The 56,693-nt window shown below is 63.2% G+C and carries 56 protein-coding genes, 2 pseudogenes and 1 riboswitch (2 of these 59 cut by a window edge); of the genes and pseudogenes, 9 read left to right on the forward strand and 49 right to left on the reverse strand.

What is annotated here, in order from left to right; genetic code table 11:
• The 3 genes in view from glcF to M511_RS05405 are tightly spaced (at most 1 nt apart) and all read right to left on the reverse strand, a layout consistent with a single transcriptional unit that may run on beyond the window.
• Positions 1-74, reverse strand: the 5' portion of a protein-coding gene (gene glcF / locus M511_RS05395) for a glycolate oxidase subunit GlcF (protein WP_085501579.1). Its footprint begins 1,222 nt before the window's first position; the window shows 74 of its 1,296 coding nt (coding positions 1-74); it begins with the start codon at positions 72-74; its stop codon lies beyond the left edge, outside the window.
• Position 75: 1 nt separating this feature from the next.
• A complete protein-coding gene (locus tag M511_RS05400) occupies positions 76-1,209 on the reverse strand; it encodes an FAD-binding protein (RefSeq protein WP_085501580.1) in 1,134 nt (377 codons plus the stop codon).
• On the reverse strand, positions 1,206-2,651 hold the full coding sequence (locus M511_RS05405; protein WP_217809584.1) for an FAD-linked oxidase C-terminal domain-containing protein: 1,446 nt from the start codon (positions 2,649-2,651) through the stop codon (positions 1,206-1,208). Before M511_RS05405 ends, M511_RS05400 begins: the two co-directional genes overlap by 4 nt.
• Before the next feature lie 175 nt (positions 2,652-2,826).
• Between M511_RS05405 and M511_RS05410 the strand changes: the two genes are divergently transcribed.
• Positions 2,827-3,636 (forward strand): FadR/GntR family transcriptional regulator, encoded by an 810-nt coding sequence (locus tag M511_RS05410; protein WP_010397054.1) that lies wholly within the window; start codon positions 2,827-2,829, stop codon positions 3,634-3,636.
• Positions 3,637-3,677: 41 nt separating this feature from the next.
• On the opposite strand, the gene M511_RS05415 is transcribed toward M511_RS05410, so the two are convergent.
• The 9 genes from M511_RS05415 to M511_RS19405 form a co-directional block, all read right to left on the reverse strand.
• On the reverse strand, positions 3,678-4,643 hold the full coding sequence (locus tag M511_RS05415) for a Bug family tripartite tricarboxylate transporter substrate binding protein (protein ID WP_085501581.1): 966 nt from the start codon (positions 4,641-4,643) through the stop codon (positions 3,678-3,680).
• 24 nt (positions 4,644-4,667) lie between these two features.
• Complete coding sequence (locus M511_RS05420; protein ID WP_010397050.1) at positions 4,668-6,176, reverse strand: tripartite tricarboxylate transporter permease; 1,509 nt, start codon at positions 6,174-6,176, stop codon at positions 4,668-4,670.
• 12 nt (positions 6,177-6,188) lie between these two features.
• Positions 6,189-6,653, reverse strand: a complete 465-nt coding sequence (locus M511_RS05425) for a tripartite tricarboxylate transporter TctB family protein (protein WP_010397047.1) — start codon at positions 6,651-6,653, stop codon at positions 6,189-6,191.
• Positions 6,654-6,717: 64 nt separating this feature from the next.
• Entirely contained in the window at positions 6,718-7,692 is a 975-nt protein-coding gene (locus M511_RS05430; RefSeq protein ID WP_085501582.1) for a tripartite tricarboxylate transporter substrate-binding protein, read from the reverse strand.
• A 194-nt stretch (positions 7,693-7,886) separates the two neighbouring features.
• Complete coding sequence (locus tag M511_RS05435) at positions 7,887-9,236, reverse strand: sigma-54-dependent transcriptional regulator (RefSeq protein ID WP_085501583.1); 1,350 nt, start codon at positions 9,234-9,236, stop codon at positions 7,887-7,889.
• Positions 9,233-11,119: a sensor histidine kinase gene (locus M511_RS05440; protein WP_139824541.1), complete on the reverse strand. Its 1,887-nt coding sequence runs from the start codon at positions 11,117-11,119 to the stop codon at positions 9,233-9,235. Before M511_RS05440 ends, M511_RS05435 begins: the two co-directional genes overlap by 4 nt.
• A gap of 201 nt (positions 11,120-11,320) precedes the next feature.
• Positions 11,321-11,593 carry a hypothetical protein gene (locus M511_RS05445; protein WP_176224517.1) on the reverse strand — a complete coding sequence of 91 codons (273 nt, stop codon included), beginning with the start codon at positions 11,591-11,593 and terminating at the stop codon, positions 11,321-11,323.
• Between the two features lie 84 nt (positions 11,594-11,677).
• Positions 11,678-12,097, reverse strand: a complete 420-nt coding sequence (locus tag M511_RS19400) for a hydantoinase B/oxoprolinase family protein (RefSeq protein WP_336245876.1) — start codon at positions 12,095-12,097, stop codon at positions 11,678-11,680.
• Positions 12,016-12,222 carry a hydantoinase B/oxoprolinase family protein gene (locus M511_RS19405; RefSeq protein ID WP_254901041.1) on the reverse strand — a complete coding sequence of 69 codons (207 nt, stop codon included), beginning with the start codon at positions 12,220-12,222 and terminating at the stop codon, positions 12,016-12,018. The genes M511_RS19400 and M511_RS19405 overlap by 82 nt, the downstream gene beginning before the upstream one ends.
• Before the next feature lie 331 nt (positions 12,223-12,553).
• On the opposite strand from M511_RS19405, the gene M511_RS05455 reads away from it, so the two are divergent.
• Entirely contained in the window at positions 12,554-13,462 is a 909-nt protein-coding gene (locus M511_RS05455; RefSeq protein WP_085501584.1) for an AraC-like ligand-binding domain-containing protein, read from the forward strand.
• Here the strand turns inward: M511_RS05455 and M511_RS05460 are convergent.
• Positions 13,459-14,604: a CaiB/BaiF CoA transferase family protein gene (locus tag M511_RS05460; RefSeq protein ID WP_085501585.1), complete on the reverse strand. Its 1,146-nt coding sequence runs from the start codon at positions 14,602-14,604 to the stop codon at positions 13,459-13,461. The genes M511_RS05455 and M511_RS05460 overlap by 4 nt on opposite strands.
• A complete protein-coding gene (locus M511_RS05465; RefSeq protein ID WP_010397032.1) occupies positions 14,604-15,815 on the reverse strand; it encodes an acyl-CoA dehydrogenase in 1,212 nt (403 codons plus the stop codon). Before M511_RS05465 ends, M511_RS05460 begins: the two co-directional genes overlap by 1 nt.
• A gap of 84 nt (positions 15,816-15,899) precedes the next feature.
• Between M511_RS05465 and M511_RS05470 the strand changes: the two genes are divergently transcribed.
• Entirely contained in the window at positions 15,900-16,877 is a 978-nt protein-coding gene (locus M511_RS05470) for a LysR family transcriptional regulator (RefSeq protein WP_010397030.1), read from the forward strand.
• Here M511_RS05470 and M511_RS19570 read toward each other — a convergent pair.
• Positions 16,814-17,970 (reverse strand): annotated as a pseudogene (locus tag M511_RS19570) (aspartate aminotransferase family protein). The gene M511_RS05470 and the pseudogene M511_RS19570 overlap by 64 nt on opposite strands.
• Positions 17,971-18,233: 263 nt before the next feature.
• Here M511_RS19570 and M511_RS05480 point away from each other — a divergent pair.
• Complete coding sequence (locus M511_RS05480) at positions 18,234-18,761, forward strand: helix-turn-helix domain-containing protein (RefSeq protein ID WP_010397025.1); 528 nt, start codon at positions 18,234-18,236, stop codon at positions 18,759-18,761.
• Here the strand turns inward: M511_RS05480 and M511_RS05485 are convergent.
• Positions 18,745-20,178: an NAD-dependent succinate-semialdehyde dehydrogenase gene (locus M511_RS05485; protein WP_085501586.1), complete on the reverse strand. Its 1,434-nt coding sequence runs from the start codon at positions 20,176-20,178 to the stop codon at positions 18,745-18,747. The two genes, M511_RS05480 and M511_RS05485, sit on opposite strands and share 17 nt — an antisense overlap.
• 364 nt (positions 20,179-20,542) lie before the next feature.
• Here M511_RS05485 and M511_RS05490 point away from each other — a divergent pair, with 364 nt between their 5' ends.
• Positions 20,543-21,607: a 3-deoxy-7-phosphoheptulonate synthase gene (locus tag M511_RS05490; protein WP_010397021.1), complete on the forward strand. Its 1,065-nt coding sequence runs from the start codon at positions 20,543-20,545 to the stop codon at positions 21,605-21,607.
• A gap of 47 nt (positions 21,608-21,654) precedes the next feature.
• On the opposite strand, the gene M511_RS05495 is transcribed toward M511_RS05490, so the two are convergent.
• Positions 21,655-23,214 (reverse strand): MDR family MFS transporter, encoded by a 1,560-nt coding sequence (locus tag M511_RS05495; RefSeq protein ID WP_254901042.1) that lies wholly within the window; start codon positions 23,212-23,214, stop codon positions 21,655-21,657.
• 132 nt (positions 23,215-23,346) lie between these two features.
• Here M511_RS05495 and M511_RS05500 point away from each other — a divergent pair, with 132 nt between their 5' ends.
• Positions 23,347-23,865, forward strand: coding sequence for a MarR family winged helix-turn-helix transcriptional regulator (locus M511_RS05500; protein WP_085501587.1), 519 nt, complete (start codon positions 23,347-23,349; stop codon positions 23,863-23,865).
• 65 nt (positions 23,866-23,930) lie between these two features.
• Here the strand turns inward: M511_RS05500 and M511_RS05505 are convergent, their stop codons facing one another.
• The 14 genes from M511_RS05505 to M511_RS05570 form a co-directional block, all read right to left on the reverse strand.
• Positions 23,931-24,734: an alpha/beta hydrolase gene (locus tag M511_RS05505; RefSeq protein WP_010397013.1), complete on the reverse strand. Its 804-nt coding sequence runs from the start codon at positions 24,732-24,734 to the stop codon at positions 23,931-23,933.
• A gap of 6 nt (positions 24,735-24,740) precedes the next feature.
• A complete protein-coding gene (locus M511_RS05510) occupies positions 24,741-25,430 on the reverse strand; it encodes an ABC transporter ATP-binding protein (protein WP_010397011.1) in 690 nt (229 codons plus the stop codon).
• The gene (locus M511_RS05515; protein ID WP_010397009.1) at positions 25,427-26,191 is read right to left on the reverse strand and encodes an ABC transporter ATP-binding protein; all 765 of its coding nucleotides are present in this window, start codon (positions 26,189-26,191) and stop codon (positions 25,427-25,429) included. Before M511_RS05515 ends, M511_RS05510 begins: the two co-directional genes overlap by 4 nt.
• Positions 26,184-27,176 (reverse strand): branched-chain amino acid ABC transporter permease, encoded by a 993-nt coding sequence (locus M511_RS05520; RefSeq protein WP_010397007.1) that lies wholly within the window; start codon positions 27,174-27,176, stop codon positions 26,184-26,186. Before M511_RS05520 ends, M511_RS05515 begins: the two co-directional genes overlap by 8 nt.
• Positions 27,177-27,179: 3 nt before the next feature.
• Positions 27,180-28,091, reverse strand: coding sequence for a branched-chain amino acid ABC transporter permease (locus tag M511_RS05525; RefSeq protein WP_010397004.1), 912 nt, complete (start codon positions 28,089-28,091; stop codon positions 27,180-27,182).
• Positions 28,092-28,151: 60 nt separating this feature from the next.
• Positions 28,152-29,297 carry an ABC transporter substrate-binding protein gene (locus tag M511_RS05530; protein WP_085501588.1) on the reverse strand — a complete coding sequence of 382 codons (1,146 nt, stop codon included), beginning with the start codon at positions 29,295-29,297 and terminating at the stop codon, positions 28,152-28,154.
• A 94-nt stretch (positions 29,298-29,391) separates the two neighbouring features.
• Positions 29,392-31,032, reverse strand: a complete 1,641-nt coding sequence (locus tag M511_RS05535; RefSeq protein WP_085501589.1) for an AMP-binding protein — start codon at positions 31,030-31,032, stop codon at positions 29,392-29,394.
• Positions 31,033-31,098: 66 nt separating this feature from the next.
• Positions 31,099-31,497 (reverse strand): RidA family protein, encoded by a 399-nt coding sequence (locus M511_RS05540; RefSeq protein ID WP_217809582.1) that lies wholly within the window; start codon positions 31,495-31,497, stop codon positions 31,099-31,101.
• Positions 31,487-31,906: an acyl-CoA thioesterase gene (locus M511_RS05545; RefSeq protein ID WP_010396995.1), complete on the reverse strand. Its 420-nt coding sequence runs from the start codon at positions 31,904-31,906 to the stop codon at positions 31,487-31,489. Before M511_RS05545 ends, M511_RS05540 begins: the two co-directional genes overlap by 11 nt.
• A complete protein-coding gene (locus M511_RS05550) occupies positions 31,903-33,051 on the reverse strand; it encodes an acyl-CoA dehydrogenase family protein (RefSeq protein WP_010396993.1) in 1,149 nt (382 codons plus the stop codon). Before M511_RS05550 ends, M511_RS05545 begins: the two co-directional genes overlap by 4 nt.
• 30 nt (positions 33,052-33,081) lie before the next feature.
• A complete protein-coding gene (locus M511_RS05555; RefSeq protein ID WP_085501590.1) occupies positions 33,082-33,894 on the reverse strand; it encodes an enoyl-CoA hydratase family protein in 813 nt (270 codons plus the stop codon).
• Positions 33,891-34,328, reverse strand: a complete 438-nt coding sequence (locus M511_RS05560) for a MarR family winged helix-turn-helix transcriptional regulator (protein WP_010396985.1) — start codon at positions 34,326-34,328, stop codon at positions 33,891-33,893. Before M511_RS05560 ends, M511_RS05555 begins: the two co-directional genes overlap by 4 nt.
• On the reverse strand, positions 34,325-35,065 hold the full coding sequence (locus M511_RS05565) for an SDR family NAD(P)-dependent oxidoreductase (protein WP_085501591.1): 741 nt from the start codon (positions 35,063-35,065) through the stop codon (positions 34,325-34,327). The genes M511_RS05560 and M511_RS05565 overlap by 4 nt, the downstream gene beginning before the upstream one ends.
• Positions 35,062-37,347 (reverse strand): bifunctional salicylyl-CoA 5-hydroxylase/oxidoreductase, encoded by a 2,286-nt coding sequence (locus M511_RS05570; protein ID WP_029372173.1) that lies wholly within the window; start codon positions 37,345-37,347, stop codon positions 35,062-35,064. Before M511_RS05570 ends, M511_RS05565 begins: the two co-directional genes overlap by 4 nt.
• A gap of 133 nt (positions 37,348-37,480) precedes the next feature.
• Here M511_RS05570 and M511_RS05575 point away from each other — a divergent pair, with 133 nt between their 5' ends.
• Complete coding sequence (locus M511_RS05575) at positions 37,481-38,596, forward strand: 3-hydroxyacyl-CoA dehydrogenase (RefSeq protein WP_010396978.1); 1,116 nt, start codon at positions 37,481-37,483, stop codon at positions 38,594-38,596.
• Between the two features lie 6 nt (positions 38,597-38,602).
• On the opposite strand, the gene M511_RS05580 is transcribed toward M511_RS05575, so the two are convergent.
• From M511_RS05580 to M511_RS05635, 12 genes are all read right to left on the reverse strand, one after another.
• Positions 38,603-39,340, reverse strand: coding sequence for a fumarylacetoacetate hydrolase family protein (locus tag M511_RS05580; protein WP_085501592.1), 738 nt, complete (start codon positions 39,338-39,340; stop codon positions 38,603-38,605).
• Entirely contained in the window at positions 39,337-40,272 is a 936-nt protein-coding gene (locus M511_RS05585; protein ID WP_085501593.1) for a sugar kinase, read from the reverse strand. The genes M511_RS05580 and M511_RS05585 overlap by 4 nt, the downstream gene beginning before the upstream one ends.
• Position 40,273: 1 nt before the next feature.
• Positions 40,274-41,194 (reverse strand): 2-hydroxyacid dehydrogenase, encoded by a 921-nt coding sequence (locus tag M511_RS05590; RefSeq protein ID WP_085501594.1) that lies wholly within the window; start codon positions 41,192-41,194, stop codon positions 40,274-40,276.
• Positions 41,191-41,925 carry an amino acid ABC transporter ATP-binding protein gene (locus M511_RS05595; protein ID WP_010396966.1) on the reverse strand — a complete coding sequence of 245 codons (735 nt, stop codon included), beginning with the start codon at positions 41,923-41,925 and terminating at the stop codon, positions 41,191-41,193. The genes M511_RS05590 and M511_RS05595 overlap by 4 nt, the downstream gene beginning before the upstream one ends.
• A gap of 56 nt (positions 41,926-41,981) precedes the next feature.
• Positions 41,982-42,779: a transporter substrate-binding domain-containing protein gene (locus tag M511_RS05600; protein ID WP_085501595.1), complete on the reverse strand. Its 798-nt coding sequence runs from the start codon at positions 42,777-42,779 to the stop codon at positions 41,982-41,984.
• Positions 42,780-42,814: 35 nt separating this feature from the next.
• The gene (locus tag M511_RS05605; protein WP_085501596.1) at positions 42,815-43,471 is read right to left on the reverse strand and encodes an amino acid ABC transporter permease; all 657 of its coding nucleotides are present in this window, start codon (positions 43,469-43,471) and stop codon (positions 42,815-42,817) included.
• Between the two features lies 1 nt (position 43,472).
• Entirely contained in the window at positions 43,473-44,141 is a 669-nt protein-coding gene (locus tag M511_RS05610) for an amino acid ABC transporter permease (RefSeq protein WP_085501597.1), read from the reverse strand.
• A gap of 68 nt (positions 44,142-44,209) precedes the next feature.
• A complete protein-coding gene (locus M511_RS05615) occupies positions 44,210-45,223 on the reverse strand; it encodes a LacI family DNA-binding transcriptional regulator (protein WP_085501598.1) in 1,014 nt (337 codons plus the stop codon).
• Positions 45,224-45,400: 177 nt separating this feature from the next.
• Positions 45,401-46,558, reverse strand: coding sequence for a plasmid replication protein RepC (repC, locus tag M511_RS05620; protein ID WP_085501599.1), 1,158 nt, complete (start codon positions 46,556-46,558; stop codon positions 45,401-45,403).
• 185 nt (positions 46,559-46,743) lie between these two features.
• A complete protein-coding gene (gene repB / locus M511_RS05625) occupies positions 46,744-47,712 on the reverse strand; it encodes a plasmid partitioning protein RepB (protein ID WP_085501600.1) in 969 nt (322 codons plus the stop codon).
• Positions 47,709-48,896 (reverse strand): plasmid partitioning protein RepA, encoded by a 1,188-nt coding sequence (repA, locus tag M511_RS05630; RefSeq protein ID WP_010396950.1) that lies wholly within the window; start codon positions 48,894-48,896, stop codon positions 47,709-47,711. The genes repB and repA overlap by 4 nt, the downstream gene beginning before the upstream one ends.
• Positions 48,897-49,431: 535 nt before the next feature.
• Positions 49,432-50,907, reverse strand: a complete 1,476-nt coding sequence (locus M511_RS05635) for a nucleobase:cation symporter-2 family protein (protein ID WP_010396947.1) — start codon at positions 50,905-50,907, stop codon at positions 49,432-49,434.
• Between the two features lie 208 nt (positions 50,908-51,115).
• Here M511_RS05635 and M511_RS05640 point away from each other — a divergent pair, with 208 nt between their 5' ends.
• Positions 51,116-51,517, forward strand: a complete 402-nt coding sequence (locus tag M511_RS05640) for a GFA family protein (protein ID WP_010396945.1) — start codon at positions 51,116-51,118, stop codon at positions 51,515-51,517.
• Positions 51,518-51,598: 81 nt separating this feature from the next.
• Positions 51,599-51,727: riboswitch (FMN riboswitch) on the forward strand.
• 71 nt (positions 51,728-51,798) lie between these two features.
• Positions 51,799-52,236 (forward strand): 6,7-dimethyl-8-ribityllumazine synthase, encoded by a 438-nt coding sequence (locus M511_RS05645; protein WP_085501601.1) that lies wholly within the window; start codon positions 51,799-51,801, stop codon positions 52,234-52,236.
• A gap of 46 nt (positions 52,237-52,282) precedes the next feature.
• On the opposite strand, the gene M511_RS05650 is transcribed toward M511_RS05645, so the two are convergent.
• The 6 genes and pseudogenes from M511_RS05650 to M511_RS05675 all read right to left on the reverse strand — a co-directional run.
• A complete protein-coding gene (locus M511_RS05650; RefSeq protein ID WP_010396941.1) occupies positions 52,283-53,794 on the reverse strand; it encodes a phosphomannomutase in 1,512 nt (503 codons plus the stop codon).
• A 23-nt stretch (positions 53,795-53,817) separates the two neighbouring features.
• Positions 53,818-54,270 (reverse strand): annotated as a pseudogene (locus M511_RS05655) (hypothetical protein); the annotation flags it as partial.
• 40 nt (positions 54,271-54,310) lie between these two features.
• The gene (locus tag M511_RS05660; RefSeq protein WP_139824542.1) at positions 54,311-54,688 is read right to left on the reverse strand and encodes a cupin domain-containing protein; all 378 of its coding nucleotides are present in this window, start codon (positions 54,686-54,688) and stop codon (positions 54,311-54,313) included.
• 80 nt (positions 54,689-54,768) lie between these two features.
• Positions 54,769-55,233, reverse strand: coding sequence for a pseudoazurin (locus M511_RS05665; protein ID WP_085501603.1), 465 nt, complete (start codon positions 55,231-55,233; stop codon positions 54,769-54,771).
• A 3-nt stretch (positions 55,234-55,236) separates the two neighbouring features.
• Entirely contained in the window at positions 55,237-56,004 is a 768-nt protein-coding gene (locus M511_RS05670; RefSeq protein ID WP_085501604.1) for an ABC transporter ATP-binding protein, read from the reverse strand.
• A protein-coding gene (locus tag M511_RS05675; RefSeq protein ID WP_085501605.1) for a FecCD family ABC transporter permease crosses the window boundary here: on the reverse strand, positions 56,001-56,693 show its 3' portion. Its footprint extends 348 nt past the window's final position; only the last 693 of its 1,041 coding nucleotides appear in the window; its start codon lies beyond the right edge, outside the window; the stop codon is at positions 56,001-56,003. Before M511_RS05675 ends, M511_RS05670 begins: the two co-directional genes overlap by 4 nt.

Consider the following 56,693-nt stretch of genomic DNA (forward strand, 5'->3'; position numbering starts at 1 on the left):
CAGCTGCGCAAGATCTCGTTGGCGCGGGCGGTGCCGGGATCGGCCAGTTGCTCGGCGGTGAAATTCGTCTGCATGTCACTGATCCATCAGTCCGGGGTTGAGGATGCCCGCAGGGTCAAAGACCCGCCGCAGGCCCAGGGACAGGCGGGTAACGGCGGGCGCTTCGGGCGCAAAAGCCGGTCCCGCAAGCCCGCCCCGCCGCACCAGCGTCGCGTGGCGCGCGATCTGCCGCACCTCTTGTGCCGGGCCGGGACCACAATACCAGATCAGCCCCCCGCCCCAATCAACCGAGACGGCCCCCCCAAGCGCCTGCAAGGCACGCACGGTCGAGGGGGCAAGGCTTGGCTTGACAAGCACCCGCCACAGCGGCGTAGCCGTACCGGCGAAATGATCCAGATCGCGCAGCCCGCGCCACAGGCTCAGCGTGGCCTCGGCGTCCAGCACCTCGGCCTCTCGCGGCTGCAAAAGCGCAAGCAGCCGGTCGCGGCGATAACCCATCTGTGGCCCCAGCCCCTCGACCCGCAGCCATGCGGTGCCGTCGCGAAAAGCCGCGCCCGAGACCTCGTAAGGGGTCGCCAGCGCCCTGGCAAAGATCTGGGCCGCCTCGTCCACAGTGACGCCGTGAAAGCCAAGCGCGCAGCGGTCGGGCAGAATTGGCAGGGTTTTCAGCGCCACCTCGGTCAGCACGCCCAGGGTGCCATGGGCGCCACAAAGCAGCTTGCCCAGATCCAGCCCGGTGACATTCTTCATCACCCGCCCGCCATTTTTCAGAACCCGCCCGCGCCCGTCCACAAAGCGCAGGCCCAGCAGGTGATCACGGCAAGCCCCGACAAGCATACGGCGAGGCCCGCTGGCATTGGCCGCAACCACGCCGCCGATGGTCGAGGTGCCATTACCGCCCAGAACGCCGCGCATATCGGCGGGCTCAAAGGCAAGCGATTGCCCCTCGGCGGCCAGCATCGCCTGAATTTCGTCCAAGGGAGTGCCCGCACGGGCGATCAGCGTCATCTCGCCCGGCTCATAGGTCACCACACCCGAAATGGCGGCCGTCGAAAGAGTGTCGCCTGACAGCGCCCCGGTCTCGACGCGGGAGCCGCCGCCGGTGATGCGCAGCGGCTGGCGGGTGGCGTGACGTTCGGCGATCAGCTCGCCAAGCTCGGCCTCGCTTGCGGGGCTCAAACCCGCGCGGCTGGGTGCGTCGGTGGTCATCGGCGGGCGGCCTCCTCGCGCCAGGACTGGCTTGCATCCAGCGGAAAAACCTTGGCCGGGTTCAAAAGCCAGCACGGGTCGAACACGTCCTTGACCGCCATCTGGATATCCAGATCCGCAGGATCGTATTGCTTGCCCATCAGGTCACGCTTTTCGACGCCGACGCCATGTTCGCCCGTCAGACAGCCGCCGACATCGACACAAAGGCGCAGGATGTCGGCGCCAAAAGCCTCGGCCCGAGCCAGATCGCCGGGCTTGTTGGCGTTGAACAGGATCAGCGGATGCATGTTGCCGTCGCCGGCATGAAAGACATTGGCGACCTCCAGCCCGTGCCAGCGCGAAAGCTCGCCGATCATCTTTAGCGTATAGGGCAGCTTGCTGACCGGAACAGTGCCGTCCAGACAGATGTAATCACCCAGCCGCCCCATCGCGCCAAAGGCGGATTTGCGCCCCTTCCAGATCGCCATCGCCTCATCGGCATTGCGGCTTTCGCGGAACTCGACCGGGTTCAGCGCCGAAGCGATCTCGCGGATGCGGGCGATCTGATCCTCGATCTCGGGCACGGATCCCTCGACCTCGACGATCAGCACCGCAGCGCAATCGGGGTAGCCGGCCCGGGCAAAGGCCTCGACCGCGCGCAGGCAGACATCATCCATGTACTCGATGGCGACCGGCAGCACGCCCGAGCGGATGATCCGCGCCACGCATTCCCCCGCCACCTCGGCCCCGTCAAAGCCGATCAGCACCGGACGCGCGCCCTCGGGGCGGGGCAGGATGCGCAAGGTCGCCTCGGTCACGATGCCAAGCTGCCCTTCGGAACCGCAAAGCAGCCCCATCATATCCAGCCCCATCGGCCCCATTTCGGGCCCACCCAGTTCGACCACCTCGCCATCGGTCAGCACGACGGTCGCGCCCATCAGGTTATTCGTCGTAACGCCGTATTTCAGACAATGCGCCCCGCCCGAGTTCATGGCGATATTGCCCGCAATGGTGCAGGCCAGCTGGGACGAAGGATCGGGCGCATAGAAAAAACCGTGCGGTTCCAGCTCGCCACTGACCGAAAGGTTCGTGACCCCGGTCTGGACGCGGATAAAGCGGTTTTCAGTGTCGATTTCCAGCACATCGCGCAGGCGCAGCGTGGCGATGATGACGCAATCGGCCGTGGGCAGCGCCCCCCCGGCAAGCGAGGTGCCCGCCCCGCGCGGCACCACCGGCACCCGCAGGCGATGACAGACACGCATCGCCGCCGCAACCTCGGCCGTGGTGCGGGGCAACACCACCGCAAGCGGCGGGCAGCGATAGGCAGTCAGCGCGTCGCATTCATAAGCACGGGTTTCCTCGGGGTCCCAGATCACCGCGTCATCGGGCAGGACCTCACGCAGGGCGGCGACGATCTGGGGCGCGCGCTCAATAATGCCCGCATCGGGCTGGGGCATGGCAATCCCGGTCAAGCTATCCTCCCCCATTGGTCAGGAATGGCGCGGTTATGTTAATCGGCCACTGTTTCATTAGTGGTATAATTTTCAGGCCACACCAGTCAATTGGTATTTTTCTGGACCGCAGCCCTGCGAACATGCTTAGACTCATGCAAAGTGAATCCGAATGCCAAGGCGAGCCATGTCCAACACTACCGTGAAATCCGAGCGCGCCGCCACCGCCGTCGCCGAACATCTTGAGGCGCTGATCCTTGAAGGTTCGCTGCAGGCCGGCGAAAGGCTGCTGCCCGAACGCGAACTGGCCGAGCGGCTGAATGTCTCACGCTCGACCCTGCGTGACGGGCTGAAGATCCTTGAGGAACGCGGGCTGCTGACCAGCGCCGCCGGGCGCGGCACCAGCGTCGCACCTTTGGGTCAGGCGGCGATCACCGATCCGCTGATCGCGCTGCTTGCCCGCCATACCGAGGCGGCGGACGATTACCTTGAGTTCCGTGGCATCGTCGAAAGCTCGGCCGCCGCGATGGCCGCGACCCGCGCGACCGAGATCGAGCTGGCACGCATCCGCGACTGCGTTAAGCGGATCGAGCGCGCCCATGCCGGCGCCGACCCCGCCGAAGAGGCCGAGGCGGATGCCGAATTGCATTTGCTGATCTATGAGGCCAGCCACAACCTGACGCTGCTGCAGATCATGCAGGCCCTGGCCGGGGTGCTGCGTTCGGACGTGATCCAGAACCGCAGCCGGCTGTTTTCAGTCCCCGCGATCCGTGAGTTGCTGCGCCACCAGCATCGCGCCATCGCCGAGGCGATCCTTGCCCGCGACGCCCAAACCGCGCGGCAGGCAGCCGAGGATCACATCCGCTATCTGCGTCAGGCCGGACGAGAAATCCGCGAGGCTGAGGCCCGGCTGGATCTGTCCCTGCGCCGTCTGAATGGCGGAGGCGCCGGAAACCGGGCGGCCGGCACGAGATCCGCACCGGCCGCCGAAAACTAGGGGGAAATGGACCGAGGTTACCCCCGGCCCCTGCGCCTGCATCAGTCGAGGCTGACGTTCGCGTCGCGGACGACGGGTTCCCATTTCGCCATCTCGGCCTTGACATGCTCGGCCAGCTCTTCGGGGCCCGAGGCGACGATGGTGGCCGAAAAGTCCTTCATCCGCTCGGCAACCGCCGGATCGGCCATGGCGGCCTTGGCGGCCGCGCTCAGCCGCTCGATCACCTCGGGAGGGGTGCCGGCGGGGGCAAAAAGCGCGTTCCAGGTATAGGTCTCATATCCCGGCAGGGTTTCGGCGATCGCGGGAACATCGGGGAAGCTGGGCGCACGCTCTTTGGTGGTCACGCCAAGCGCCCGCAGCTTGCCCGAGGCGATATGGCTGGAGGCCGAGGGCAGGTTGTCAAAGATGATCGGCACCTGATTGCCCAGCACATCGGTCAGCGCCGGGCCCGAACCCTTGTAGGGGATATGGGTCACGTCGATTCCGGCCATGGCCTTGAACAGCTCGCCCGACAGGTGCAGCGGCGTACCATTGCCCGACGAGGCATAGGCGAGCGGCTCTTTCTTGGCGAGGTCGATCAGCTCTTGCACCGAGTTGACCGGAAGTTCGGGGTTAACCGCCAGCACGTTCGGCACCAGGACAAGCAGCGAGATCGGCGCGAAATCCGCAACCGGGTCATAGGGTTTCTGCTTAAGGATCAGCGGGTTCAGCGCATGGGTCGCAACCGTAGCCATCAGGATGGTGTAGCCATCGGGGTCAGCCTTGGCGACCTGACCTGCGCCAAGGCTGCCGCCCGCGCCGCCAACGTTCTGGACGATGACCTGCTGGCCCAGCTCCTGGCTCATGCGGTCGGCGACGATGCGGCCCACCACATCGGTCGAGCCTCCGGCGGCAAAGGGGATCACCAGGGTGATCGGCCGTTCGGGGTATTCGGCGGCGGCCGCCCCGGCCAGGCCAAGCGCCATGGCAGCGCCCAAGAGCAGGCGGCGGGTGATGGATACGGTCATTGGTTTCTCTCCCTGTTCAGCATTTCAGGCATCGCTTTCGGTAAAGACCTCGTCCCGGCGCTTGCGGATCTGGGGCATGAACACCAGAACCAATACGCCAAGCGACAGCAGCAGCAGCGTGGCGCTGATCGGACGGGTCAGGAAAGTGGTGGGATCGCCCCGCGACAGGATCATGGCGCGACGCAGGTTCTCTTCCAGCAGCGGGCCAAGCACAAAGCCCAGCAGCAGGGGCGCAGGTTCGCAGCGCAGTTTGGACATCACATAGCCAAGCAGCCCAAAGAAGGCGACGGCAAAGAGGTCATAGGTGTTCGAGGCCACCGAATAGACCCCGATCGAGCACATGGCCATGATGATCGGGAACAACACATAATAGGGCACCGTCAGCAGCCGCACCCACAGCCCGATCAGGGGCAGGTTCAGCACGACCAGCATCAGGTTGCCGATCCACATGCTGGCAATGATGCCCCAGAACAGGCGCGGCTGTTCACTGACAACGTTCGGACCAGGCACGATGCCCTGAATGATCATTGCACCGATCATCAGCGCCATCACCGGGTTTGCCGGAATGCCCAGCGTCAGCAGCGGGATAAAGCTGGTCTGCGCGCCGGCGTTATTGGCGCTTTCAGGACCGGCAACACCGGCAAGCGCACCCTGGCCGAATTCCTCGGGATGGGCCGAAAGCTTCTTTTCCACGGTATACGAGGCGAAAGAGGCAAGGATCGCCCCGCCGCCCGGCAGGATGCCCAGCACCGAGCCGACACCCGTGCCGCGCAGGACCGGGCCGATCATCTGCTTCAGCTCTTGGCGGGTCGGGAACAGACGGGTGATGTTTTTGGTCATTACTTCGCGGTCATGCTCATCCTCAAGGTTGCGCAGGATCTCGGCAATGCCAAAGACACCCACCGCGACGGCGACAAAGTTCAGCCCGTCGGCATATTGGGTGATGCCCATCGTAAAGCGCGGCGCGCCGGTATAGATGTCGGTACCGACCAGACCCAGCAGCAGCCCCAGCACCACCATGGCCAGGGCCTTGACGACCGAGCCGTGGGCCAGCGCAACCGACATCACCAGACCCATGACCATAAGGCTGAAATACTCAGCCGCCCCGAATTTCAGCGCCACCTCGGTCAGCGGCGGGGCAAAGATCGCCACCAGAAAGGTCGATACCGTGCCGGCAAAGAACGAACCGAGCGCCGCCACGGCAAGCGCGGTGCCCGCCCGACCCTTGCGCGCCATCTGATAGCCGTCAATCGCCGTCACGGCGGACGAGCTTTCGCCCGGCATGTTGATCAGGATCGCGGTGGTCGAACCGCCGTATTGCGCGCCGTAATAGATCCCCGCCAGCATGATGAGCGAGCTTACCGGCTCAAGCTGGAAGGTGATCGGCAAAAGCATGGCGATGGTCGCCGTCGCACCGATCCCGGGCAGCACCCCGATCAGCGTGCCAAGCAGCACCCCGATCAGGCAGAAAGCAAGGTTTGCAAAGGACGAGGCGACCGAAAAACCAAGTGCAAGATTGCTGATAAGATCCATGCCATCCCCCCGTCAGAACTGGACCCAGGGGCCAAAGCGGCGGAACGGCAGCCCAAGCCCGTAGCTGAAGATCAGCGTGGACAGGATCGTCACCGCCAGCGCAAGAATCAGCGCCGGCACAGGCCGCATCCGCACCGAAGCCTGTGCCGCGATGAATGAGGTCAGAAACAGCGCGGGCACGAAACCAAGACCGCGCACTGTCAGACCGAAAAAGATCGGCGCGGGCAGGATGAACAGGATGCCGCGCCAGGCGATCTTGCCAAAGGGTTCGTCATCTTCGCGGCCAAAGGCGCGCAGAAAAACGACGAGCCCCAGCAGGAACAGGACCCCCGACAGCACCATGGGGAAATAACCCGGCCCCATGCGCAGCGATGTGCCGATTTCCAGCGCCCTTGTCTGCCAGCCGAAAAAGCCGGCGGCCGCCATAAGCAGCAGCCCGGCGGCTATGTCGGTTCCGTCCTTGGGTTTTGTGGACATGAATTTCCTCTCCCTGCTTGAGGCGGCCCTGCCCGCAAAAGGCACGGCCGCAGGATAGGCCGGATCAGTCGGCGTAGACGCCAGCCGCTTCGATCACCGGCTTCCAGCGGGCGATCTCGGTTTCCAGCTTGGTTTTCAGCGCCTCGGGCGTGGCGTCCCCGGCAGGCGAGGGGGCGGTGCCAAGGTCGGCCATGGCCTTGATCACGCCCTCGTCCGCCAGCGCGGCCTGCAGCGCCTTTGACAGCCTTTCATTGACCTCGGCGGGCGTGCCCTTGGGCGTGTAGATGCCGTGCCAGATCGACACGTCAAAACCGTCAAGCCCGCTTTCCATCGCCGTCGGCAGATCGGCAAACAGCTCAAGCCGCTCGGGCGTGGTGACGGCATAGGCCTTGATCGTGCCGCCCTTGATCTGCTGGGTGGTGTTGGTCGTCTGGTCGCACATCAGATCGGTCTGACCACCCAGAAGGTCGGTCATCGCTGGGCCCGTGCCCTTGTAAGGGACCGTCACCAGCTGCACGTCCAGCGCCGACATCAGCATCATCCCGCACAGATGCGAGGCCGAGCCGATCCCGGCATTGGCCAGCGTCAGGTTGTCGGCATTATCTTTAACGTAGGAAATGAACTCTTTGAAATCCTTGGGTTCAAAGTCCTTGCGGGACACGACCACCATCGGAACCTCGGTCACAAGGCCGACATATTCAAAGGCGTTCAGCGTGTCATAGGCAAGGTTGCGGTATAGCGTGGCCGAGGTGGCCATGCCGATGTGATGCAAAAGCACCGTATAGCCATCAGCATCGGCCTTGGCGACATTGCCGGCCCCCAGGGTGCCCCCCGCGCCGCCGATGTTTTCGATAATGATCTGCTGGCCAAGATCGGCCGACATCCGTTCGGCCACCATCCGCGCCACGGTATCGGTCGGCCCCCCGGCCGAGAACGGCACCACCATGGTGATCTGACGCTGCGGCCAGTCCTGCGCGAATGCCGGGGCGACCAGCATCGTCGTGGCGCAAAGCGCGCCGATAAGCCTTGGGTAAGCCATCTTCCCTCCCCCATATATGCTGCGGCCGGTGTCCTCCTCGACACGGGCCTTGGGGAATGGTGCGGCGGCAGAGCCGCGCGGCACAAATCAAAAAGCGCCCCGCGACCCTGCAAATCGCTGCCTGACGCACAAAATGGGTGGAACAGGTAACATGCCGCGGCAATAATGGGTGGATTTCCACCCATCCCAGGCAATCAGCCGCCATCCTCTTCGACGGCATCGACAATCAGGCGGCGATCAAGCCCGTATTTCTGCATCTTTTCGTAGAGCGTCTTGCGCGAAATTCCAAGCGTTTCATAGACCGGCCGCAGCCTGCCACCATGGGCGGCGATGGCCGAGGCGATCAGGCTGCGCTCGAACTCGGCCACACGGTCGGCAAGGCGCGCGCCCTGCCCCGCCGGGTCCAGATCGGCGTTTTCAAGACCCAAAACGAAACGTTCGGCAAGATTGCGCAGTTCGCGCACATTGCCCGGCCATTCCCGCGCCGCAAGGCCCGACAGAAAGGCCGCCGGTGCCTCACGCTCGGGCAGGTTATGGCGGGCGGCCGCCTCACGCAGAAGCTGCATAAAGAGCAGCGGGATATCCTCACGCCGGGCCGACAGCGGCGGGACATGCAAAACCGCGACGTTCAGTCGCCAGAACAGATCCTCGCGGAAACGACCCTGCGCGACCACATCCTGCAGATCGACCTTGCTGACCGCGATAAAGCGCACATCCAGCGGCACCGGATCGTTCGAGCCAAGCCGGGTGATTACCCGCTCTTGCAGGACCCGCAGCAGCTTGGCCTGCAGTTCCAGCGGCATCGAACCGATTTCATCAAGCAGTACGGTGCCCCCGCGCGCGTGTTCAAACTTGCCGTAACGCGGTCGCAGCGCACCGGGAAACGCCCCCGCCTCATGGCCGAAAAGCTCGCTTTCAATCAGCGCCTCGGGCAAAGCCGCGCAGTTGATGGCGATAAAAGGCCGTCCCGCCCGGGGCGAGATGTCGTGCAGCGCACGCGCCACCACCTCTTTGCCCGCGCCCGTCGGCCCGATGATCAGCGTATCTGTGTCCGAGGCCCCGATTGCGCGCAGCCGATAGCGCAGATCGACCATGACCTGAGTGCGACCGGGCAAACGGGCCTCGACATCGTCACGTTTGCCGGCCACGGCGCGCAGCCGGCGGTTCTCAAGCACCAGACCGCGATGGTCAATCGCACGGCGAATAACGGTCGCCAGTTCCTGCACCACAAAGGGCTTTTCGATGAAATCATAGGCCCCGCCGCGGATTGCCTCGACCGCCAGCGGCACCTCGGCATGGCCGGTGACAAGGATGACCGGAATTTCGGCGTCAATCTCATGCAGGCGGCCAAGCAGCGTCATCCCGTCCATACCAGGCATGCGGATATCGCTGACCACTGCGCCCGAAAAACCGGGTCCGACCAGCGCCAGCGCCTCTTCGCCCGATGCCAGCGTCTCGACCGCGAAACCGGCAAGCTCAAGCGCCTGCGCGGTCGAGCTGCGCATCTGCTCGTCATCCTCGACCAAAAGCACGCGCGGGGTCATGCGGCAGCCTCGTCAACGGCGGCGGCGGGCAGGGTCACGCAGAACTCGGCCCCCGGCTCGGCATTGCGGCAGGTGATCTCGCCGCCGAAGTCGCGCACGATATTGGCGGTGATCGACAGGCCCAGACCCAGCCCGGCCCCCATCCCCTTGGTGGTAAAGAACGGGTCGAAAATCCGTGCGGCAATGGCCTCGGGCACGCCGGGACCACGGTCGCGGACGCGGATGGCGACACGCCCGCCCCCGGCCCGCGCCGACAGGGTGATACGGCGATCCGCGCCCCCTTCGACGGCATCAGCGGCATTGGTGATCAGGTTGACCAGCACCTGTTGCAGGCGCGTCGGCCCCGCGCGCAGCGGCGGCAGATCGGCCGGCAGGTCCAGTTCAAGCTCAGCCCCGCTGCTGGCCAGACGCGCGGCGACGATGGTACGGGTTTCGTCGATCAGCGAAGCCAGCGTGACCGCCCCCAGCCGCTCATCCGGTTTGCGCGCCGCATGGCGCAGGTGCTTGCCAATGGCGGCCATGCGGTCAACCAAAGCAAGGATCTGGACGATATTGTCGCGGGCGCGGGCATAATCGCCCCGCTCGATCAGGATGGCAGCGCTGTCGGCATAGTTGCGCGCCGCCGCCAGCGGCTGGTTGATCTCATGCGAGAGCGAGGCCGACATCTGCCCCAGCGCCGCCAGCTTGCCGACCTGTACCAGACTGGCTTGCGCGGCGCGCAGCTCGGCCTCGGTGGCGCGGCGTTCGGTGATCTCTTGTTCAAGCTGGCCGTTGACGCGCGCAAGGGCAGCCGTGCGCTCGATCACCCGGCGTTCAAGCTCGGCAGTGGCGAATTGCTGCATGGCCAGCCGCTCGGCCGCCTGGGCACGGCGCTGGCGCCACATCATCAGCCCAAAGCCCGCCACCGACAAAAGCAGCAACAGGCTGATCATCGCCAGCCGCGCCTCGGCCCGCAGGTCAGCACTGTCGGTCAGCACATGCACGGTCCAGCCCGCCGCCGGCATCTGCTCCGAGGCAACGATATAGTCGTGGCTACGCTCAACCTCATCGCTCAAAGCGGGGGGCAAGCGGAACATCGGCACGCCATGCAAGTTCAGCCGCTCAACCGGCAGTTCGGAAAGCGGAGTCCCGGCATAGCGGCGCGAGGACTCGCTGCGGGCCAGCCGCTCGGCCGTCAGGGGCTGGATGCTATGGTAAAGCCAGCTTGGCTCTGAGGACAGAAAGGCCGTGCCCTCGGGGTCGGTCACCAGCACCCGGTATTGGTTGCCGCGCCACGAGGCCTCGATCCGGTCAACGCCGATCTTGACTGCGACCACGGCGACGATCCGGCCCTGCTGATCCAGCACCGGGGCCGAAAAGAAATAGCCCCGGATGCCCGAAGTCGTGCCGATGCCGTAAAAACGCCCCTGTCCGCCCGCCATGGCATCAATGAAATAGGGTCGATAGCTGAAATTCTGACCAACAAAGCTTGCCGGGCCCAGATAGCCCGAATGGGCGATCGTCTGGCCGTCGGACAGAATCAGATAGATATCCGAGGCCTGCACATCCTCATTCTGCTCGGCCAGCCATTCATTGGTCTGGCGGCGCAGAGCGGCATTGCCGGGATCGGCGGCCAGCTGGTGGATCAGGTCCAGATCGGCGACCAGTTGCGGCACCACCTCATAGCGCGCCAGATCGGCGGTCAGCGCATTCACCGTCAGCCGCAGCGCGGTGGCGGCGCGCGCCTGCCCCTGGCGAAAGTAATGCTGATAGGCAAGCTGGGTGCCCAGCCAAAGGATCGCCGCAACGACGGCAAGGCCAAAGACCAGCCACCAGCGCCCCGACGCCGCCTTGCGCGACGCCGGGTCCTCGATCCGCATCTGGACCCCGTGACTGCGGGACATGGCCTGGGCCTCTGCTGCTCCTCCGATGGCCGAATCTGACAGCAAGACCGGCCGCACGCAACCGGCCTTGCATCGGGGATCAGGACAGTGCCCGCCGCGCCGCCATCCGGCCAGAGCGCACCGCATAAGCCAACGCCGCCACAAGGCCGATAGGATAGAACGGCAAAGCACCCAGTTGAACTGGTCAAGCCGGTTCCGGATCTAGCCAAAGATCAGCGCCACTGCGATCACCGGGCCCTCGAATACCGCGCAATATATGTCAGTCGCGAAAAAGATCAGCGTCGCCACCGCCGCCCCGCTGCGACCCGGCAGAATGCGCGAGAACAACGAGACGCTAAGCCCGGTCCGGATCGCATGGCGGACCAGCACCGCATTCACCGCCGCGTAGGTCAGCACCGACAGCACAAGGCCGATGATGGCATTTCTTGCGCCATAGACCAGCGCCAGTGAGGCAGCGATAACCAGATAGAACACGGCCGAGCGATCATGGTCAGCGGCAGCCGGCCCATGCGCTGATCGGCTGGCACAGGCCGATCCGAAAACTCCAGCTCCTGTGAATTATCCAAAGATCCAGCCATGGCTAAAGCTCCCTGTCTGTTCTGATTGTGTGATTATTGTGATTGCTTGATGGGCGGGGCCTGGGACGGCCCCTTCCCTTGCCGCGATCCAAGAGCTTGACCGGGGGGATACGCAACCCTTCGGCAAAGATCCCGGTCGCGTTGGGGTTGCAGCCTGCGGGAACGGGCCGCCCACATCGGTCAGGTGCCCTTTGCAGACCGGCCAGAACACCAGCTCACCCTCGTGGAAACCCAGGTAATACATGCAGGTGCCGATGATATGGCTGCCCTCATATGCGGGGTCGTTATGCTGGATCAGATCGCCTTCGTGGATATCGCCTAAAAAAAGCGCGCCGCCGATTTCATCGCCGGGATCAGGCTGCCGAGATAGATCGGGATGTCCTGACCTTGCCGGATCAATTCGGGCGTGTGGTTGAAAAGCGCGGTCAAATAGCCAAGCGCAAGGTTAAAGGCCGAGCTGCGCGCGGTCTGTTCCAGCGTCAGCGTCATCTCGCGCTGCCCGGTTGCCAGAACGCCGCGCACCACCGACAGGATGATGGGGTCTGGTCATGGCTGCTCCCTGTCTGGGCCGCACAGGCACGCGCAGCAGGACAGCCGAAAGGGCTGTCCACGATGATCTCCGCGGGGTGCCGTCTGACGCGGCATCTTTCCGATCAGCCGATGTTGCGCCGCAGGCGGGCGGCGGTCTTGGCGCGGGGTGCAGATAAACTTGTCTTGCGTGCACCACCGCCCATCCGCACGGCAGGATCGGGCGCAGATGGGCAATCCCCCACCCCGGTATGCGAGTTTTCTTTTGCCCGACGGGTCCTGCGCGCCACGAATCGTCCAGTCGATGCGGGAAGGCGCATCATGACCGTTGAAAACTACAGCAACGCCGACCGAACGCGCGGCGCAGCGGTCTGCCATCATCGCGGATATTTATTTTCCGCTACAGCTCAGCTATCGGGACCCGGCTACCTTTCAGGGTCGGCTAGAGCGGCGCAGCACCGGTCGTGTCTCGCTGTCGCGGCTGTGCACCGAGCCCACCTGTTACGAACGGGTGCCGGGGTTGATCCGTCAGGGCGAGGCCGGGGAATATCTGGTCACCATTCCCAGCCTTGTGCCGGTCCTGTTTCGCCAGCCTGGCCGCGACATCACCTGCACGCCGGGCGGCTTTATCATCGGACACGGGGATGAACCCTATCGCTTTGCCTGTCAGGCCCGCAACGATCTGCTGGTGATGAAGATTGCGCGCAGCGCGCTGGCTGAACGGCTGTGCGCCACGTTTTTTGACGGGCGCAAGGGACTGGGCGGGCTGTTTGCCAAGACGGTGCGCCGCGTCCATGCCATACCGTCGGACCCCGCCGCAGCCGAGGTTCTTGGCCGGCATCTGATCGAGCTGCTGGCGCTTGACCGACATGCCGAGGTCGACAGCGGGGCGGCCACCGTCATCCGCGCCGCCCATCTTAAGCGTGCGCAGGATGTTGTCCTGCGCCAGCTCACCGACCTTTCGCTGGCGCCCGAGACGGTGGCAGCCGCCTGCGGCATCTGGAAACACGATCTGCACGACCTGTTTGGCGATACCGAAACCACGGTGGTGCAATTCATCCGCGAGGCCCGGCTGAAGGCCCCGCGAGATGCCGGAGGTCTGTCGCTGGCCTTGATCGCCTATCGCTTTGGCTTCAGCGATCAGGCGCAGTTTTCGCGCCTGTTCCGGGCCATGTCCGGCCAGACCCCAAGCAGCTGCCGCACCGCCTTTCGTGAAGGGCGGCGCGGCAGCGACTAGCTTTCAAAGCGCCATTCGCCCTCGCCCAAGGACGGGGCGGCACGGTCGGTAACAAGCGGGCTGCGCGAAAAGCGCAAGGGGCTGCGCAGACCGGCGATGCCTTCGGGGGCGACCCGCAGATCACGCGCCTGAACCTGCGGATCAGCCAGCGCCTCGGCCAGATCATTGACCGGACCGGCGGGGACACCTGCCCCCTCCAGCGCGGCGATCAGATCTGCCCGGGTCCGAAGACGGGTGGCATCCGACAGCAACGGAACCAGCCGGACACGGTTTGCAACCCGTGCGGGGTTGGTCGCATAATCGGGATCGTCCGCCAGACCGGTCAGCCCAAGCACGCGGCACAGGGCAGAGAACTGGCGGTCATTGCCGCAGGCAATAATCAGGTGCCCGTCCGAGGCCGGGAACAGCTGATAGGGAACGATATTCGGGTGGGCATTGCCCAGCCGATGCGGCACTACCCCACCCAACAGGTAATTCGTCGCCTGATTGGCCAGCACCGCCACCCCGCAATCCAGCAGTGACAGGTCCAGATGCTGACCAAGGCCCGAACGCTGCCGTTCGGCCAGCGCCGCCTGTACCGCGATCACGCCGTAAAGGCCGGTAAAGATGTCGATCCAGGCGACACCGACCTTTTGCGGCTCGCCCTGCGGCTCTCCGGTCAGGTCCATGATGCCGCACATGCCCTGGATCAGGAAATCATAGCCCGGCTGGGCGGCGCGTGGGCCATCCTGACCAAAGCCGGTAATCGAGGCATAGATCAGCCGGGGATTGCGCCCCGACAGCGTTTCGTAATCAAGGCCGAACTTGCGCAGGCCGCCCAGCTTGAAGTTCTCGACCACCACATCTGCCTGATCAATCAGCGCCCGCAGACGCTCAAGATCAGCGGGATCGTTGAAATCGCAGGTGACCGAGCGCTTGCCGCGATTGGCGGCGTGGAAATAGGCCGCGACCCGTTCGGTCGTACCATCGGCGCGCGCCCGCTCAATGAAAGGTGGGCCCCAGCGGCGGGTGTCGTCGCCCTCGGGCGCCTCGACCTTGATCACCTCGGCACCCAGATCGGCCAGGGTCTGGCCGATCCACGGTCCGGCAAGGATGCGCGCCAGTTCGACGACGCGCAGCCCCCTGAGTGCCGGCTCTGCCATCAGGAAAAGGCCTGAATGCCGGTCTGGGCACGGCCAAGAATCAGCGCATGCACGTCATGGGTGCCCTCATAGGTGTTCACCGTCTCAAGGTTTTGCGCATGGCGCATGACGTGATAGCCGATCTGGATGCCGTTGCCGCCGTGCATGTCACGGGCCATGCGGGCGATATCCAGCGCCTTGCCGCAGTTGTTGCGCTTGATGATCGAGATCATCTCGGGCGCGAACCTGCCCTCATCAAGCAGCCGCCCGACGCGCAGGCTGGCCTGCAGGCCCAGCGCGATCTCGGTCTGCATATCGGCCAGCTTTTTCTGGTAAAGCTGCGTCGCGGCCAGCGGGCGGTTGAACTGGTGGCGGTCAAGCCCGTATTGGCGGGCACGGTGCCAGCAATCCTCGGCCGCACCCATCGCGCCCCAGCTGATGCCATAGCGCGCCCGGTTAAGACAGCCAAAGGGGCCGCTCATCCCCTCGACATTGGGCAACAGCGCGTCTTCGCCAACCTCGACATCCTCCATCACGATTTCACCAGTGATCGAGGCGCGCAGGGACAGCTTACCTTCAATCTTGGGGGCGGACAGGCCCTTCATGCCCTTTTCCAGCACAAAGCCACGCACCTTGCCGCCATGGGCTTCGGACTTGGCCCAGACCACAAAGACATCGGCGATGGGCGCGTTCGAGATCCACATCTTGGACCCGTTCAGCACATAGCCACCGTCAACCTTGCGGGCGCGGGTTTTCATGCCAGCGGGGTCCGAACCCGCATCAGGTTCGGTCAGGCCGAAACAACCGATGAATTCGCCTGTGGCAAGCTTGGGCAGGTACTTCTGCTTTTGCTCTTCGCTGCCATAGGCCTCGATCGGGAACATGACGAGAGAGCTTTGTACCGAGGCCATCGAGCGATAGCCCGAATCGATACGCTCGATCTCGCGCGCGACAAGGCCGTAAGAGACGTAAGAGGCGCCGACACCGCCGTAAGCTTCGTCAACCGTGACGCCCAAAAGGCCCGACGCCCCCATCTCACGAAAGATCTCGGGGTCGGTTTCCTCATTGAGATAAGCCGCCTCGACCCGCGGAGCCAGTCGGTCGGCGGCAAAAGCCGCAGCGGTGTCGCGGATCATCCGCTCTTCTTCGGTCAGCTGATCGTCAAGCAGGAACGGATCGGACCAGGAAAAGGCGCCGCCCTTATGCGATTTCGTCGTCACGTCATGCCTCATGCAATAATGCTGTCACTTTATTCATTACCGCTTTCAAACCCGGCCGGAAAATGGATAATCCTCATTAGTTCATGCATAGGATGAATGTTCTTGCGGCAAAGACGCTTTCTTCCCAACCTCAGCCTGCTGCTGGCCTTTGACGCGGTGATGCGCACCGGCTCGGTCACCGGGGCGGCGCAGGATCTGGGGCTGACGCAAAGCACCGTCAGCCGCCTTTTGCAGAGCCTTGAGGCACAGCTGGGCCAGCCCCTGTTTATCCGCCACAAAAAGCGCCTGACCCCGACCGAAGCGGCCGAGCGTTATTTCCGCGACATTGCAGCGGCGCTGGATCTGGTCCAGCGCGCCAGCATGTCGCTGATAGCCAATCCCGATGGCGGCAGCCTGGATCTGGCGGTGCTGCCGACCTTTGCCACGCGCTGGCTTGCGCCACGCCTGCCCGATTTCCTGTCGGCACATCCCGGCGTCTCGATCAACCTGACGACCCGCTTTCGCCGCTTCAGCTTTGATGAAGAGCCCTTTGACGCGATGATCTATTATGGCCAGGACGACTGGCCCGGGGCCGAGCATCTGAAGCTTTTCGATGAAAGACTGACCGCCTGCGCCGCGCCCGGGCTTTTGGCCCGCCGGCCGGTCGCCTGCGCCGCCGATCTGGCCGGGATGGTGCTGTTGCAGCTGCCGACGCGACCCGATGCGTGGCAGGCATGGTTTCGCGGACAGGGCGCCCCACCGCCCCAGCCGCTGAACGGGATGATGATGGACCAGTTCTCGATGATGATTCAGGCGGCGATCTCGGGTCTGGGAGTGGCGCTGTTGCCCGATTATCTGGCCCGCGTCGAAATCGCCGAGGGCAGGCTTGCGCCGCTGCTGCGGCAGGGGGTGCCGGGCAGCGGCGCTTATTGGCTGGCATGGCCCACCCGCAAATCGGGGCTGAAACCGCTGGCCGCCTTTCGGGACTGGATCGCCGTCCGCATGGCGCGGGACGGCGAAGGTCTTGATGATCAGGCCGGGACCAATGCCGCCTCGATCGAGGCTTCAAGGATGTCCAGCGCCTCGGACAACTGATCCTCGGGGATGGTCAGCGGCGGCAGCAGGCGGATGACATTGTAACGCGTGCCGCAAGACAGCAGGATCAGCCCCCTCGCCTCGGCCTCGGCAACAATGACGGCGGTCAGCTGCGGATCGGGCTGGCTGGGGTCATCTGTCCGCACCAGCCCAAACGCATTCATCGCGCCAAGCCCGCGCACGTCACCGATAGCAGGGAAGCGCCCGGCGAGCTTTTGTAACCGCCCGCGGATCGCCAGACCAATCTCTTCGGCGCGGGCGCAGAGATCCTCGGCCGCGATCACCTCCGGCACTGCCAGCGCCGCCGCAACTGCCAGAGGGTTGCCGGCATAGGTGCCACCCAATCCGCCGGGGGCCGGCGCATCGACGATCCCGGCCGGCCCGTCACCGCCGGCAAGGGAACGCCCCCTGCCAGACCCTTGGCCATGGTCACAAGATCCGGCGCGATACCGGAATGCTGAAAACCGAACATGCGCCCGGTCCGCGCCATACCCGCCTGAATTTCATCCCCGATCAGCACGATGTCATGGGTGTCGCAGATGCGGCGCAGCGCTGCCAGAAACTCGGGCGGAGCTATGTTAAACCCGCCCTCGCCCTGTACCGGCTCAACGATGATCGCGGCAACACGGCGGGGATCGGCGGATGAGGCGAAAAGCGCCTCAAGATGCGCGACTGCCTGCGCAACCGAAACCCTGGTCATGGGTTGGGGAAAAGGCCGTGATGGACCACGGGCGGCATGGCGCCGAAACCTGCTATAGGGCGCAACCTTGCCGGTCAGCGCCATGCCCAGCAACATGCGCCCATGGAAAGCACCGTTAAAGGCGATCGCCCCCGAACGCCCGGTAAAGGCACGCGCCATCTTAACCGCATTCTCGACCGCCTCGGCCCCGGTGGTGGCAGGCATGGTTTTTCTAGCGAAATCACCGGGGGTCAGGGCATTCAGCCGCTCGGCCAGATCGACATAGGTTTCATAGGGCGCGACATGAAAGCAGGTATGGGTAAAGGTCTGCATCTGGCGCTGAACCGCCTCGATCACCTTAGGGTGGCGGTGGCCGGTGCTGGTCGCGGCAATCCCGGCGGCGAAACCCAGCATCCGCCGCCCCTCGGCGGTCCATAGCCCGGCATTCCCGGCCCGGACGGCATAGATATCCCGCGTACCGACCCCCCGCGCACGACCGCCGCCTGACGGCGGCGCTCAACTGCGTTGATTCCATGTCCAGATCCCCATGCTGACGGAATCGGCTTATTTCATGCTCGATATATTGAGCATAGATTTTCAGGAAATCTCGTATCGGTATGGAGTTGGAACGCATCACCCCGCCCTGATAAGCTGCGCAAAAAAGGATAGGGGCAAGGATGAGCGATTTCGACGCCGGCGCACGGCTCAGGGAATTGCGCACCGCTGCGGGCATGTCCCAGCGGCAGCTGGCCGAAGCCTCGGGCGTGCCGCATGGCCAGATCTCGATGATCGAGACTGGACGATCCAGCCCATCGGTCGCCTCGCTGCGCAAGATCCTTAGCGGGCTAAGCGTCACCATGTCCGAATTCTTTGAACCCGATCTGCCGCAAAGCCCGCAGCCCTTCTTTACCCCGGCTGAATTGCGCGACCTGACCTCGCGGCTGTACAATCTGCAAATCCTGCATGAACGCTATGAACCCGGCGCCGATACCGGCGAGACCATGCTGGCCCATCACGGCAGCAAGGGCGGCATCGTCATCGCCGGAGAAGTCGAATTGACCGTTGGCGATCAAAGCCGGGTGCTGAAAGCGGCGACAGCTATCTGTTCGCGTCGAACCAGCCGCACCGCTTTCGCAATATCCCGGACCGAGAGGCGGTCGTCGTCTCGGCCTGTACGCCGCCCTATCTTTAACCCTTGCGGGTGACAAAGCGGGTTTGCAGATAGGCGTTGATCGCCTCGGACCCGCCCTCGGTCCCCATGCCGGAATCGCCGATGCCGCCAAAAGGCACCTCGGGCAGCGACAGCCCGATATGGTTGATGGTCAGCATCCCCGCCTGAACCTCATCCTGCAAACGCTGCACCCGCGCCGAGCTGCGTGTCCAGGCATAGGCGGCCAGCCCGTAAGGCAGCCGGTTCGCCTCGGCAAATGCTTCGTCATCGGCGCGGAAACGGTTGATGACAGCAATGGGACCAAAGGGCTCTTCGTTCATCACGGCAGCATCGGCGGGCACATCGGTCAGCACGGTCGGGGCAAAGAACCAGCCCTCATTGCCGATCCGCTCACCCCCGGTCGCCAGCCGCGCGCCGCGATCCAGCGCATCGCGGATCAGCCGCTCGATAGCCGGGATCCGGCGTTCGTTCGCCAGCGGACCCATGGCGCTGTCAGGGTCGGTTCCGGGCCCCACCCTGGCCGAGGCAAGCGTGGCGGTAAAACCTTCGGTAAAACGATCCGCCACCGCCTCCTGCACCAGAAAACGGGTGGGCGAGATGCAGACCTGCCCGGCATTGCGCAGCTTGGACGCCGCCATGGCCGAGATCGCCGCCTCGACATCGGCATCGTCAAAGACCAGCACGGGCGCATGACCGCCCAGCTCCATCGTCGCTGGCTTCATATGCAGCCCGGCCAGCGCGGCAAGCTGCTTGCCCACCGCCGTCGAACCGGTGAACGAAACCTTGCGGATCACCGGATGCGGGATCAGATAGGACGAAATTTCGGCCGGGTCGCCATAGACAAGGTTCACCACCCCCGCCGGTACACCCGCATCGACAAAGCAACGGATCAGCTCAGCCGGAGAGGCGGGCGTTTCCTCGGCCGCCTTGACGATAATCGTACAGCCTGCCGCCAGCGCCGCCGAAACCTTGCGAACTGCCTGATTGATCGGAAAATTCCACGGGGTAAAGGCCGCGACGGGGCCCAAGGGCTCTTTCACCGTCAGTTGGGTCACGCCGGGGATACGTGGCGCAATGACCTGCCCATAGCAGCGCCGCGCCTCTTCGGCGAACCATTCGATGATCTCGGCCCCGGCCATCGTCTCGATCCGGGCCTGAGCCAATGGCTTGCCCTGTTCGGCCACCATGATCGCGGCAATCGCCTCGGCCCGCTCACGCAGCAGCGCCGCCGCCTTGCGCATCAGATCCGAACGATACAGCGGAGAGCTGAGCCGCCATTCCGCAAAGGCGCGGTTCGCGGCGGCCAGCGCCTCGTCCAGATCGGCGATACCGGCACAGGCGACGCGGCCGATCTCGGCCCCCGTGGCCGGGTTCAACACCGGCAGGCCACGCCCATCGCGCGCCGGCCGCCAGGTTCCATCAATCAAAAGCTGCGTGTCCGGGTAATTCATCCTGCCCCCGCCGATCCATGCCGCCGCCTATCCGCGCCGGCTGACAGATCTGGCGCAGGGCCGGACGATTCTCAACCTGAATTGCTCAAAATCCTGAACACGTAGATTGCAGGAAATGACGCAGATATCTGGCAGACTGTTCCCATCAGATTTCGCGTGACAAGCGGTTACGGCGCGGCTATGCAGAAGGCATGTCGCAGATGAAGCCCTACACCACCTCGTTTTATTGGTTCCGCTGTCCCCAGCGGACGTGGGTGGCCGTGTAGCGCTCAGGCGCGATCACAAACCCCGAAGCCGCTGGCCAGACCGGCGGCTTTTCTGTTTGATACGCTTCCGGTCCGGCCTTTCTCTCCAGGAAAGAACCATGACCATCCAGACCGAAAACCTGCATATCGTCACCCTTCGCCCTTTGCCCGAGCCAGCCGCATTGGCGGCCGCCCTGCCCCGGGACGAGGCCATCTCGCGTACTGTGGCTGACAGCCGCGCTGCGATCCGTGCCATTCTGTCGGGACAGGATGAGCGTCTGCTGGTCATTGCCGGGCCCTGCTCGATCCACGACACCAAGGCGGCGCTGGATTACGCCGCACGTCTGGCCGAGCTGCGCCGCGCGCTTGGCGACCGGCTGGAGATCGTCATGCGGGTCTATTTCGAAAAGCCGCGTACGACCGTCGGCTGGAAGGGGTTGATCAACGACCCCCATCTGGACGGCTCGGACCGGATCGAGGACGGTCTGCCGATGGCCCGGCGCCTGCTTTTGGATATCAACCGCATGGGCCTGCCAGCGGCGACCGAATTCCTGGACCCGATCCTGCCGCAGTACCTTGCCGATCTCATCGCCTGGGGTGCAATTGGCGCACGCACCACCGAAAGCCAGATACATCGCCAGCTTGCCTCGGGGCTGTCCTGTCCGGTCGGGTTCAAAAACGGCACGGATGGCGGGGTGCAGGTGGCGCTGGATGCGATCCGCTCGGCCGCGCGCCCGCACAGCTTCCCGGCCATCACCGCCGAAGGCCGCGCCGCCATCGCCACCACCACCGGCAATGACGCCTGCCATGTCGTGCTGCGCGGTGGTCATGACGGGCCGAATTACAGCACCGCCCATGTCGCGCAGGTTGCCGAGGCCGCCAGGCGGGCTGGCATTGATCCGGGCATCGTTATCGACGCCAGCCACGCCAACAGCAGCAAGGACCCGGCCCGGCAGATCGAGGTCAGCGCCGATGTCGCGGCCCAGATCCGCGGGGGCGAGCATCGCATTCGCGGCCTGATGCTGGAAAGCAATCTGGTCGCGGGCCGGCAGGATCTGGTTCCCGGCGCGCCGCCTGTCTATGGCCAAAGCATTACCGACGGTTGCCTTGGGTGGGAGGAAAGCCGGACCCTGCTCATTGATCTGGCCGAGGCAGCCGCGACCCGGCTGCGCCGCGCGGCTTAACAGGGCAGCAAAGGCGCGCCGGTGCGGCCCCGTGCCGGTGTGGCCCTTTATCGCGAAGAATGGGCGATCGGGGCCGCACCCAGCTCGGGCCGCACGCCGCCCATGACAGGTCCGGCAGGTCGACTGGGGGCAAGCATCGTCGGGCGCAGCATCGCGGCCGCCAACAGCCCGACCGCCGCGATCACTACCGCCGACAGATATACCCAGACAAAAGCGTCGCGGAACGCCGCTGCCACTGCCTCGCGTTGCGGGGCGGCCAGCATCGACATCCGATCAGGCGTCATCTCGGCCAGCGCGCCAGCGCCATGGATGGTGGTCTGTGCCAGCCGGTCCGACAGGATGGCCCCATAGACCGAGATCGCAAGCGATGCGCCTGCCATACGGGTCAGGGTCACGGCCCCTGTCGCCGCACCCACATCCTGGGACGGAGATGCAATCTGCACGCCGATAATCGGCGCCTGCTGGCCCAGCCCAATGGCCATGCCCTGCCCCATCAGCAATGCTGCGACCGCCCAGAACGGCACATGCAGCGGCAGACTGGCAAGCCCGGTCAGGCTGGCCAGCGCCAGGCTGAGGCCAAGCACCAGCCAGGGCTTGTAACGCCCGGTGGCCGAGATCAGCCGCCCCGCCGTCAGCGAGCCGATGGCAATCCCGGTGGTGACGGCGATAAAGAACAGCCCAGCCGACGCCGGCGACAGCCCGGTTGTCATCTGCAAGAACAGCGCGTGATAATTGACCATGCCGATTGCGATACCGCCACTGGTGGCCGCGACGATCAGCAACAGCGAAAAGTTGCGGTCGCGGAACAGGTTTAGCGGGATGATAGGCTCGGGCACCCGGCGCTCGATCGCCAGCCACAGCGCCAGAGCCCCGGCTGAAATCACCGGCAGCGCCAGCGCCGGGACCGAGGTGAGCGAGCCGAACAGAGACTGGCTGTCGGCCCATAGCACGATCCCCGCAATCGCGACGGCTAGCGTCAGCGCGCCCAGATAATCAACCCTGGGCTGGCGTTGGGGCCTTCTTTGCGGCAGCAGCAGCGCAAGACCCAGCAGCGCCACCATCCCAATCGGCAAGTTGATAAGAAAGATCGAGCGCCAGCCCAGATGCTGGCTCATCATGCCGCCAAGCGTCGGCCCGACCGAGCCCGAGGCCATCAGCACCAGACTGGAAAAGCTTTGATACCGTGCGCGCTGGCGCGGCTCGAACAGGTCGGCGTTGATCGAAAAGATCGAAACCATGATCCCGCCCGCGCCCAGCCCCTGAAAGGCCCGCGCGGCAATCAGGCTGTTCATCGACCATGCAAGCCCGCAAACGACCGAGCCAAGCGTGAAAAGCGCGACCGCAAAGATCATCACATATTTGCGCCCGAACAGATCGCCCAGCTTGCCATAAACCGGCATGATCGCCGCCTGTGCCAGCAGATAGGCCGAGCCAACCCAGCCAAAACGCTCAATGGCGCCGAACTCGCCCACGATGGTCGGCAACGCGGTCGAAACAACCTGGTTGTCCAGCGTCGCCATGAACATGCTGAGCATGAGGAAACAAAAAATGATCGTACGGCGCCGATGGCCGATCCCGGCGGGGCCGGGTGCTGCGGATTGTAACATAACTGGAAAAACCTGACTGAACGCCACGAAACCGGTCGCGGACCAAAACTATGCGTTGCAGAATATGTGACTTTGGCATATATATGTCAATAGCACATATTTAGCCGCAGGAAAGTCAGCGGAAAGGCACTGATGCAGGACACCAGCCGGACAGAGGGGATCGCCCGCATCTCGACCGCGATGGGGCGGATGCGCACGCTGATCAGGCGGCGCATCATTGGTCGGCTTGCCTTGCAGAACGTCGCGCCAATGCTGGATATTTCTGACCTCGATGCGCTGGGGCTGGTGCCCGGGCAGCCGGGCAGCAAGGGGCCTGACCCTTCGGCCGAGGTTTCGGTTGGCGATATCGCCCGACAGCTGCGCATTGATCCCTCACGCGCCAGCCGGCTGGTGGCGGAACTGGTCCGGCAAGGCTTTCTGATCCGCGAGGTTGCGCAAGAGGATGCGCGCCGCGCAGTCCTGCGACGCACCAAGTCGGGCGACCGCATCTTTGCCGAGATCCAGCGCGTCAAACACGAGCTGATCCGAGAGGTGGTCTCGGATTGGGCCGAACCGCGGCTGACCGCCTTTGCCGAGGATTTCGACCGTTTCGCCGAGGCGCTTGAGGCGCAGCTTTCCCGTCAGAACAGCGACGGCAGGAAAGCGACCTGATCCCCCGTCCCGCCAATATGCGAAACCGGCCACCTGCGGTCAGGCGGCCGGTTTCATGATACGGGTCAGGGCCTTGCGGTCAGGGCGGTCAGTTGCGCACCGGCAGGATCGGCGAGATCGTCGAGCACCTGAAAGTGGTCACAATCCTTGACATGCAGCAGCCCGGCCTGTTCGCCCGCCTGCTGACAGGCGGCGGCATATTCGTCGGATTGGCGGATCAGTTCGGGCAGCTCTCCACCGCCGACCGTGATCAGCATCGGCGCACCGGGGCCGATGTGATGCTGGGGACTGTAGGCAGCGATTTCTTCCGGAGTGAGGCGCAGATTGTCGTTCAGCTGACCAAGGCTGATCGGCTCAAGATCGTAAAGCCCGCTGATCGGCATGACCCGGGTCACGGCGGGATGGCTGCGATGGCTGGCGGCCAGATGCCCGCCCGCCGAATGACCGGACAGACACAGCGGCCGTCCGGCGATCTGAGGGACAAGATGGTCCAGAAGCTGACCGATCTCGGTCACGATCCGGGTCATCGAGGCCTCGGGCGCCAGCGTGTATTCGGCCAGGATCACGTCATAGCCATGCGCCAGAGGACCGGCGGCGGAATAGGCGAAATCCTCTTTGACGCAGTTCTGCCAATAGCCGCCGTGGATAAAGACAAAGACCGGCGCATTCGGCTTGCCGCACGAAATCCAGTCATAGGTCTGGCGGGCGCTGGTGCCATAGCGCAGGTCCCGGCGGCAATCCTGCGTGGAATAGAACACCTCGCTGCGGGCACGCAATTCACGCATCAGCCCCGGGAAATCCGCAACCCGGGCCGAGTTGTTATAGGCCGCATCCAGCTGTTGCCGGTTCATACCACGATAGATTGCCATAACTTTTTACACTCCTAGATAACGATCAGTCAGATCCGGCGTGAGGTCGGTGATACCGCCTTGCCAGACCGTCGCGCCACGTTCAACAACCACTGCGCGATCTGCAACCGATGCAATCTCGGAAAGTGACTTGTCCACAAGCAGGATCGACAGCCCTTCGGCCTTGAGCTGACGCACGCCCGCCCAGATCTCTTGCCGCACCACCGGGGCCAGACCCTCGGTCGCCTCATCAAGGATCAGAAGCCGCGGGTTGGTCATCAGGGCGCGGCCAATCGCCAGCATCTGCTGCTCTCCGCCTGACAGGGTGCGCGCGATCTGGCCCATACGCTCTTGCAGGCGCGGGAACAGTGCACAGACCCGCGCCATGTCCCAGGGGCCGGGCCGCGCGGCAACGGTCAGATTTTCGGCCACGGTCAGCGGACCGAAACAGCGCCGCCCTTCGGGCACCAGCCCGACACCCAGCCGCGCCACCCGCGGAGCCGACAGGGACGCAAGGTCACGATCCGCAAACCGCAGCTCACCCCCGGAATGGGGCAGCAGGCGGCTGATACAGCGGATAGTGGTTGTCTTGCCCATGCCATTGCGGCCCATCAGCGCCACCACCTGCCCTTCGTCAAGGTCAAGCGAGATGCCAAAGAGCGCCTGCACCGGACCGTAAGAGGCCGTCAGGTCGCGCAGTTCCAGCAGCCGGGTCATGCGTCCTCTCCCAGATAAGAGCGCCGCACCTCGGGGTTGGCGCGGATCTCGGCCACGCTGCCGGTGGCGATGATACGGCCATAGACCAGCACCGAGATGCGGTCGGCCAGCGCAAAGACCGCGTCCATGTCATGTTCGACCAGCAGGATCGGGGCCTCGTTGCGCAGTTCGGACAGAATCGAGGTCAGCTGGCGCCCGCCCTCCAGCCCCATACCCGCCATCGGCTCATCCAGCAGAAAGGCGCGCGGCCGCAACGCCAGCGCCATTGCGATTTCCAGCTTGCGCCGCTCGCCATGCGACAGCTTCGCCGCCTGAACCAGATGGCGGTCGGCAAGGCCGGCCTGCTCGATATGGAACAACGCCGGCTCGGTCAGCTTGCGATCGGAAAGCGCCGGGCGGTGAAAGCGGAACACCGCACCGCTGGCCCCGGCAACCGCCAGCATGACGTTTTGCAGCACGGTAAAATCCGGGATCACGGATGACACCTGAAAGCTGCGCGCAAGCCCCAACCGCGCCCGCGCGGCGGCATCAAGCCCGTCGATCACCTGCCCCTCGAACCGGATGGAGCCGGAGTTGGGCCGGATCTCTCCGACGATCTGCTTGATCAGCGTGGATTTTCCGGCGCCGTTGGGGCCGATCAGGGCGTGAATTTCGCCCGGGCGCAGATCAAGGCTGACGTCATCGGTGGCGACCAGCGCGCCAAAAGCTTTGCGCAGGCCCCGGATTTCAAGAATGGGTTCGTTCAGCTTGGGCTCAGGCATGACGGCCCCTCCGCGTGACAATGCCGATCAGGCCGCCGGGTGCAAACAGTACGATGCCAAGCAGCAGCAGACCCAGAAGCGCCTGCCAGTAATCGCTGATCCCGCCCAGAACATGCTCCAGCAGAATATAGATCGCCGCGCCGGCCACCGGACCGCACAGGCGCCCGACTCCGCCCAGGATGACAAAGACCATGATCTCGCCCGACATGTGCCAGGACAGCATGGCCGGACTGACAAAGCGGTTCAGGTCGGCATAAAGCGACCCCGCCAGGCCGACGATCATCCCCGACAGCACAAAGGCCGTCAGCCGGATCGCATAGGGCCGGATGCCGACCGCGACGGCGCGCTGGCTGTTCTGCCGCGCCGCCTGCAAGGCAAGGCCAAAGCGCGACTGCGTAACCACAGCGGTAAAGACCAGCGCCAGCGCCAGCAGCACGGCACAGATGGCGAAATACTGGATCGGGGCAAAGGTGTTCAGCCCCGGGAACGTGTTGCGGACGTAAAAGCTTAGCCCGTCCTCGCCGCCATAGCGCGACCAGCTGATGGCGAAATAGTAAAGCATCTGCGCAAAGGCCAGCGTGACCATGATGAAATAGACGCCCGAGGTGCGCAGCGACAGCGCCCCGATCGCCAGTGCAGCCACCCCGCCCGCAAGCATGGCCACAGGCCAGATGCCCAGCATCTCGTTACTGCCCATGATGGTAAAGGGCAGCGTCACGACCGGCATGCCGCTGCTGGCATGGCTGGCAAGGATGCCGGTCACATAGCCCCCGATCCCGAAAAAGGCGGCATGCCCGAACGAGATCAGTCCGCCATAGCCCAACGCAAGGTTCAGCCCGACCCCGGCAAGGCCGAATATCGCGGCCTTGGTTGCCAGCGTGACGGTAAAGCCATCCCCGGCCAGATGCGCACCCAGCGCCACGGCGACCAGCAGGGCAAAGATCACCAGATTGATGATGGCGTCGCGGTTCAGCAGTTCGCCCATGGTTCAGCCCCTTGCCCCGAAAAGTCCCTGCGGCCGCATGATCAGCACCACGGCCATCAGCACATAGATCAGCACCGAGGCCAGCGAGGCGCCGACAGTCTTGGCGCTTGATGCCTCGACGACCTGCGACAAAAGCCCGGGCAAAAGCGCCTTGCCCAGCGTGTCGGTCATCCCGACAAGCAGCGCCCCGACAAACGCGCCCTTGATCGAACCGATACCGCCGATCACCACCACGACAAAGGCAAGGATCAGCACAGGCTCGCCCATACCGACCTGCACCGACTGGATCGAGCCGACCAGCGCCCCGGCAAAGCCCGCCAGCGCCGCGCCAAGCGCAAAGACGATGGTGTAGAGCCGGGCGATATCGACACCCAAAGCGCCGATCATCTCGCGGTCAGCCTCGCCCGCGCGGATGCGAATGCCCAGCCGGGTACGGGTGATGAGCCACCACAACCCCACTGCCACCGCAGCGCCAAAGCCGATGATGACCAGCCGGAACAGCGGATAATGCAGCCCGCCCGGCAGCACCACCGCGCCCGACAGCGACGGCGGCAGCTTGAGATACAGCGGGAACGAGCCAAAGAGCCACCTCGCCCCTTCGGAAAAGATCAGGATCAGCGCAAAGGTTGCCAGAACCTGATCAAGATGGTCGCGGGCGTATAACCTGCGGATCACCGCGACCTCGACCAGCGCGCCTGCCGCCGCCGCTGCGGCCAGACTGGCGACCAGCCCCAGCCAGAACGAGCCGGTGGCCGCCGCCACCGCCGCACAGGCAAAAGCGCCGGTCATGTAAAGCGATCCGTGGGCAAGGTTGATCAGGCCCATGACGCCGAAAACCAGCGTCAGCCCTGCCGCCATCAAAAACAGCATCATTCCGTATTGCAGGCCGTTCAGCGCCTGCTCGGCCAGAAGCATCACCGTACTCTCTCCCGATTTGCCGGGGGGCCGGATCGCAGGGACCCGACCCGGCCAAGCTTACATCTTGCACTGCTCGGCGTAGGCATCGCCATGATCGGTCATGGCGGGGCCGATGATCTTGTTGGTGAGAACATCGCCCTCTTTCACCACCTCGCGAACGTAGTAGTCCTGGATGGGGTGCTGGTTCGGGCCAAAGCTGAACTTGCCGCGCACGCTGGGAAAATCGGCCTCGGTCAGGGCCGCGCGAAAGGCGTCGGCATCCGCCACATCCGCCTTGGCGACCGCCGAAAGCAGCAGGTTCGCGGTGTCATAGGCCTGCGCCGCGTAAAGCGAGGGCAACCGGCCATATTCCGCCTGGAAGCTTTCGACAAAGGCCTTGTTCGCCGGGTTGTCAAGATCATGCGACCATTGCGCGGTGTTCCTGACCCCCAGCGCCGCATCCCCGACCGCAGGCAGGATGTCCTGGCTAAAGCTGAAGGCAGGGCCGATCACCGGCTTGCCGACGCCGGATTCGGCATATTGCTTCATAAAGGCGATGCCCATGCCCCCGGGCAGGAAAAAGAACACCGCATCCGCGTCGCTGTTGCGGATCTGGGCGATCTCGGCGGCATAGTCGGTCTGACCGACCTGGGTATAAACCTCGTTGGCAACCTCGCCCTTATAATAACGCTTGAAGCCAGACAGGGAATCCTGTCCGGCCGGATAGTTCGGGGCCATGATGAACATCTTGCCGATGCCGGCATCGGTCGCATAGGCGCCAGCCGCCTCATGCAGGTTGTCGTTCTGATACGAGACCGAGAAATATTTCGGGTTGCACCCCGCACCGGCCAGCTGCGACGGCGCGGCATTGGTCGAAAGGTAGAACTTGCCCTGCGCCACCGCTGCCGGAACCACCGCCATGGCAAGGTTAGACCAGACGATGCCGGTCAGCACGTCCACCTGTTCGGACTGGATCATCTTGTCAGCGATCTGAACCGCGACATCCGGTTTCTGCTGGTCGTCCTCGATCACCAGCTCGACCTGTTTGGCGGCATCGCCAGCATTTTTCAGCGCCAGCAGAAAGCCGTCACGCGTATCGACGCCCAGACCGGCACCGCCGCCCGACAGAGTGGTGATCATCCCGACCTTGACGCCTTCGGCCTGCGCAGCCCCCGCAAGGGCCACGGCCGCAACGCCGCAGATCAGCAACCTTTTCAGTTTCATCTTGGACTCCCTGTTTGAAGCGACGATTGTCGTCACATGTTTTTATGATGCGGTCGCGGGCTGCAACGCCTTTCCAGCCCGCATCCGTTCTTTGTCACACCCGCCCCTGCAACAGGCGAAAGCGTTGGATCTTGCCGCTGTCGGTTTTGGGCAAACCCTCGGTAAAGACCACGCGGCGCGGATATTTGAACGGAGCGATCACGGATTTCACGTGATCCTGCAGGCATTTTATCATCAGCTCATCCGCCAGGACACCAGAGCGCAGAACAACATGCGCCTCGACGATCTGACCACGCGCCTCGTCGGGGGCGCCTACCACGGCGCATTCCAGAACATCGGGATGGGCAAGCAACGCCGCCTCGACCTCGGGACCGGCGATGTTGTAGCCCGATGAGACGATGATACCGTCGGTACGGGCGGCAAAGTGGTAATAGCCCTGTTCGTCGCGCCAGAAACTGTCGCCGGTCAGGTTCCAGCCATCCTGCACATAGGCGCGCTGGTTCTTGTGATCCGACAGATAGCGACAGCCGACCGGGCCGCGCACCGCCAGCCGTCCCGTCTCACCCGCTGGTACCTCTTTGCCGTCCGGACCGATGATGCGGGCCTCATAGCCCTTGACCGGGCGGCCCGTACAAGCGGGCCGGCTGTCCCCGAAACGGTTGGTCAGAAAGATATGCAGCATCTCGGTCGAACCGATACCGTCGAGCATGGGCTTGCCGGTCCGCGCCATCCATTCATCATAGACCGGAGCGGGCAGCGTCTCGCCCGCCGAGACGGCGGCACGCAGACTGGACAGATCCGCCCCCTGATCCATTGCCTGCATCATCACGCGATAGGCGGTCGGCGCGGTAAAGCAGATGGTGGCGCGGTATTTCTGGATGATCTCGATCATGTTCGCGGGGGTTGCATTCTCTAGCAAGGTCGCCGAGGCGCCAAAGCGCAGCGGAAAGACCGCAAGCCCCCCAAGACCAAAGGTAAAGGCCAAAGGCGGGCTGCCGATAAACACATCCTCGGGCGTGACGTTTAATACCTCTTTGGCATAGCCATCAGCGATAATCAGGATATCGCGGTGGAAATGCATGGTCGCCTTGGGCTCGCCCGTGGTGCCCGAGGTAAAACCCAACAGCGCCACATCGTCCCGCCCGGTGCGCACTGCCCCGAACCGTACGGAATGGGACAGGGCCGCGCGGTCCAGTTCGGCATCGTGATTGGCGGAGCCGTCAAAACCGACCACGGTTTTCAGATAGCGGCTGTCCTTGGCGGCCAGCGCCAGTTCGTCCATCAGCCGGGTATCGCAAAGCGCGTGGGTGACCTGCGCCTTGTCGATGATCTTTTCCAGCTCGCCCGCGCGCAGCATCGGCATGGTGTTGATGACCACCGCCCCTGCCTTGGTCGCGGCCAGCCAACAGGCCACCATCGCCGGGTTGTTGGCCGAACGGATCAGCACCCGGTTGCCGGGCTTGACGCCGAAATCCTCGACCAGCGCATGAGCGATGCGGTTGGTCCAGTCGGTCAGTTCCTTGTAGCTGCGGATACGGCCATTGCCGATCAGCGCGACATTGTCGCCAAAGCCCTTTTCGACCATGCGGTCGGTCAGTTCGACCGCGGCGTTCAGGTATTCGGGATAATCAAAACCATCGAGCAACAGCTGCGGCCACAGCTCGGCCGGCGGCAGGTTGTCGCGTGGAAAAGTATCGACATGGGCCGAGGGTCCAAGCGGTGGATTGCCGGTCATTTTCTGTCTCCCTGTTGGGCGGGCGGACATCTTGACGTGCCTTGGCCCGCGGACATGCTGTTGTTGTCAGGCGGGGATCACGGCGGTCGCCTCGATCTCGACCTTGGCCCGGTCCTCGACCAGGGCCACGACCTGAACCAAAGCCATGGCCGGGTAGTGTCGGCCGATGACATCCTTGTAGGCCTGGCCTATATCCTTGAGCGCCGCGAGATATTCGCGCTTGTCGGTCACATACCAGGTCAGGCGCACCAGATGTTCAGGGCGCGCACCGGCCTCGGCCAGAACCGCGACGATGGATTGCAGCGCCGTGCGCACCTGTCCGGCGAAATCATCGGTCTCGAATTCTTGCTGATCGTTCCAGCCGATCATGCCACCGGTGAACACCATCCGTCCGGTAGCGGCCACGCCGTTGGAATATCCCGGCGTCGCCTTCCAGTTTTTCGGATGCAGAACCTCATGCACCATCGCTTGCCTCCATGAACGCGATCATCTTGCGGCGGATCGGCTCGGGCCAGGGCGCCGCGCGGCCCTCGGGCTTAACCCATACAAGGGTCGAGGCACAGTTCAGACGGACCTGGCCGCCCGCACTTGCCTCAAGAGCCAGCTTTGCACTGGAGCGGCCGACATCTTCGACCGCCAGCGTGAATTCGACGATCTCACCCAGACGCGAGGGGGCATGAAAGCTCGCCTCGATACGCACGGTGGGAACGGCGCAGTTTTCCTCGATATGAATGCGGGTAAAGGGATAGGTCAGGACTTCGGCGAAAAAATTCTCGATCACCGAGTTCAGCATTTCAAAGTAACGGGGGTAAAAGACGATCCCCGCCGGATCGCAATGGTTGAATTCGATCTGGATACGGCGGCGATAGATCATGCTAGCACACTCCGCGCGATGACCACCCGCTGGACGTCGCTTGCCCCTTCGTAGATGCGCAGGGCGCGGATATCGCGATAAAGCGCCTCGACCGTGCTGCCGCAGCGCACCCCGTCCCCGCCATGCAGCTGCAAGGCGGTATCGATCACCTCTTGCGCAGCCTCTGTGGCATAAAGCTTGGCCATGGCCGCTTCGCGGGTAATGCGGGTCGCGCCCTGATCCTTGGTCCATGCGGCGCGATAGATCAGCAGCGCCGCCGCATCGACCTTCAGCGCCATATCGGCCAGATGGCCCTGTACGATCTGGTAATCGGCCAGCGTACCGCCACCGGCGCGCGGGCGGGCGACCCGCGCCAGCGCCTCATCAAGCGCGCGCCGCGCCATGCCGAGCGCCGCAGCACCCACGGTCGGGCGAAAGACGTCAAGGACGGACATGGCGATCTTGAACCCCTCACCCGGCTGGCCGATCAGCGCCGCCTCGGGCAGCTCGACCCCGGCAAGCTTCAGCCGCGCCAGCGGATGAGGGGCGATCACCTCGATCCGTTCGGCAACCGACAGTCCGGTGCTGTCGGCGGGCATCAGAAAGGCCGACAGGCCCCGCGCACCCGGCGCCTCACCCGTACGGGCAAAGATCACATACAGATCGGCAATCCCGCCGTTCGAGATATAGGTTTTCTCGCCGCTCAACCGCCAGCCGCCGGGGGTGCGCTCGGCCGTGGTCGCGGTGCTGGCAACATCCGAACCCGCGCCCGGCTCGGTCAGCGCAAAGGCCGAGATTGCCTGTCCCGCCCGGGTCCGCTCAAGCCATTTGCGCTGGTCTGGCGTACCAAACAGCGTGACCGCCCCCATGCCAAGCCCCTGCATGGCAAAGGCGAAATCGGCCAGAGGGTCGTGGCGCGCCAGCGTTTCGCGGATCAGGCAAAGGCTGCGAACGTCCAGCCGCTCACCCTCGTTCGCACCGCTGTGACGCAGGAACCCTGCCTGGCCCAGCGCGGCGACCAGCCCCTTGCAGGCAGCGTCGGTGTCGCCGTGATCGGCGGGCAAATGCTTCACGCTCCAATCTTCGAGCGCCGCTGCCAGTTCACGGTGGCGGGCCTCGAAAAACGGCCAGTCCAGAAAGCTCTTGTCCATCTTGCGCGTTCCCATCTCGTATGAGCAGCCCTTGGCTTCTGCCGGTCAGTCCCCCTGAAACACCGGCTTTTCCTTGGCGACGAAGGCACGATAGGCGCGCTCAAAGTCGCGGGTCTGCATGCAGATCGCCTGCGCCTGCGCCTCGGCCTCGATGGCCTGCTCAAGCCCCATGCTCCATTCCTGATTAAGCTGGGTCTTGGTGATGCCATGGGCAAAGACCGGCCCGGCAGCCAGACGCCGCGCCATGGTCTGGGCAGCGTCCTCCAGCGCGCCCGGCTCGTGCAGGGTGTTCCAGAAGCCCCAGGCGTGGCCCTCCTCGGCATTCATCACCCGGCCGGTGTAAAGCAGCTCGGCCGCGCGGCCGTGACCGATGATACGCGGCAGCATGGCACAGGCACCCATGTCGCAGCCCGCAAGCCCGACCCGGGTAAAAAGAAAGGCGCATTTCGCCTCGGGCGTCGCCAGCCGCAGATCCGAGGCCATGGCAAGGATCGCACCCGCCCCGACGCAGATCCCGTCGACCGCTGCGATGATCGGCTTGCTGCAAGCAATCATCGCCTTGACCAGATCACCGGTCATGCGGGTGAATGCCAGCAGCCCTTTCATATCCATGCCAACAAGCGGGCCGATGATGTCATGAACATCCCCGCCCGAACAGAAATTCCCGCCGTTCGAGGCCAGCACCACCACATCGACATCGGTGGCATAGGGCAGCGCGCGGAAAGTATCGCGCAGCTCGGCATAGCTTTCAAAGGTCAGCGGGTTCTTTCGCTCGGGGCGGTTCAGGCGGATGGTGGCGATGCGGTCCTGCACCTCCCACAGGAAATGCTGGGGTTTCAGCCCGGCCAGTTCGGTCATTTCGCGCCTCCCATACGCTTGAGGATCTCGGTGAGCTGGTCGATGTCTTCTTCGGTCAGGTTGGCAAAGATGCGGTTCACCTCGGCCTCGTGATCGGCGGCAAAGCCTTCAAAGGCCGCCAGCCCTTCGGGCGTCAGCGCGACCAGCACCGTGCGCCGGTCCGTTTCGGATGGGGTGCGCCGCGCCAGCCCGTCCTTTTCCAGCCGGTCCACCACCGCCGTCGCATTGCCGTTCGAGACGAGCAGCATCCGGCTAAGCTCACCCATGGTGATACCTTCGCGCCGACGATACAGCGCCGCCATCACGTCAAAACGCGGCAATGTCGTGTCATGGCGCAGGCGCAGGAATTCGCGCAGCTCACCCTCGGCCGCGCGGGTAACGCCCAAAAGGCGGATCCACAGTTTCAGCCGCCGCTTTGACAGAGGGTCGGTCATGTCTCACCCCCCGCGATAGCGATGGCCTGACCGTTGATCCCTTCTGACCCCGGGGCGCAAAGCCACAGCGCCGCGGCACTGACCTCGGCAGGCTGGATCAGCCGTTCCTGCGGATTGGTCGCTGTCAGGGCGGCAAGCGCCTGATCGCGGCTTTTCCCGGTCTTGTCCATGATATTGGCGATCGAGCGTTCGGTCATCTCGGTCTCAAGGAAACCGGGGCAAAGCGCGTTCACGGTCACGGGCTTTTTCGCCACCTCCAGCGCAAGGCTGCGCACAAGACCAACAACGCCATGTTTGGCAGCCGCATAGGGCGCGACATAGGCATAGCCGCGCAGCCCGGCGGTCGAGGCAACGGCGATCAGCCGGCCCCAGCCGGACAGTTGCGCCAACCCCTCGCGAAAGGTCAGAAAGGTGCCGGTCAGATTCACCGCCAGCATGGCGTTCCACTGGTCAAGCGAGGTACGGCCCAACGGCGCGCTGTCCGCCGCCCCGGCGTTGGCGATGACGATATCGCAGGGGCCAGCCTCGGCGAACATCGCCTTGACGCTGGCCTCATCCGTCACATCGGCGGTGACAGCGCGGACGCCGGTGCGTTCCGAGACCGCCTGCAAGGGCACCATGCGGCGACCACAGATCACCACCTCGGCCCCTGCCCCGGCAAAGGCGCGCGCCAGATCGGCACCGACGCCGGTGCCGCCTCCGGTGATCAGCACCCGTTTCCCCGCGACCGATGTCATACCCGGATCGCCTCTTGTGCGCGGCTGCGCAGGCGCAGCGCCTGACTGCGGCCCGCCAGATAGGGCAAGGGCCATTGCGTCGCGTCGTCCCCGGCCTCGATGGCCGCATGCAGCGTCCAGTAAGGATCGGTCAGATGCGGTCGGGCGAGACAGACCAGATCGGCCCGGCCAGCCAGCAGGATGCCGTTCACCTGATCGGCCTCGGTGATATTGCCGACAGCCATGGTGGCAAGCCCCGCCTCGTTGCGGATACGGTCGCTGAAGGGGGTCTGGAACATCCGGCCATAGATGGGCCGCGCCCCGGTGCTGGTCTGGCCGGCCGATACGTCGATGATATCGGCACCGGCATCCGAGAACATCCGCGCGATCTCGACCGCTTCTTCGGGTGTCACGCCTTCATCGCCGACCCAGTCATTAGCCGAGATACGTACCGATATCGGCTTTTGGTCTGGCCAGACCGCGCGCATGGCACGGAATACCTCAAGCGGATAGCGCATCCGGTTTTCAAGACTGCCGCCGTATTCATCCTCGCGCCGGTTCGACAGCGGCGAGATGAAGCTTGAGATCAGATAGCCATGCGCGGCGTGAAGCTCGACCATGTCAAAGCCCGCACGCGCCGCCATCCGCGTCGCGGCGACGAACTGATCGCGCACCATGTCCATATCAGCGCGGTCCATGGCCTTGGGTACCGCGTTCCCGTCTTGCCACGGGATCGCACTTGCCGAAAGCAGCGGCCAGTTCCCCGAGAGCAGCGGACGATCAGCGTCCTCCCACCCGACCTGGGTCGAGCCTTTGCGACCCGAGTGACCGATCTGCATGCAGATTCTGGCCCGTGTCTCGGCATGGGTGAAATCGACGATGCGTTTCCACGCCGCCTCATGTTCGGGGGCATAGAGGCCAGGACAGCCGGGGGTGATCCGCCCCTCGGGCGAAACGCAGGTCATCTCGGTATAGACCAGCCCCGCGCCACCCTTGGCACGTTCGGCATAATGGACAAAGTGCCAATCGGTCGGACAGCCGTCCACCGCCTTATATTGCGCCATAGGCGAGACGACGACGCGGTTTTCCAATTGCATATCGCGCAGTTTGAAAGGCGCGAACATCGGCCGCCGTCCCTTTTGCCCGCCTGCGCGTTCCTGAAACCAGTCCTCGGCCTGACCAAGCCATTCAGGATCACGCAGGCGCAGGTTTTCATGGCTGATCCGTTGCGAGCGGGTCAGCAGGGAATAAGCGAACTGCACCGGCTCCATGTCAAGGTAACGCTCGACCTGCTCAAACCATTCAAGGCTGTTGCGTGCCGCCGATTGCAGGCGCAGAACCTCAACCCGGCGCTCTTCCTGATAGCGCTCAAAGGCGCGCTCCATGGTTGGTTCGGAATGCAGGTATTCAGCCAGCGCGATGGCGCTGTCAAAGGCCAGTCGCGAGCCGGAACCGATCGAGAAATGCCCGGTGGCTGCCGCATCGCCCATCAGGACGACATTCTCGTGATACCACTTTTCGCAGATGACGCGCGGAAACTGGATCCAGACTGCCGAGCCGCGCAAATGCGCCGCATTCGACATCAGCTCATGGCCGCCGAGATGACGTTCAAAGATCCGACGGCAGGTTTCAACCGATTCCTCTTTGGACATGTCGGCAAAACCAAGCTTGTCCCAGGTCTCGGGCAGGGTCTCGACGATAAAGGTCGCGGTGTTGTCATCGAACTGATAGACATGCGCCCAGACCCAGCCATGCTCGGTCCGTTCAAAGATAAAGGTAAAGGCGTCGTCGAATTTCTGATGCGTGCCCAGCCAGATAAACTTGCAGCGGCGCAGGTCGATGTCGGGCTGGAAGACATCGGAATATTCCTTGCGCACAAGGCTGTTGATGCCGTCGCACCCTACGACGAGGTCATATTCCTTGCGATATTCCTCGGCCGAGCGGAACTCGGCCTCAAACCGCAGATCGACGCCCAGTTCGCGGGCACGCTCTTGCAGCAGGATCAGCATCTGCTTGCGGCCGATACCGGCAAAGCCATGCCCGCCCGAAACGGTCCGCACGCCGTCATGCACGACGGCGATATCGTCCCAATAGGCAAAATGGCTGCGGATCGCCTCGGTGCTGACGGGATCGTTCTTTTGCATCCGCCCCAGCGCGTCGTCGGACAGAACCACGCCCCAGCCAAAGGTGTCATTGGCCTTGTTCCGCTCCAGCACCGTGATCTGATGCGACGGGTCGCGCAGTTTCATCGAGATGGCGAAATAGAGGCCCGCAGGTCCCCCACCCATACACAAGATTTTCATCCGGCACCTCCCCGTGCAACGACGACCCTTGAAGAAAAGCTGCCTGCGAATCGGAAACATTTCAAGTTTAAAATTTCAAACTTGAAAGATTTTGCGCGGCCGGCATGATATGTGAAAAAAATGAGGTTCCGCTATGACCACCATTGCCGTCATCGGCTTGGGCACGATGGGTCTGGGCATTGCCCAGACCTATGCAGCCGCAGGCTTTGCCGTTCTGGCGACCGATGCCATGTCCGAGGCACGCGCGACCGCACCCGGCCGTTTGCGCGCCGCCCTGACACCCAGGGTTCAGGCCGGCAAGCTGACAGAGCCCGAAATGGAGGCGATTTTATCCCGTCTCACCATCGTTGAGGGTCCCGAGGCAATGGGTACAGCCGATCTGGCCATCGAAGCGGTGGTCGAACGGATGGAGGTCAAGCGCACGCTTTTTGCCGCGCTGGAGGCGGTGGTTGCACCCGATGCGGTGCTGGCAACCAATACCTCCTCGCTGTCGGTCGAGGCCATGGCCGAACAGCTTGCCCGGCCCGAACGCTTGCTGGGGCTGCATTTCTTCAACCCCGCACCGGTGATGAAACTGGTCGAACTGGTTGCCCATCCCGGCACAGCCCCCACTGCGCTTGCCCGCGCCCGCGACCTGACCGAGGCAGCTGGCAAGACGGTGATCCAATGTCCCGACCGGCCCGGCTTTATCGTCAACCGCTGTGCCCGGCCATTCTATGGCGAGGCACTGGCGATGTTGGAAGAGGGCCGCAACCCGGCCGAAATCGACGCAGCAATGCAGGCGGCTGGCTATCGGCTGGGTCCCTTTGGGCTGATAGATCTGGTCGGTGCCGATATCAATCTGGCGGCCACCGAAAGCCTTGCAACGGCGATGCAGGGTCATCCGCGTTATCACGTTTTTGACGCGCTGCGGCGACAGGTCGCCGAGGGCAATCTGGGCCGCAAGACCGGCCGGGGCTTTATCCATCCCGGACAACCCGGTCCCGCCCCCTCGGACGCGGAAGCCATCGTTCTGCGCATCGAGGCGGCCCTGGTCAACGAAGCAGGCTGGTTGCTGGCCGAGGGTGGCACCACGCGCGAAGGCATCGACACCGCGCTGAAGCTGGGCCTGAACTTCCCGCGCGGACCGTTCGAGATCCTGAATGCGCGCGGCCACGCCGAGGTGCTGGGACAGCTTGAGGCGCTTGCCTCGGCGGCACCGGCCTATCTGAATGGCCGCTATCTGCCCGCGCCGGTGCTAATGCAATAGGCCGGTTCAGGTAAGACGGGCAAGCACCCCTGCCCCATCCACTGTTGCCCGGGCTGTCCGCGCATCGCCAAGGGGCAGCGGCCCGATCCGCGCCCCGGTGATGATCACGTCACCCCGGCCAAGCGGCAGCCCCTGCGCAGCCGCGTGACTGGAAAGCCAGGCCAGAAAATCCACCGCCTCGGCCAGGCTCGCTGCCACTTCGGGCGCGGTAACCTGCCGGTCGTCGAGCCAGAGCGTGATCCCCAGCGGATCGCGCATCCCGTCGCGCCAGCCGGGCAGCGGATCGCCAAGCACGATCCCGGCCGAGGCAAACCCGTCAGCCATCAGCTCAAGCGGGCTTGCCGTTCTGCGGTCGGCAAGGCGCGGGGCGATCAGCTCAAAGGCCAATCTGACCTCAGCAATCGCATCCATCGCCGTCAATGCAGACACGCCTGCGGGCAGATCAGCACCAAGGATCAGTGCCGTTTCGACCTCGATACAGGCATCTGATGGCAAGCGTGGCAGTCTGACCCCTGCGGGCCAGACCATCCGCCCCGGCAAGGCGGCCGCATGACGGTCCCGTCCGGCAAGAAGCGCCATTTTCCACGCGCCCGCTTTGCCCAGCCCCTGAATGACATGGCGCTGAACCGCATAGGCCGCGTCTGGATCAGGGGGCGGCGGCACTAAACCCGGGAAGCGCGCCGCACCGCGATGAACCGCTAGCAGAGCTTGCGCAGCGGCCACGGCATCAAAGCCCGAGTTCATGCGCTGATCCTCAGCCCCAGATCGGGCATCGCATCGCGCGGGATCACCGCACCGGGATGTGTGACGACGACCGAGGCAAGCTGCGCCGCCAAAGCCACCGCCCGATCAGGGGGCAGACCCGCATCCCGCGCGACAAGCCAGCCGGCGTTGAAGCTGTCGCCCGCACCTGTGGTATCGACAGCCGCGACCATGGGCGGCAGCGGATAGGTCTGGATCGCGTCCTGGCCGGGCGGGCGATACATCACCTCACCGCCCCCGGTGGTCAGGGCGATTTCGGCCCCGCCAAGGCTGGTCAGCGCATTCATCGCAGCGGCAGGATCAGTAGCGCCAAAACAACCCGCCAGATCGTCAAGCGAGGGCAGGATCAGGCTTGCCAGCGAAGCTGCCCGCCCGATCACCGCCTGTGCCGTCGCAACATCGGGCCAAAGCGCGGGGCGATAATTGGTATCAAGGACAATGCGCCCCCCTGCCCCGCTGCGTTGCTCCAGTGCCCTGAAAAGCTGTTCGCGGCTTTCAGGTTCAAGGATCGCCAGAGTGATCCCGGACAGAAGAACGGTTCCGGCATTGGCGACAGCATCACGCGCGTCCCCGCCATTCAGAAACATGCGCCGCGCCGGGGCTTGTTCGCGCCAATAAAGAAAGCTGCGCTCACCCCTCGCATCGGTCGAGATGAAGCTGAGCCCGGGACGCCCGCCCGCCTCGGTCGAGCACAGATCGCTGATACCTTCGGTCGTCATGACGTTGCGCAGCCATATGCTCATCGCGTCATCGCCAAGGCGCGACAGGTAACCGACCGAACCCGGAGGCGAAAGCCGCGCGAGATAAATCGCGCTGTTCAGCGTGTCACCCCCGGCACGCCGGTCAAAGGTCGAAGGGGCATCGCGACGGGCTGTGAACTCGACCAGCGGTTCACCGATGCAAAGGTAGCGCATCTTATACCTCATAGGGGGTAAGCAGCGGCTGGCCTGCGAAATAAGCCGCGATATTGTCCAGAACCAACTGCGCCATGGCGCGTCGCGCCTCGGCAGTGGCCGAACCGATATGCGGGGTCAGCACGCAATTTGGCGCGTCCCGTAGTGCCTGCGGCACATGCGGCTCATCATCAAAAACATCCAGACCGGCCCCGGCGATGGTCCCGGCATTCAACGCCGCAACAAGTGCGGCAGTCTCGACCACCGGGCCGCGTGCGACATTGACAACAATCCCCCCCTGCCCCAGCGCAGCCAGCACTTTGGCATCGACAAGGCCGCGCGTCTCGCTGCCCCCGGCTGCGGTCACAAAAAGCAGGTCGCAATCTTGCGCCAGCATCAGCGCATCGGGGCGAAAGGTGTCGGGACTGTCTGCCCTTTCGCTGCGAGCGGTATACAGAACCTCCATCCCCATGCCACGCAGCAGATCGGCGAGCCGCCGCCCGATGCGGCCATAGCCGAGGATGCCCGCGCGCCGCTCAAGCACGGAAAGACCCAGCGGAAGCTTGCCGCCCAAAGCCCATTTGCCTGCGCGCACAAAGCGGTCGCCCTCGGCAATGCGGCGACCTGCGGCCAATGCCAGCGCAAGCGCGGTTTCAGCCACTGCAAGCGACAGAACATCCGGGGTGGTGGTAACTGCAATGCCGCGTCGCTGTGCCTCGGCCAGATCGACGGCATCAACGCCGACCCCGTTCACAGCGATCAGCCGCAACGCCGGCAGCTGCGCCATCTGCTGCGCCGAAATACCGACATTGCCCGCAGTCAGGACCACCTCGGCATCCGCTGCTTCGGTAAGGTCGTGGATGACATGATAATCGGCATCAAGCCGCGCAGCCATTTCCGGGGGCTTTATCTCGGCCAGGGCAAGAACGCGGGGACGGGTCATGCGATCTGTCCCAGAAAATTCTGCAACCGCTCATTCTTTGGGTTGTTAAAAAACTCTTCCGGGGCGTTTTCCTCAACGATCACACCCTTGTCCATAAAGATGACCCGGTCCGCGACCGCACGGGCAAAGTCCATCTCATGGGTAACGCACAGCATGGTCATCCCTTCGCGGGCAAGGTCGATCATCGTGTCGAGGACCTCTTTGACCATCTCGGGGTCAAGGGCCGAGGTGGGTTCATCAAAGAGCATGATCCGCGGTTTCATGCACAATGCCCGTGCGATAGCGACGCGCTGTTGCTGACCGCCGGACAGCTGGGCGGGATATTTGTCGGCCTGTTCCGGGATGCGCACCCGCTCAAGATATTTTCGCGCCGTCGCCTCGGCCTCGGCACGCGGGATCTTGCGCGTCTTCATCGGTGCGAGGACGCAGTTTTCCAGCACGGTCATATGCGGAAACAGGTTGAAGGACTGAAAGACCATGCCGACATCCTGACGCACCCGGGCCACGTTTTCGCCCCCTGCCGTCAGCTCGACCCCGTCGACAACGATCGTGCCGGATTCAATCGGCTCAAGCTGATTGATGGTGCGGATAAGTGTCGATTTTCCCGAACCAGACGGCCCGCAGATGACGATACGTTCGCCCCGCGCAACGGTCAGATTGATGTCGACCAGCGCATGATAGGCACCGTAATATTTGTTCACAGAGCGCATGATGATGGCGGCTTCGGTCATAGCTGCTCTCTCCCCTTCGGATGGCGCGCGGCCCTGCCGAGGCCGCGCGGCGGGTGTCACTGGGCGTTCTTGACGAAATCGGGAAGCGGCTCACCCAGCCATTTTTCATGGATCTGGTCCAGCGTGCCGTCGGATTTCGCCTGCTCGACAAACGCGTTGATCTGTTCAAGCAGCGCATCCGATCCCGGCGCGACCGCAATGCCCTGGACCTGGCTCGACAGGTCAAACTTTTTATCGAAACGGTCCCCGGCAACGCCGGTAAGCTGCGAGAACACCACGTTCGACAGGCCGATCAGCTTGACCTGACCCGACATCAGGGCCTGTACGGCGCTGGCGTCATCGTCAAAGCGGCGGATGTCGGTGCCCTGCGGCGCCACCTCGGTCACACCGGTATCCTGGGTCGAGGCCCGGGCCACGGCGACCGACTGTCCGGCAAGCCCAGCTGCGTCCTTAACCTCCAGCCCGCTGTCGCCATAAATGGCGATGCTGATCCCTGCATAGGGCTTTGAGAAAGAGACCTTTTCGGCCCGTTCTGCCGTGATGCCAAGCGAGGCGACCAGCACATCGACCTGTCCCGAAAGCAGATAGGGAATGCGGTTCGGCCCGGTCACCGGCACGATCTGGGCCTGGACCCCCAGAAATTCGCCAAGCGCCTTGGCCACATCGGCGTCATAGCCATCGGGCTTGCCCGAGACATCCTGGACGCCAAAGGGCGGAAAATCGACAAGCATACCGATGCGAATGGCCCCTGCCCGCTTGATCGTCTCAAGATCGGCAGCACTGGCGGACAGGCCCATCCCCATGGCCAAGGCCCCGGCGGCAAGCACGGCAAAAGTGCGGCGGTTCAGTTTCATGGTCTCCTCCCTTTCATGATATCTTGCGGGACGTGTCATCGGGTGACAGCCAGCCGCATACGTGCCTCGATACGCCGGGCCAGAAGCGACAGCGGCCAGCACAGGATGAAATAAAGCGCGGCCACCGTGCCAAAGACCAGAAACGGCTTGAAGGTCGCGTTGTTGATGATCTGTCCGGCCCGGGTCAGCTCGGTAAAGCCAATGATCGAGGCAAGCGAGGTGCCCTTGATCAGCTGGACAAGGAAACCCACGGTTGGCGCAGTCGCAAGCCGCATCGCCTGCGGCAGCACGACATAGCGCATCCGGTCGATATAGGACAGGGAAAGCGCAGTCGCAGCCTCGGTCTGGCCCGAAGGGACAGCCTCGATCGCGCCGCGCCAGATTTCGCCCAAGTAGGCGCTGGCATGAAGGGTCAGCGCCACAGTTGCCGCCAAAAGCGGATCTATGGGCAGGCCGATCACCGCAAGGCCGAAATAGACCAGAAACAGCTGCATCAGCAGAGGCGTGCCCTGAAACACCTGAATAAAGGCCGCGGCCACCCGCCGTCGCATCCCTCCCTGTGCAGTTCGTGCCAATGCGACAACCATTCCGCCAACGGCCCCGCCCAGAAAGGCGATGACTGACAGGATCAGCGTCCAGCGCACAGCCGAAATGATGAAGAAGAGGTCGGCAGAGGAAAACGCGCGGATCATCTCAGCGGCTCGCAGGGTAAGAGAAAAAGATGCGCCGAATGCCCGCAAACAGGGTCGAAAATCCCAGAGCCAGCAGAAAGTACATGATCGTCAGGACCAGATATATTTCAAAATTGGCAAAGGTACGCGCGCTCAGATCGGCCCCGGCCGCGGCAAGATCATTTGCAGAAATCACCGAAACGACGCTTGAGGTCAGCATCAGGTAGATGAACTGGCTGGTCAGCGAGGGATAGATGTTCCGCAGCGCTGGAACCATGATGACATAACGAAATATCTGCACGGGGCTCAGGCCAAGCGCCCTGCCCGCCTCGACCTGACCGCGGGGGATGGACTCGATACCGGTGCGGATGATCTCGGTTCCATAGGCACCGACATTGACCACCAACGCGACCAAGGCCGCGACATTCGGTGACAGGCTGATCCCCGCCGCAGGAAGGCCGAAAAAGATAAAGAAGATCTGCACGAGGAACGGCGTATTCCGGATCACCTCGACATAGATGTCGGCCACCCACCGCAAAGGCCGGATGCCCGAGGTTTTCGCCACCGCACCAAGGACCGAAACGATCAGCCTGAGCATCATCGCCATCAGCGACAGTTTCACCGTCAGCCACGCGCCATGGATCAGCAGATCCAGATTGGCGAGTACTGGCTGGAAGTTGAACTGATACATCTGCCCTCCCTTGCGGATGCCTCGATTCCCTTAATTTAGATCGTTCTAAAACAAGATGAAGAAAAAAGTCAATTCACGTTTAGCGCGCTGCTGTCCCGGACAATCAGTCGTGGAGCTATGATGGAACGTTCAACCGGGGCATCAGCATCTGCAAGGCGGCGTGCCAGCAATCTTGCTGCAGCGGCCCCAATCCCTGCGGGGTTCATGGCGACACTGGTCAAAGGCGGATAGGTCAGCTTTGCCAATGGCAGATCGTCCAGACCGACTACCGCCAGATCACGGCCCGGCTCTACTCCGGCATCGCGCAGACCCAGCATCAACCCTGCGGCAAGAATATCATTAAAGCACAGAACGGCATCGGGGCGATTGTCGAGTGCAAGCACTGCGGCGGCGGAATTGGCGCTACCCTCCCAACTCAGATCAGTCTCGACAATGCCGCCATCTTCGGCACAGGTTTCGGCTATAGCACGGGCAAAACCGATAAGCCGCTCTTCTCGTGCGGAGGTTTTTGCAGCGACTGAGAGGAAGGTGATGCGGCGGCGTCCAAGGTGAACCAGATGCTGGACTGCTAATCTAACACCCTCGACATAATCCGCGCCGGCGTAATCGGTGCTGCCCTGTCCTACTTCACGCAGCGACTGCACCACCGGCAATCCCCAGCTGTGCAGTTGTGCCGGAAGGTCCGCACTGGTCCCCTCTGCCGGGCACAGGATTACGCCATCAACACCATGGCCGCGAAACCGCTGAAGTATCTCGCGCTGACGGTGCAAATCGTCCTGGCTATTGGCAAGCAGCACAACGCGATCTTCTTCGCCCATCACCTGTTCGACGCCAGCCAGAAATTCGGTGAAGAATGAGTTCACGAGGTTTGGTACAATGACGCCCACCGTACGGCTGCTGTTATTGCGAAGCCGCGCCGCACCAATATCGCGGACGTAATCAAGTTCGGCCATGACTTGCTCGACCCGTTCCCGGGTTTGCTCAGCGACCAGGGGTGATTTTCGAACCACCAGCGAGACGGTAGCCCGCGAAACCCCGGCAACTTGTGCAACTTGGCCAAGCGTGACTCGTTTGCGCTGCATTCTTTCCTCCCATTTATTGTTGCTATCTGCCTTCCCCTGAAGGGCTGATGTCAAGACCAGGGCGACCGAGCAACAGGTGGTGGATGTTCATACCGAAGCTTTGGTGCGTGTGGATCAGGCATGCCAGGAATAATCACACGGTTTCCCTGCCTGCCGCCAAGGTTCACAGTTGTGAACTCAGGCCGCCAGACACCGATCCAAAGCACGCACCATGGGCATTGAAGAGAAAGCTCCTGCCGCTGCCTTTGCAGAAAGGCTTCGCAAATATGCCCCTGGTGAGCGGATAGCGGCGAACCTCTCAAGCATTGCAGCAAGCGTAACCGAGGCCTCCTCTGCGCCCATTCTGCGCTTTGCCTCATCCCAGGCTGATGAGCATATCCCCATCATGGGTCTGACTTTCTCGGCAAGCTTTACGAAATCGGTCCAGTGCTGAATTGGTTCGGATGAATAGCCTCTTATCTCCTGGCACGCTGACAGTACCAACCCAAGTGGCATCCGTCTCTGTTCAGCTGATGTCACACAAGTATTTTCGCCTTTTTCAGATTCATAGGATTCAGAGTTTGAATTCTGATAGTGCTGCTCATTTTCGATGTCATTGCTGCTCATTTCCTCTGTTGGGGACACGATGGCAGGCGGCTCTAGCTGGTCGTGCAGCATGTCCAGGGCCTGCTGAAGCTGCGTTTCTATTTGCTTTAGCTCATCACAGTCCAGTTTGCGGCGCAGAGCACGACCGGTCAGAGACAAGAGGTCGTGAAAGCGATCCGCGTGGGAAGGAAGGTTTTCGGCAGCTATGTAGTCAAGCAGTCCGCGCAAATCACGCCGCATCAGGCTGATGGTTTCGCGCAGTGCGGCAAGCTGTTGTTCTTCTGCGCGCACTTCATCGGCTGCGGCACTGATTTCGGCAAAGCGACGCACGAGTGGTGAGAGGTCAAAGCCAAAGGCATGCGGTCCCGTTGGTCCACGCCGCACATAGCGTTTGCCGTTCGGGCTGTCGCGGCGCAGAATCACGCCCGCATCGACCAGATTGCCGAGATGCCGCCGCATGGTCGAACAGGGCATGCCATTCAGCCGTTCGCAGATCGTAGCGTTTGAAGGATGAACGACCAGCTTTTCGGGGGCGGCAAGCTCATTCCCGGGGTGAAAGCTAAGCAAAGCCTGCAACACCGTAATGTCCCGGTCAGACAGTCCAAACCGGCTGCGAGCTATCGCAAGTTCGCGCAATACCTGCCATTTGTCCACCGGACGCGCGGGCAGGGGCTGCCCCTGCTGTCCAAGATGCTGCAATTGGACAGCATCCACCATTCGCCGAAACGACGTTATGGGAATATAACCCATTTTTCCATCACGAAGACAAAAAAATCCCGTACTGCGAATCACTTCGGACTTGCAGTTGACGCCAACGACGACTACCTTGGATTTGCTACGATCAAAGGGGTCTCGTAAGGTGTATGCTTTGCGGGACCTTTTCTTTTGCCTGCTCGTGCCTCCTTGCCTGTTTTCTTTTTACTACTGCTCTCTCCTCAGCCCTTATTTTTCCAGCGGGCGTGAAGCTCTTCTAATGCGGTATTGGCCTGTTCCTGCAGCCAGTCCGCAAAATCCTGATCCTGGGTCCTGATCTCTAACCGAAGCCCATCCCTGGTGCGGGTGACGCGGCCCGCGGCCTTGCCGGCAAGCGTCAGCGACCGTGACGTGGGACGAGTCGTCGAAGAGGGCAGGGTGGCAGCCTTTCTTAAACGACGGGTAACCGCCTCGAACGCTGCAACCGACGGATCGGCAACATCGGGGCCAGATTCGCGATGCGTCCGCTCAGCAATGGCGATCAGTTCGGCGGTATCAAGCCCCGTGGCCTGCATATCCTTGACCAGGGCTTCCCAACGTGGACGGCCGATACCATGGGCCGGACCAATCGCGCGGGCAAGGTCCTGACCGACAGCGCGCGCCACTGAAAGGGCCATCGAAATCGCCGATTTGGTCACGTTCAAGACCTCAGCGACCTCGGCTTGCGAGCCGAATCCGTTCTCGGTCAGCTCCTGGGCGAACAGCGCTCGTTCTATGAAACTAAGATCACGTCTTGCTGTGTTTTCAGATGCTTGCGCCCTCAGCGCTGCCTTGTCATCCATCGCGGCGATCATGGCGCGGACCTTGCTGACCCGCTCTGATGCGCGCACTGCCTCCAGCCGCCTGCGGCCATAGACCAGCAGATAGCGATCAGGATCAGACGGGTCACGACGCACCAGAATTGGCACGGTTTGTCCCACTGCCTCGATCGAGGCGCGCAGATCGTCGATGTCTTTTGGGTCCAGACGGTCGGCTGCCCGATCATCGGTGATCTGCTCGGGATCCAGCTCCCAGATCCGGTGGCTGTCCACGGCATCACGGGCCGAACGCAGGGCTCTATTGGTGGTCATCATCGAGCTGACGCCGCCTCCGGCACTGGCCTGTGCCAGATTATCGAGCAGCGACATGCGCCTTTTCTTGCTGTCGGTCATGAACGCCCCCAGGTCTTCTGGATAAGCTGGGCGATCTCGTCATTGACTGCGTTCAGGCTTTCAATCGCGCGGTCATAGGTCGACCGGGTGAAGGCCGTGCGGTCCACCTCATAAAGCGTCTGCTTGGTCAGACCGGCATCCGAAATCGCCGTCGATTTCAGCATCGGTGCATTCAGCACCTTGTCGCCATACATGGTGCGCAAAAAGGCGACGATGCGGTTTTGCGGTGCGTCCGTCGGCTCATAGCGGGTCAGCAGATAGCGCATCCAGTCATGCGACATATCGGCGCCGCTTTCCGCGATCACGTCCATCAGATCGGCTGTCATGCGCAGGAACTGGCTCATCGACATGACGTCCAGCATTTCGGGGTGGATGGTGACAAGCACTCCGGTCGATGCCGATAGTGCCGACATGGTCAGGAACCCCAGTTGCGGCGGGCAGTCTATCACCACCACATCGTAATCATCGTCGACCTGAGCCAGCGCCTCCCGGACACGGAAAAAGAACAGGCCGGCGTTGCCTTGCGACAGGGCGCGAGGGGTCTCGTGCTCAAACTCCATCAGCTCAAGGTTACCCGGAATCAGGTCCAGATTCGGGATATAGGTCTTGCGGATCACCGAACGGATCGGGGCAGGGTCGTCATAGCGGATAGCGTCGTAAAGCGTGCCGCCGTCCAGCAGGTCGAACTCGGGCTGAACGCCATGCAGCGCCGTCATCGACGCCTGCGGGTCAAGGTCGATTGCAAGCACCCGGTAACCCTTGAGCGCCAGCCGCTGCGCGAGATGCGCCGAGGTGGTGGTCTTGCCCGAGCCCCCCTTGAAGTTCATCACTCCGATGATCTGAAGGTGGTCCCCCGGTCGCCGCCCAGGCAGATAGTCACCCGGCTTTCTTGCGGTCTTTTCAAGTAGTTGCCGCAGGTCCTGGATATCCTGCGCGGAATAAAGCCGCCGGTTTCCAGCCGTCAGTTCGGGCGAAGGGCCTTTGCCGTCCAGATGCAGTTTGCGCAGATAGCTGTCGTTGATCCCGAGCAGCGCCGCTGCCTCGCCCGAGGTGAATTTCCGCATCGACTTGTGGGCATCCGGCGGGAACAGACTTTCCCGCTGGGCATGCAACTGCGCCGCCAGCCATTCCGAATGTTGACGGATCACGGAATTCAGGTCTTCCTGACCGCTGTCCTTGCTCATCTGCCTGCTCCGGTTGCGGCGTGTTCACGGTTTTTGTCGTTTGGCCGCGCTTTTTCGTGACTATTCCTTGATTCACCCATTGTTGCAAGCATTTTTGCCCAGACAGCCGGGCAGGGGGTGGGAGAGCATCTCATCCGCCGCGCGATCAGCCCGATCAGACGGGCAGGGCAGGGCCTGTCCGGGGCGGATTCAGGCCTGGGTTCATGTGAAATGCAAACAGGCTGAAAACTGCGGATATGAGCATATAAGATATTGTAAATATGCTGAATTTAAAACGCAGCCGATTGAGTAAGAAAGCCACAGAAAGGGGCGCGCAGCGCTGCAGACAGAATAACATCCCTCATCAGAAAGCGCCAGCAAGGAACTGAAGTTGTGGGTTCTGGTGCCCGGACTTTCAGTCGGGCCCTTTGTCGCAAAGCCGACGCCACCCCCCCCATTGATCTTAACTAATCCGATTCGTGAATCAGTCGCCACAAAAGCAAAGGACCGGGGAGGTACGCCTCCTCGGTCCTCTGCAATCCGCCTGCGGACATCTTCAGTGATGGCCAACGGCAATCAGCGGTACCTCATTGCCTTCGGCGTCGTAAAGTTTGCCGTTGACATAATAATCCCCGTCCTGCAGCTGCGCGATATCGGCATAGCGGATCGTCCGTTCAGAAGCCGCGCCAAAGACCGAGGGCTGATCGGGGTTGCCCGAGGTGAAGTGGTTGAAGAGCAGGTTCAGCGTGATCGCCATCAGCGCCGAAGAGCTGATCCCCGAATGGAAGATCGTCTCGACCCAGGCCGGGAACTGATCATAAAAACCAGGCAGCACGATCGGGATGGTGCCAAAGCCGATTGATGTCGCGACGATGATCAGGTTCATGTTGTTGGCGTAATCCACCCGCGACAGGGTGCGGATACCGCTGGCGGTGACAGTGCCGAAAAGAACGATCCCCGCGCCGCCCAGAACCGGGCTGGGGATGGCCGCGACGACCCGGCCCATGATCGGGAAAAGTCCCAGCGCAACAAGGATCAGCCCGCCGGTGGCGACGACATAGCGGCTCTTGACCCCGGTGACGGCGACAAGGCCGACGTTCTGGGCGAATGCGCTTTGCGTGAAAGAGCCAAAGACCGGCGCGAGCATGCTCGACAGCATATCTGCACGCAGCCCGTCCCCCAGACGCCGCGAATCGACCTTGGTGCCGACGATCTCGCCCACGGCAAAAATATCGGCCGAGGTCTCGACCAATGTCACCAGGATGACGATGAACATCGAAATGATCGCTGCCACGCCAAAGGTCGGATAGCCAAAGTGAAAGATCTGGGGCAGGGCAAAGACCGGTCCTTCGGACACGCGCGAGAAATCGGTCATGCCAAAAGCATAGGCGATCAGCGTGCCGATCACCAATGCCAGCAGGATGGACAGCCGCGAAATCGCCGCGTTGCCGACCTTGCTTAGCAATAGCACGATCACCATGGTCACGGCGGCAAGCAGGATATTGGCCTGACTGCCGAAATCGGCTGCGGCGCGATTGCCGCCCATGGCCCATGACCCCGCGACCGGCATCAGCGTCAGACCGATGGTGGTGATGACGATGCCCGCGACCAATGGCGGAAAAAACCGCGTGATGCGGGAAAAGACAGGTGTGATCAGCAGCCCCAACAGGGATGAGGCGATGACCGCGCCAAAGATCGCCTGTATCCCGCCATTGCCCGATATCGCGATCATTGTGGCGACACCTGCAAAGGACACGCCCTGCACCAGCGGCAACTGGCAGCCAAAGAACGGCAGGCCGATGGTTTGCAGGATGGTCGCGGCTCCGCCGGCAAAAAGCGAGGCCGTGATCAGCAGGCCGATGTCGCTTGCCGATAGCCCCGCTGCTTGCCCGACGATCAGGGGAACGGCGACGATGCCGCCGTACATGGTCAGGATGTGCTGGATGCCATAGGCCAGATTCGCAAAAAGGCTCAGCCTTTCATCCTCTGGCCGTAATGCAATTTTGGTCCTGGCAGTCGCTGGGTGTTCCAAGGCGTTCTCCCCCTCTTTCCGCAAATTTGCTCTCTCCCCTTGAGGTTTGGGGAACTTATAGGGATCCGGCGGGGACGACCTTAAAGGAAACCTTTATGCTGAGTTAAGATTTGTTAAAAACTGAACTGTTCACCTCGCGGCGCCCGGCCCCGCTCCCGGTTGGCAAGCCGTGCGCGCAGTGCCAGGCTGCCTGTTGATGGAGGAAATCATGGAGCGATTCACCGGCGGTTGCCTGTGCGGAGATGTCCGCATCGAGGCAAGGGGCCAGCCTTCCCGCGTCGGCCTATGCCACTGTCTTGACTGTCGCAAGCATCATGGTGCGGTTTTCGCCGCCTATGCGATCTTTCCGGATGCGGCGGTGACGGTCAGGGGGAAAACCCGCGACTTTGCCGGCCGGTTCTTTTGCCCGCGCTGCGGCTCTTCGGTCTTTGCGCGCACCGGCGATGAGGTCGAAATCGGCCTTGGTGCTCTCGACAGTCCCGGCCAGCTTGGCCCCAGCTATGAGCTATGGACCATCCGGCGCGAATCCTGGCTGCCGCCTTTCCCAAAGCTAAAGGGTTATCCCCGTGACCGCGATCCGATCAGTCATGACGAAGGCGGGGCGTCGTGAACGATCCATGTGATTGACGATCCGGTCCGATATCCGTGTTGCGGCGGCTCTTGCCTTTGCCGGCACGGGCCGCAATATTGCGCCTGTTCTCGGGGCGGGGTGAAATTCCCCACCGGCGGTGATAGCCCGCGAGCGCCTGCATTCCGCAGGGTCAGCAGATCCGGCGAAATTCCGGGGCCGACGGTATAGTCCGGATGAAAGAGAATGGACGGACCGACGCTTTGCGTGTCGGCACCGGCCGCGATCGCCTTGGGACCGTTCTGGATACAGGAGGTTCCTAAATGACCCAAAAACTGAAAATTGCCTTTATCAAGGCGCGTTGGCACGCTGATATCGTCGATCAGGCGCTGATCGGCTTTCGGCAGGATATGCAGCAATCGGGCCGGGAGACCGAGATTGTGACCTATGACGTGCCTGGCGCGTTCGAAATGCCGCTGCTGGCTAAAAAGCTTGGCCAGTCGGGCGATTTTGATGCCATCGTCGCTGCCGCGCTGGTGGTTGATGGCGGCATCTATCGCCATGATTTTGTCGCGCAAGCGGTGGTTTCGGGGCTGATGCAGGCGCAGATGGAAACGGGGATACCGACATTCTCGGTCAGCCTGACCCCGCATAACTTTCAGCCAAGCGCCGAGCATCACGGCTTTTTCCATGCTCATTTCGTGAAAAAGGGCGCCGAGGCGGCTCAGGCCGTCCGCCAGATCGCTGATCTGAAAATCTGATCCTGAAAACCTGATCCCCGCCGCCCGGGTTGCCCGGCGGCGGGGATCAGGTCCCCTGCCGTGCCCGCGGGGCCAGCCGGTCGCGGACCAGCGCCAGCGCCTGGGCGTTCAGCGCGCTGGCCCGTGCCTCACTCTCTGCCTCGGTATAGACACGCAGTTCGGGTGCATTGCCCGAGGGCCGCAGGTGGATGATCGCGCCGCCCTCGAAATGCATACGCAGCCCGTCGGTCTGGTCGATACGGGACAGGGCCCCACCAGCAAGGCCCGCGAATTCTGCGTCGATCCGGGCGCGCTGTTCGGTCTCGGATCCCAAGGTCAGCCAGGCAAGGATCGCCTGAGAGTCGCTGGTCGGAAAGTCCTTCAGCCGGTCGCTGAAGGTCACACGTGGGGGCAGATCGGCGCAAAGCTCGGCCAGACTGCGCTGCTTTGCAGCGGCCAGGACGCTGACGACGGGCAGGACTGCATCGCGCGTCGGCAGGGCCGGGATTTCTTGTCCGTCACGGGCGATATCACTACCAAGCAGAAAGCCGCCGTTCGCCTCATAACCGCAGACGATGCCTGCGCCGTCCTGTCCGGCCTCATCCATCGCGGCGATGACATAGGGCGATCCGATGCGGGTGCGGATGGTGCGGGCGAAAGCGCCGCTCAGCTCCAGCGCAGTATTGCTGCTGACCGGGGTGACCACGCAATCCGCGCCAAGCGCCCGGGCGCAAAGCAGCCCAAGGATATCGCCGCGCAACCATTCCCCACGATGATCGGCAAGCAAAGGCCGGTCGGAATCGCCATCCGTCGAGATGATGGCGTCAAGTTGATGCTCGGAGGCCCATTCGCGGGCAAGTGCGATATCCTCGGGACGCAGCGCCTCGGTGTCAACGGGGATGAAACTGTCCGATCGGCCCAAAGGCACGACCTCGGCCCCAAGAGCGGCAAGGATCCGGGCGATAATATCGCGCCCCACGGCCGAGTGCTGGTATAGCCCAAGCCTCAGCCCCGCCAGTGCCTCGGGTCCAAAGAAGTCGACATAGCGGCGGACATAGCCCTGTGTGATATCGACAGGCTCGCCCAAGGGGGGCGGGTTGATCAGCGCGCCGTCCGCATCAAAGCGCGCGCGGTCCAGCGTCAGCACCTGACGGGTCATTCCGGCCTCGTCAGGTTTCAGAATCTCGCCTTTCGCGCGGTGGAACTTGATGCCATTGCGGTCGTCGGGGATATGGCTGCCCGTGACCATCAGCGAGGGGATGGCGCGGGCAAAGGCGTAATCGGCCAGCGCGGGGGTCGGGACATGACCACAAAAGACCGGCTCGCCGCCTTCGTCGCGGATGGCCGCGGCACAGGCGCGCAGGATGTGCGGGGTCGAGGGGCGCAGATCGCCCGCCAATGCGACCTTGGTGCCGGGCCGGAACTCGCCGACATCACGCAGGTGACGCAAAAAGCCCTGCGTATAGCCATAGGCGACGCGGTCGGTCAGGGCGCTGACCAGTCCGCGCGCTCCGCTTGTGCCGAAACCCACGCCGCTTTCCGCCATCAGGTCGCTGGTGGTAAAGGGTTTTTCAGTCATGGTCGAACCTCGATGCAGGACGGTCAGTCCAGCGATTCGACAAGCGCGCCGGGCCGGACAGTGGCGAAACCGACGGCGCTGTCGGCTATGTCATAGGGCGTGAACAGATGCCCGGGCATGGACCAGTGCGCCGCAGGTATAAACGACATTGGGCACATGACTTCGCGCCCGGCATCCGAAGGCGAAAGCAGCGGCACCCGTGACCGACCCAATACGCGGGTGGGATCGGCCTTGTCCAGCAGCATCGCCCCGATGCAATATTTACGCATGGCGCCGACGCCATGGGTCAGGATCAGCCAACCCTCGTCCAGTTCGACCGGAGCCCTGCAATTGCCGATCTGCACCAGTTCCCATGGGTGCAGGGGGGCTGCGATCCTTTCGCCTTCGTGCCTGTGAAACAGGTCGTCCGAGCGGATCGGGAACAGGTTTTCATTGTCCTGTCGCGCGATCATGGCGAACTGCCCGTCCAGCCGGCGGGGAACTGCGCCGTCCCCTTGTTGCCGCTGGCCGGACCGGTCAGAGGCCGCAGCCGGAACCGGCGGAAATCATGGGCCATAAGCAGCTCTGAAGTGATGGCTGTGCCGCTATAGGCGTAAGGCGCCGGGGCGGGGTATCGGCGACATACCACCATCCGTGCTTTCGCCCCGCGCCCCGCTGTGGGTGCACCTGAATGGGAAGCGGCTCATTGGTTTGCAGTAATTTGACGACCAGCCCCGTCTTGGCTGCGTCAAAGATCATCTCGCCCAGCGGCTGGGCGTCCGAAGGGGCCGGAATACCGTCATCGCGGCCCCAGGGCTTTGCCCAATATTGCGGCGTCAGCCGCTTTGCACGATGGGAAAGGGTTGAGGATGGAGGGTGAAATTCGGTCCTTGTCTTGTGCGTCTCGATCAGCATCGGCCCGGTCTCCCAAACAGATGATGGTGGATGACGAACATGAAGAGATTGGAATCGCAGGATAATCCTGCCATCCGGGCCTAAGATGGTGGCCGGTCAGCCTTTTTCAGGAGGGGGAGGGGGTGCCCCTGGCGTGCGGCGCGCGCCAGTATCTCGTCAAACCGCGCGCGTGACTTTGGCGGCAGATCGTCGGGCAGGGCGGGGGCATGGGCCTCGCCCACCTCGATCAGCATCACCATGCCCATGGCAAAATGCGGGCTGCACTTGATGCCATAGCTGCCGGGGATGGTCAGGGTGACGCTGAAATCCTCATTGATCCGGGATTTGAAAGGCTTGGCCCCTTCGGGGATCATCCCGTCGATGGACGCGGCATTATGGCCAGGCTGGGTCGGGACAAAGCGTACCGTGTCGCCCGGCGCAATCCGCAGAAACGATGGCTCATAGACCATCACGCCCCGGTCCGAACGGTTGAACATCCGCACCTCATGGGTTTCGGCAAGGACGGGTGTGCCCAGCAGCATGAAGGCAAGAAGGGCGGATTTCATCAGTCACTCCTCAAGACAGCGGAAACGGAAAAGGACGGTGTCGTCGACAGGATCGGTCAAAGCTGTCGCGCCAACGCGAAAGGTTTTGGCCAGCTGTTCGGGGGTCAGGACTTTGGCGGGCGGACCGCAGGCGATCAGCCGGCCCTGGGCCATGACGCCGATACGGTCACAGCCCAATGCCTGATTAAGGTCATGCAGCGCCAGAACCACGGTTACTGGCAGGCGGTGGACCAGCCGCAGCAGTGCAAGCTGGTGATGGATGTCCAGATGGTTTGTCGGTTCGTCCAGCAGCAGCAGGCGTGGGCGCTGGGCCAGAGCGCGGGCGATATGGACACGCTGGCGCTCTCCGCCTGAAAGGGTTTGCCATTGCGCCCCGGCCATATGCTCCATTCCAACCGCACATAGCGCATGCTCAACGATGGCCGCATCGCCCGCGCCAAAGGGGGACAGTGCTGACAGCCATGGTGTTCGACCCAGCCCGACCGCGTCGCGGACGGTAAGTGCCTCGGTCGTTTCGGCCTGTTGCTCGACAAAGGCGATCCGGCGCGCGACCTCGCGCCGGGACAGGCTGGCAAGCGGGGTCTCACCCAGCCACACCCTTCCGGCTGAGGGGGGCAACAGCCCGGCAATCAGCCGCAGCAGCGTGGATTTGCCCGAGCCGTTCGGCCCGATCAGGCCAAAGGTCTCGCCCGGCGCGATTTCCAGCGTCACACCCTCGACAATGGGACGGACACCGGCCCTCCAGCCCAGATTGGCGGTCCTCAGTCTCATGTCCGGCCCCGGCTGCGGATCAGGATCAGGGCAAAGCCCGGTGCACCGACCAGCGCAGTTACCACGCCGATGGCTACCACCTGACCGGGGATCAGTATGCGCGACACAATGTCGGCCGCGATCAGAAAGACCGCGCCTGCAAGCGCCGACCATGGCACCAGCCGGCCATGCCGGGGGCCGACGGCAAAGCGCATGGCATGGGGCACGACCAGCCCGACGAAACCGATCGAGCCGACAAGGCTGACCATGGTCGCGGTCATCAGCGTGGTCGTGCCGATCAGCACCCCCTGCACCCGGCGCAGGGAAATGCCCAGTGCCGCTGCCGATTGCGCACCAAAGGAAAAGGCATCCAGCGCCCTTACATGCCAAAGGCAGGCCAGAAAGCCGATCAGGGCTGCCGGAGCCGCCAGCGACACATCCGGCCAGCGCACGCCCGACAGATTGCCGAGCAGCCAGAACATGATGCCCCTTGCCTGTTCGGCATTGGCCGACCTGGCGATGAAAAAGCTGGTCAGCGCGTTGAACAGCTGCGAACCCGCGATCCCCGCCAATACCAGCTGGGCGGGGCCGCCTCCGGCAGCTCGCGCCAGCGCCGCGACCAGGCCAAAGGCCAACAGCGCCCCGGCAAAGGCGCCCGATGACAGGCCCAGCGCGCCGCCGCCAAGGCCAAGGATCGTCACCGCGACCGC

Source organism: Paracoccus sp. J56 (assembly GCF_019633685.1).
Classification (GTDB): domain Bacteria; phylum Pseudomonadota; class Alphaproteobacteria; order Rhodobacterales; family Rhodobacteraceae; genus Paracoccus; species Paracoccus kondratievae.

Coding starts and splice junctions, on each gene's coding strand:
- M511_RS05470 (WP_010397030.1), top strand. CDS start 15,900: ATGTTCTTGCGGCAAAGACGCTTTCTTCCCAACCTCAGCCTGCTGCTG.
- M511_RS05420 (WP_010397050.1), bottom strand. CDS start 6,176: ATGGATCTTATCAGCAATCTTGCACTTGGTTTTTCGGTCGCCTCGTCC.
- M511_RS05615 (WP_085501598.1), bottom strand. CDS start 45,223: ATGCAGCGCAAACGAGTCACGCTTGGCCAAGTTGCACAAGTTGCCGGG.
- M511_RS05460 (WP_085501585.1), bottom strand. CDS start 14,604: ATGGCAGAGCCGGCACTCAGGGGGCTGCGCGTCGTCGAACTGGCGCGC.
- M511_RS05425 (WP_010397047.1), bottom strand. CDS start 6,653: ATGTCCACAAAACCCAAGGACGGAACCGACATAGCCGCCGGGCTGCTG.
- M511_RS05555 (WP_085501590.1), bottom strand. CDS start 33,894: ATGACCGAACTGGCCGGGCTGAAACCCCAGCATTTCCTGTGGGAGGTG.
- M511_RS05670 (WP_085501604.1), bottom strand. CDS start 56,004: ATGAGACTGAGGACCGCCAATCTGGGCTGGAGGGCCGGTGTCCGTCCC.
- M511_RS05465 (WP_010397032.1), bottom strand. CDS start 15,815: ATGAGGCATGACGTGACGACGAAATCGCATAAGGGCGGCGCCTTTTCC.
- M511_RS05520 (WP_010397007.1), bottom strand. CDS start 27,176: ATGGGCGAACTGCTGAACCGCGACGCCATCATCAATCTGGTGATCTTT.
- M511_RS05400 (WP_085501580.1), bottom strand. CDS start 1,209: ATGACCACCGACGCACCCAGCCGCGCGGGTTTGAGCCCCGCAAGCGAG.
- M511_RS05515 (WP_010397009.1), bottom strand. CDS start 26,191: ATGCCTGAGCCCAAGCTGAACGAACCCATTCTTGAAATCCGGGGCCTG.
- M511_RS05505 (WP_010397013.1), bottom strand. CDS start 24,734: ATGGCAATCTATCGTGGTATGAACCGGCAACAGCTGGATGCGGCCTAT.
- M511_RS05585 (WP_085501593.1), bottom strand. CDS start 40,272: ATGCGCTACCTTTGCATCGGTGAACCGCTGGTCGAGTTCACAGCCCGT.
- M511_RS05550 (WP_010396993.1), bottom strand. CDS start 33,051: ATGGGAACGCGCAAGATGGACAAGAGCTTTCTGGACTGGCCGTTTTTC.
- M511_RS05665 (WP_085501603.1), bottom strand. CDS start 55,233: ATGAAATCCGCCCTTCTTGCCTTCATGCTGCTGGGCACACCCGTCCTT.
- M511_RS05640 (WP_010396945.1), top strand. CDS start 51,116: ATGGAGCGATTCACCGGCGGTTGCCTGTGCGGAGATGTCCGCATCGAG.
- M511_RS05540 (WP_217809582.1), bottom strand. CDS start 31,497: ATGGTGCATGAGGTTCTGCATCCGAAAAACTGGAAGGCGACGCCGGGA.
- M511_RS05530 (WP_085501588.1), bottom strand. CDS start 29,297: ATGAAACTGAAAAGGTTGCTGATCTGCGGCGTTGCGGCCGTGGCCCTT.
- M511_RS05410 (WP_010397054.1), top strand. CDS start 2,827: ATGTCCAACACTACCGTGAAATCCGAGCGCGCCGCCACCGCCGTCGCC.
- M511_RS05440 (WP_139824541.1), bottom strand. CDS start 11,119: ATGTCCCGCAGTCACGGGGTCCAGATGCGGATCGAGGACCCGGCGTCG.
- M511_RS05490 (WP_010397021.1), top strand. CDS start 20,543: ATGACCATCCAGACCGAAAACCTGCATATCGTCACCCTTCGCCCTTTG.
- M511_RS05435 (WP_085501583.1), bottom strand. CDS start 9,236: ATGACCCCGCGCGTGCTTTTGGTCGAGGATGACGAGCAGATGCGCAGC.
- repC (WP_085501599.1), bottom strand. CDS start 46,558: ATGGGTTATATTCCCATAACGTCGTTTCGGCGAATGGTGGATGCTGTC.
- M511_RS05560 (WP_010396985.1), bottom strand. CDS start 34,328: ATGACCGACCCTCTGTCAAAGCGGCGGCTGAAACTGTGGATCCGCCTT.
- M511_RS05565 (WP_085501591.1), bottom strand. CDS start 35,065: ATGACATCGGTCGCGGGGAAACGGGTGCTGATCACCGGAGGCGGCACC.
- repA (WP_010396950.1), bottom strand. CDS start 48,896: ATGAGCAAGGACAGCGGTCAGGAAGACCTGAATTCCGTGATCCGTCAA.
- M511_RS05430 (WP_085501582.1), bottom strand. CDS start 7,692: ATGGCTTACCCAAGGCTTATCGGCGCGCTTTGCGCCACGACGATGCTG.
- M511_RS05590 (WP_085501594.1), bottom strand. CDS start 41,194: ATGACCCGTCCCCGCGTTCTTGCCCTGGCCGAGATAAAGCCCCCGGAA.
- M511_RS05535 (WP_085501589.1), bottom strand. CDS start 31,032: ATGACCGGCAATCCACCGCTTGGACCCTCGGCCCATGTCGATACTTTT.
- M511_RS05595 (WP_010396966.1), bottom strand. CDS start 41,925: ATGACCGAAGCCGCCATCATCATGCGCTCTGTGAACAAATATTACGGT.
- M511_RS05495 (WP_254901042.1), bottom strand. CDS start 23,214: ATGTTACAATCCGCAGCACCCGGCCCCGCCGGGATCGGCCATCGGCGC.
- M511_RS05485 (WP_085501586.1), bottom strand. CDS start 20,178: ATGAATTACCCGGACACGCAGCTTTTGATTGATGGAACCTGGCGGCCG.
- M511_RS05570 (WP_029372173.1), bottom strand. CDS start 37,347: ATGAAAATCTTGTGTATGGGTGGGGGACCTGCGGGCCTCTATTTCGCC.
- M511_RS05480 (WP_010397025.1), top strand. CDS start 18,234: ATGAGCGATTTCGACGCCGGCGCACGGCTCAGGGAATTGCGCACCGCT.
- M511_RS05650 (WP_010396941.1), bottom strand. CDS start 53,794: ATGACTGAAAAACCCTTTACCACCAGCGACCTGATGGCGGAAAGCGGC.
- M511_RS05600 (WP_085501595.1), bottom strand. CDS start 42,779: ATGAAACTGAACCGCCGCACTTTTGCCGTGCTTGCCGCCGGGGCCTTG.
- repB (WP_085501600.1), bottom strand. CDS start 47,712: ATGACCGACAGCAAGAAAAGGCGCATGTCGCTGCTCGATAATCTGGCA.
- M511_RS05605 (WP_085501596.1), bottom strand. CDS start 43,471: ATGATCCGCGCGTTTTCCTCTGCCGACCTCTTCTTCATCATTTCGGCT.
- M511_RS05575 (WP_010396978.1), top strand. CDS start 37,481: ATGACCACCATTGCCGTCATCGGCTTGGGCACGATGGGTCTGGGCATT.
- M511_RS05645 (WP_085501601.1), top strand. CDS start 51,799: ATGACCCAAAAACTGAAAATTGCCTTTATCAAGGCGCGTTGGCACGCT.
- M511_RS05500 (WP_085501587.1), top strand. CDS start 23,347: ATGCAGGACACCAGCCGGACAGAGGGGATCGCCCGCATCTCGACCGCG.
- M511_RS05525 (WP_010397004.1), bottom strand. CDS start 28,091: ATGCTTCTGGCCGAGCAGGCGCTGAACGGCCTGCAATACGGAATGATG.
- M511_RS05545 (WP_010396995.1), bottom strand. CDS start 31,906: ATGATCTATCGCCGCCGTATCCAGATCGAATTCAACCATTGCGATCCG.
- M511_RS05610 (WP_085501597.1), bottom strand. CDS start 44,141: ATGTATCAGTTCAACTTCCAGCCAGTACTCGCCAATCTGGATCTGCTG.
- M511_RS05660 (WP_139824542.1), bottom strand. CDS start 54,688: ATGCTGATCGAGACGCACAAGACAAGGACCGAATTTCACCCTCCATCC.
- M511_RS05510 (WP_010397011.1), bottom strand. CDS start 25,430: ATGACCCGGCTGCTGGAACTGCGCGACCTGACGGCCTCTTACGGTCCG.
- M511_RS05415 (WP_085501581.1), bottom strand. CDS start 4,643: ATGACCGTATCCATCACCCGCCGCCTGCTCTTGGGCGCTGCCATGGCG.
- M511_RS05580 (WP_085501592.1), bottom strand. CDS start 39,340: ATGAACTCGGGCTTTGATGCCGTGGCCGCTGCGCAAGCTCTGCTAGCG.